The organism is Paenirhodobacter sp. (assembly GCF_041916475.1).
Taxonomy (GTDB): domain Bacteria; phylum Pseudomonadota; class Alphaproteobacteria; order Rhodobacterales; family Rhodobacteraceae; genus Rhodobacter.
Genome location: NZ_JAYRZN010000008.1, coordinates 1 through 48,743, shown reverse-complemented (window position 1 = coordinate 48,743; position 48,743 = coordinate 1). Strand labels below are relative to the sequence as shown.

Annotated in this window: 49 protein-coding genes, 1 tRNA gene and 1 pseudogene; 11 read left to right on the top strand and 40 right to left on the bottom strand. The window is 67.0% G+C overall.

Translation table 11 applies throughout. The annotated features are described in order from the left end of the window. The 7 genes from ACOMG5_RS05015 to ACOMG5_RS04985 all read right to left on the bottom strand — a co-directional run. Positions 1-533 (bottom strand): GNAT family N-acetyltransferase (locus tag ACOMG5_RS05015; protein WP_420342689.1); only part of this gene is annotated, 533 nt, incomplete at its 3' end. 210 nt (positions 534-743) lie between these two features. Then, the gene (gene rpmA / locus ACOMG5_RS05010) at positions 744-1,013 is read right to left on the bottom strand and encodes a 50S ribosomal protein L27 (protein ID WP_420342688.1); all 270 of its coding nucleotides are present in this window, start codon (positions 1,011-1,013) and stop codon (positions 744-746) included. Positions 1,014-1,028: 15 nt separating this feature from the next. After that, positions 1,029-1,415 (bottom strand): 50S ribosomal protein L21, encoded by a 387-nt coding sequence (gene rplU / locus ACOMG5_RS05005; RefSeq protein WP_420342687.1) that lies wholly within the window; start codon positions 1,413-1,415, stop codon positions 1,029-1,031. A 217-nt stretch (positions 1,416-1,632) separates the two neighbouring features. Beyond that, the gene (locus ACOMG5_RS05000; RefSeq protein WP_420342686.1) at positions 1,633-2,739 is read right to left on the bottom strand and encodes a CaiB/BaiF CoA transferase family protein; all 1,107 of its coding nucleotides are present in this window, start codon (positions 2,737-2,739) and stop codon (positions 1,633-1,635) included. 63 nt (positions 2,740-2,802) lie between these two features. After that, positions 2,803-4,620 (bottom strand): ABC-F family ATP-binding cassette domain-containing protein, encoded by a 1,818-nt coding sequence (locus tag ACOMG5_RS04995; protein WP_420342685.1) that lies wholly within the window; start codon positions 4,618-4,620, stop codon positions 2,803-2,805. A gap of 31 nt (positions 4,621-4,651) precedes the next feature. After that, the gene (locus ACOMG5_RS04990; protein ID WP_420342684.1) at positions 4,652-5,398 is read right to left on the bottom strand and encodes a GNAT family N-acetyltransferase; all 747 of its coding nucleotides are present in this window, start codon (positions 5,396-5,398) and stop codon (positions 4,652-4,654) included. 66 nt (positions 5,399-5,464) lie between these two features. Next, positions 5,465-5,938 (bottom strand): outer membrane protein assembly factor BamE, encoded by a 474-nt coding sequence (locus ACOMG5_RS04985; RefSeq protein ID WP_420342683.1) that lies wholly within the window; start codon positions 5,936-5,938, stop codon positions 5,465-5,467. 104 nt (positions 5,939-6,042) lie between these two features. Between ACOMG5_RS04985 and ACOMG5_RS04980 the strand changes: the two genes are divergently transcribed. The 8 genes from ACOMG5_RS04980 to ACOMG5_RS04945 all read left to right on the top strand — a co-directional run bounded on the left by ACOMG5_RS04980 (position 6,043) and on the right by ACOMG5_RS04945 (position 11,671). Next, the gene (locus tag ACOMG5_RS04980; protein ID WP_420342682.1) at positions 6,043-6,600 is read left to right on the top strand and encodes a YceD family protein; all 558 of its coding nucleotides are present in this window, start codon (positions 6,043-6,045) and stop codon (positions 6,598-6,600) included. 195 nt (positions 6,601-6,795) lie between these two features. Then, positions 6,796-7,002, top strand: coding sequence for a 50S ribosomal protein L32 (rpmF, locus tag ACOMG5_RS04975; protein ID WP_420342681.1), 207 nt, complete (start codon positions 6,796-6,798; stop codon positions 7,000-7,002). Between the two features lie 75 nt (positions 7,003-7,077). Next, the gene (gene plsX / locus ACOMG5_RS04970; protein ID WP_420342744.1) at positions 7,078-8,190 is read left to right on the top strand and encodes a phosphate acyltransferase PlsX; all 1,113 of its coding nucleotides are present in this window, start codon (positions 7,078-7,080) and stop codon (positions 8,188-8,190) included. Then, on the top strand, positions 8,187-9,161 hold the full coding sequence (locus ACOMG5_RS04965) for a beta-ketoacyl-ACP synthase III (protein ID WP_420342680.1): 975 nt from the start codon (positions 8,187-8,189) through the stop codon (positions 9,159-9,161). The genes plsX and ACOMG5_RS04965 overlap by 4 nt, the downstream gene beginning before the upstream one ends. 93 nt (positions 9,162-9,254) lie before the next feature. Further along, the gene (ihfA, locus tag ACOMG5_RS04960; RefSeq protein ID WP_420342679.1) at positions 9,255-9,557 is read left to right on the top strand and encodes an integration host factor subunit alpha; all 303 of its coding nucleotides are present in this window, start codon (positions 9,255-9,257) and stop codon (positions 9,555-9,557) included. Between the two features lie 35 nt (positions 9,558-9,592). Further along, complete coding sequence (locus tag ACOMG5_RS04955; protein ID WP_420342678.1) at positions 9,593-10,225, top strand: MerR family transcriptional regulator; 633 nt, start codon at positions 9,593-9,595, stop codon at positions 10,223-10,225. Between the two features lie 246 nt (positions 10,226-10,471). Next, positions 10,472-10,549, top strand: a tRNA-Pro gene (locus ACOMG5_RS04950). A 51-nt stretch (positions 10,550-10,600) separates the two neighbouring features. After that, positions 10,601-11,671, top strand: coding sequence for a 2'-deoxycytidine 5'-triphosphate deaminase (locus ACOMG5_RS04945; RefSeq protein WP_420342677.1), 1,071 nt, complete (start codon positions 10,601-10,603; stop codon positions 11,669-11,671). Positions 11,672-11,709: 38 nt separating this feature from the next. Here ACOMG5_RS04945 and scpB read toward each other — a convergent pair whose 3' ends face one another. From scpB to argS, 5 genes and pseudogenes are all read right to left on the bottom strand, one after another. Next, complete coding sequence (gene scpB / locus ACOMG5_RS04940; RefSeq protein WP_420342676.1) at positions 11,710-12,342, bottom strand: SMC-Scp complex subunit ScpB; 633 nt, start codon at positions 12,340-12,342, stop codon at positions 11,710-11,712. After that, positions 12,339-13,136, bottom strand: a complete 798-nt coding sequence (locus ACOMG5_RS04935; protein WP_420342675.1) for a segregation and condensation protein A — start codon at positions 13,134-13,136, stop codon at positions 12,339-12,341. Before ACOMG5_RS04935 ends, scpB begins: the two co-directional genes overlap by 4 nt. Positions 13,137-13,142: 6 nt before the next feature. Further along, positions 13,143-14,120 carry a glycoside hydrolase family 3 N-terminal domain-containing protein gene (locus ACOMG5_RS04930; protein ID WP_420342743.1) on the bottom strand — a complete coding sequence of 326 codons (978 nt, stop codon included), beginning with the start codon at positions 14,118-14,120 and terminating at the stop codon, positions 13,143-13,145. 53 nt (positions 14,121-14,173) lie between these two features. Further along, positions 14,174-14,452, bottom strand: a pseudogene (locus ACOMG5_RS04925) (SPOR domain-containing protein); the annotation flags it as partial. Between the two features lie 767 nt (positions 14,453-15,219). After that, positions 15,220-16,962: an arginine--tRNA ligase gene (gene argS, locus ACOMG5_RS04920; RefSeq protein WP_420342674.1), complete on the bottom strand. Its 1,743-nt coding sequence runs from the start codon at positions 16,960-16,962 to the stop codon at positions 15,220-15,222. A 216-nt stretch (positions 16,963-17,178) separates the two neighbouring features. On the opposite strand from argS, the gene ACOMG5_RS04915 reads away from it, so the two are divergent. Beyond that, entirely contained in the window at positions 17,179-18,693 is a 1,515-nt protein-coding gene (locus ACOMG5_RS04915) for a DEAD/DEAH box helicase (protein ID WP_420342673.1), read from the top strand. A 638-nt stretch (positions 18,694-19,331) separates the two neighbouring features. Here ACOMG5_RS04915 and ACOMG5_RS04910 read toward each other — a convergent pair. From ACOMG5_RS04910 to ACOMG5_RS04785, 26 genes are all read right to left on the bottom strand, one after another. Then, positions 19,332-20,957, bottom strand: a complete 1,626-nt coding sequence (locus ACOMG5_RS04910) for a ribonuclease J (RefSeq protein WP_420342742.1) — start codon at positions 20,955-20,957, stop codon at positions 19,332-19,334. A gap of 47 nt (positions 20,958-21,004) precedes the next feature. Beyond that, the gene (locus tag ACOMG5_RS04905; protein ID WP_420342672.1) at positions 21,005-21,781 is read right to left on the bottom strand and encodes a type III pantothenate kinase; all 777 of its coding nucleotides are present in this window, start codon (positions 21,779-21,781) and stop codon (positions 21,005-21,007) included. A 10-nt stretch (positions 21,782-21,791) separates the two neighbouring features. Next, positions 21,792-22,541 carry a biotin--[acetyl-CoA-carboxylase] ligase gene (locus tag ACOMG5_RS04900; RefSeq protein WP_420342741.1) on the bottom strand — a complete coding sequence of 250 codons (750 nt, stop codon included), beginning with the start codon at positions 22,539-22,541 and terminating at the stop codon, positions 21,792-21,794. 1 nt (position 22,542) lies between these two features. After that, on the bottom strand, positions 22,543-23,979 hold the full coding sequence (gene nuoN, locus ACOMG5_RS04895; protein WP_420342671.1) for an NADH-quinone oxidoreductase subunit NuoN: 1,437 nt from the start codon (positions 23,977-23,979) through the stop codon (positions 22,543-22,545). A gap of 13 nt (positions 23,980-23,992) precedes the next feature. Then, the gene (locus ACOMG5_RS04890) at positions 23,993-25,525 is read right to left on the bottom strand and encodes an NADH-quinone oxidoreductase subunit M (RefSeq protein ID WP_420342670.1); all 1,533 of its coding nucleotides are present in this window, start codon (positions 25,523-25,525) and stop codon (positions 23,993-23,995) included. After that, entirely contained in the window at positions 25,525-27,618 is a 2,094-nt protein-coding gene (gene nuoL / locus ACOMG5_RS04885) for an NADH-quinone oxidoreductase subunit L (RefSeq protein ID WP_420342669.1), read from the bottom strand. The genes ACOMG5_RS04890 and nuoL overlap by 1 nt, the downstream gene beginning before the upstream one ends. 6 nt (positions 27,619-27,624) lie before the next feature. Continuing rightward, positions 27,625-27,930, bottom strand: a complete 306-nt coding sequence (gene nuoK, locus ACOMG5_RS04880) for an NADH-quinone oxidoreductase subunit NuoK (RefSeq protein ID WP_420342668.1) — start codon at positions 27,928-27,930, stop codon at positions 27,625-27,627. A gap of 96 nt (positions 27,931-28,026) precedes the next feature. Next, positions 28,027-28,629, bottom strand: a complete 603-nt coding sequence (locus ACOMG5_RS04875) for an NADH-quinone oxidoreductase subunit J (RefSeq protein ID WP_420342667.1) — start codon at positions 28,627-28,629, stop codon at positions 28,027-28,029. Continuing rightward, on the bottom strand, positions 28,626-29,036 hold the full coding sequence (locus ACOMG5_RS04870; RefSeq protein WP_420342666.1) for a carboxymuconolactone decarboxylase family protein: 411 nt from the start codon (positions 29,034-29,036) through the stop codon (positions 28,626-28,628). Before ACOMG5_RS04870 ends, ACOMG5_RS04875 begins: the two co-directional genes overlap by 4 nt. Continuing rightward, on the bottom strand, positions 29,033-29,524 hold the full coding sequence (gene nuoI, locus ACOMG5_RS04865) for an NADH-quinone oxidoreductase subunit NuoI (protein WP_420342665.1): 492 nt from the start codon (positions 29,522-29,524) through the stop codon (positions 29,033-29,035). The genes ACOMG5_RS04870 and nuoI overlap by 4 nt, the downstream gene beginning before the upstream one ends. A 3-nt stretch (positions 29,525-29,527) precedes the next feature. Beyond that, the gene (gene nuoH, locus ACOMG5_RS04860; RefSeq protein WP_420342664.1) at positions 29,528-30,565 is read right to left on the bottom strand and encodes an NADH-quinone oxidoreductase subunit NuoH; all 1,038 of its coding nucleotides are present in this window, start codon (positions 30,563-30,565) and stop codon (positions 29,528-29,530) included. Between the two features lie 36 nt (positions 30,566-30,601). Beyond that, entirely contained in the window at positions 30,602-30,994 is a 393-nt protein-coding gene (locus ACOMG5_RS04855) for a hypothetical protein (protein WP_420342663.1), read from the bottom strand. 4 nt (positions 30,995-30,998) lie between these two features. After that, entirely contained in the window at positions 30,999-33,023 is a 2,025-nt protein-coding gene (gene nuoG, locus ACOMG5_RS04850) for an NADH-quinone oxidoreductase subunit NuoG (RefSeq protein ID WP_420342662.1), read from the bottom strand. Positions 33,024-33,109: 86 nt separating this feature from the next. Further along, a complete protein-coding gene (locus ACOMG5_RS04845; protein ID WP_420342661.1) occupies positions 33,110-33,382 on the bottom strand; it encodes a hypothetical protein in 273 nt (90 codons plus the stop codon). Continuing rightward, positions 33,379-34,677 carry an NADH-quinone oxidoreductase subunit NuoF gene (gene nuoF / locus ACOMG5_RS04840; RefSeq protein ID WP_420342660.1) on the bottom strand — a complete coding sequence of 433 codons (1,299 nt, stop codon included), beginning with the start codon at positions 34,675-34,677 and terminating at the stop codon, positions 33,379-33,381. Before nuoF ends, ACOMG5_RS04845 begins: the two co-directional genes overlap by 4 nt. Positions 34,678-34,700: 23 nt before the next feature. After that, entirely contained in the window at positions 34,701-35,933 is a 1,233-nt protein-coding gene (locus ACOMG5_RS04835; RefSeq protein ID WP_420342659.1) for an NADH-quinone oxidoreductase subunit E, read from the bottom strand. After that, entirely contained in the window at positions 35,933-37,171 is a 1,239-nt protein-coding gene (locus tag ACOMG5_RS04830) for an NADH-quinone oxidoreductase subunit D (protein WP_420342658.1), read from the bottom strand. The genes ACOMG5_RS04835 and ACOMG5_RS04830 overlap by 1 nt, the downstream gene beginning before the upstream one ends. Beyond that, complete coding sequence (locus tag ACOMG5_RS04825) at positions 37,168-37,599, bottom strand: GFA family protein (protein ID WP_420342657.1); 432 nt, start codon at positions 37,597-37,599, stop codon at positions 37,168-37,170. The genes ACOMG5_RS04830 and ACOMG5_RS04825 overlap by 4 nt, the downstream gene beginning before the upstream one ends. Beyond that, entirely contained in the window at positions 37,596-38,201 is a 606-nt protein-coding gene (locus ACOMG5_RS04820) for an NADH-quinone oxidoreductase subunit C (protein WP_420342656.1), read from the bottom strand. Before ACOMG5_RS04820 ends, ACOMG5_RS04825 begins: the two co-directional genes overlap by 4 nt. 10 nt (positions 38,202-38,211) lie before the next feature. Further along, positions 38,212-38,745, bottom strand: a complete 534-nt coding sequence (locus tag ACOMG5_RS04815) for a NuoB/complex I 20 kDa subunit family protein (protein WP_420342655.1) — start codon at positions 38,743-38,745, stop codon at positions 38,212-38,214. Next, the gene (locus ACOMG5_RS04810) at positions 38,736-39,101 is read right to left on the bottom strand and encodes an NADH-quinone oxidoreductase subunit A (RefSeq protein WP_420342654.1); all 366 of its coding nucleotides are present in this window, start codon (positions 39,099-39,101) and stop codon (positions 38,736-38,738) included. Before ACOMG5_RS04810 ends, ACOMG5_RS04815 begins: the two co-directional genes overlap by 10 nt. A gap of 320 nt (positions 39,102-39,421) precedes the next feature. After that, positions 39,422-40,204, bottom strand: a complete 783-nt coding sequence (locus ACOMG5_RS04805) for a crotonase/enoyl-CoA hydratase family protein (protein WP_420342653.1) — start codon at positions 40,202-40,204, stop codon at positions 39,422-39,424. Next, positions 40,197-41,051 (bottom strand): hydroxymethylglutaryl-CoA lyase, encoded by an 855-nt coding sequence (locus ACOMG5_RS04800; protein ID WP_420342652.1) that lies wholly within the window; start codon positions 41,049-41,051, stop codon positions 40,197-40,199. Before ACOMG5_RS04800 ends, ACOMG5_RS04805 begins: the two co-directional genes overlap by 8 nt. Continuing rightward, positions 41,044-41,688: a glutathione S-transferase family protein gene (locus ACOMG5_RS04795; RefSeq protein WP_420342651.1), complete on the bottom strand. Its 645-nt coding sequence runs from the start codon at positions 41,686-41,688 to the stop codon at positions 41,044-41,046. Before ACOMG5_RS04795 ends, ACOMG5_RS04800 begins: the two co-directional genes overlap by 8 nt. After that, entirely contained in the window at positions 41,685-43,601 is a 1,917-nt protein-coding gene (locus ACOMG5_RS04790; protein ID WP_420342650.1) for a biotin carboxylase N-terminal domain-containing protein, read from the bottom strand. The genes ACOMG5_RS04795 and ACOMG5_RS04790 overlap by 4 nt, the downstream gene beginning before the upstream one ends. Before the next feature lie 37 nt (positions 43,602-43,638). After that, positions 43,639-45,243 carry a carboxyl transferase domain-containing protein gene (locus ACOMG5_RS04785; RefSeq protein ID WP_420342649.1) on the bottom strand — a complete coding sequence of 535 codons (1,605 nt, stop codon included), beginning with the start codon at positions 45,241-45,243 and terminating at the stop codon, positions 43,639-43,641. Between the two features lie 134 nt (positions 45,244-45,377). Here ACOMG5_RS04785 and ACOMG5_RS04780 point away from each other — a divergent pair, with 134 nt between their 5' ends. Then, complete coding sequence (locus ACOMG5_RS04780; RefSeq protein WP_420342648.1) at positions 45,378-45,989, top strand: OmpW/AlkL family protein; 612 nt, start codon at positions 45,378-45,380, stop codon at positions 45,987-45,989. Positions 45,990-46,054: 65 nt separating this feature from the next. Here the strand turns inward: ACOMG5_RS04780 and ACOMG5_RS04775 are convergent, their stop codons facing one another. Beyond that, positions 46,055-47,215: an acyl-CoA dehydrogenase family protein gene (locus ACOMG5_RS04775; protein WP_420342647.1), complete on the bottom strand. Its 1,161-nt coding sequence runs from the start codon at positions 47,213-47,215 to the stop codon at positions 46,055-46,057. 126 nt (positions 47,216-47,341) lie between these two features. Between ACOMG5_RS04775 and ACOMG5_RS04770 the strand changes: the two genes are divergently transcribed. Continuing rightward, positions 47,342-47,809, top strand: coding sequence for a CreA family protein (locus ACOMG5_RS04770; protein WP_420342646.1), 468 nt, complete (start codon positions 47,342-47,344; stop codon positions 47,807-47,809). Here ACOMG5_RS04770 and ACOMG5_RS04765 read toward each other — a convergent pair. Then, positions 47,806-48,743 (bottom strand): MFS transporter (locus ACOMG5_RS04765; protein WP_420342645.1); only part of this gene is annotated, 938 nt, incomplete at its 5' end. The genes ACOMG5_RS04770 and ACOMG5_RS04765 overlap by 4 nt on opposite strands.

Genomic DNA, 48,743 nt, shown 5'->3' with positions numbered 1-48,743 from the left:
ATCTTGCGCAGATAGGTCCAGGTCGGCACCCGCGCATTGCGCGCCACCGACCAGCATTCGGCATCGCCCAGGTATTCGAACCCGGCGTTGCTCAGCACCCGCGCCGAGCCCGGATTGTCCTGGAACACCTCGGCAAACAGCGTCCGCGACTGATGCGGATTGGCCTCCACCAGCGCCTGCACTGCCTCCGAAGCAAAGCCCGTGTTCCAGAACCCCGGGCCGACCCAGAATCCCACTTCGGATTGATCCGGCTCGATCCGCGTCAGCGAGACGATGCCCAGCACTTCGGCCAGCCCGTTGGCCGAGCCATCCATCGCCCAGACATCCTCCGCGCGCTTTTCCGCCATGGCGCGGGTGATGAACGCCTCGGTCGCTCCGGGCGGCAGGGGGTGCGGGATGGCCCGCGTCCCTTCCGCCACGCGCCGGTCGGCGGTATACATGTTGATCAGCCCTGCGTCCGATTTACGCAGCGGGCGCAGGATGAACCGCCCCGCCTCGATCACCGGTTGCTGCATGATCGCTTCTTGATACATCTGGCGCTCCTCCTCGAACGCAGGCCCTCCCCCGGCCTAGTCGCAGTTTCGGTCAGCTTCATGACAATGTGAAGCACAATCGGATAAAAAATCCATTTACCATCAATTAGTTCCCCCCAATCCTGAAGAAACCGTCGCACCCGCGCAAATGTAAAGGGGGACCGGCCTCGCAGCCGATCCCCCAAATCTGTTTCCGGGTACCGGGCGGGCTTACTCGGCCGCCTCCGCAACCGGGAGGACCGAGATGAAGGTGCGGCCTTTGAGGCCCTTCTTGAAGGTGACCTTGCCCTCGGTGACGGCGAAGATGGTGTGGTCTTTGCCCATCATCACGCCCAGGCCCGGCCACCAAGTGGTGCCGCGCTGACGCACGATGATGTTGCCCGAGACCGCGTCCTGACCGCCGTAGAGCTTCACGCCCAGACGACGACCGGCCGAGTCGCGACCGTTACGGGACGAACCGCCTGCTTTCTTGTGAGCCATGGATTAGCCCTCCTCTTACTTCGCTTCGTGCGCGGCGACGCGCGCAGCAGCGGTGCCGACGGCTTCCTTCACGCCCGATTTCGCGGCGCCCGAGGCCAGAACCTCGGTCACGCGCACCAGCGTCAGCTTCTGACGGTGGCCACGGGTGCGCTGCGACGAATGCTTCCGGCGGCGCTTGTGATAGGTGATGACCTTGTCGGCCTTGATGGTGTCGATGACTTCGGCCACCACCGCAGCACCCTCGACCAGCGGGGCGCCGACGGTCAGGCTCTCGCCGCCAACCATCAGGATTTCGTTGAACTGGATTTTCTCACCGGCTTCGGCCGCAATCAGTTCGACGCGGAGCACATCGCCCGCGCGGACCGTATATTGCTTGCCGCCAGTCTTCAGGACCGCGAACATGGGTCTTTCCTTCGTATCAGCCGCGCCCTGTGGTCCCTTGCGGTGTTCAGGGGTTTCCCCCACCTCGGACAGCGCGCCCGCATCGGGGCGTTGTTTCAAACAGAATCCCCCGGGCCAGAGGCAGTCCTCCACCGGGTCACGGGCGTATGAGCGATGCCTGCCCGCCTGTCAAGCCCAATCGCACCCCCCGGCCCTTCGCATCCGCCGATGCCCTATGTCAGCCGCCCCAGCGGGCCAGCACCGCTTGCGCCGCGATCCGGTGCCGCGTCGATCCGGGCCCGATCCTGCCCGGCGTGGCCGAGAGCTTCGGCGCGGGCGCGGGCTGCATCATCCCCTCATGCAGCACATAGGCGTGGCGCGCCACGTTATGCGGATGCATCACCGCCTCCGCCAGCGACAGCACCGGCGTCGCACAGGCATCCGAGCCCTCGAACACCGCCTCCCAATAGCTCCGCCCCTGGCTCAGGAACCGCGCCCCGATCGCAGCGCGCAGCGCAGGCCAGGCCGCGTGGTCGGCGCGGTCCGGCAGCTCGCCGGGCGCAAACCCCATCTTCTGCTGGAATTCCTGCCAGAATTTCGGCTCCAGCGGCCCGATCGCCATATGCCGCCCATCGGCGCAGGGATAGACGCCATACCACGGCACACCGCCATCCAGCAGGTTACCGCCGCGGTGATCGGTCCAGACCCCGTTGGCCGCCATGCCATGGATCATCCCCAGAAGATGCCCGACCCCGTCGGTGATCGCCGCATCCACCACCTGGCCCTGCCCGGTCGCGCGCGCATGCCACAGCGCCGCCATCATGCCGAAGGCCAGATACATCGCCCCGCCGCCGAAATCCCCCACCAGATTGAGCGGTATGACCGGCGTCTCCGGCGTGCCGATCGCATGCAGCGCCCCGGAAAGCGCAACATAATTGATGTCGTGCCCGGCGCGCTCGGCCATCGGCCCGCTCTGCCCCCAGCCGGTCATCCGGCCGTAGACCAGCTTCGGGTTCTCGGGGAAATCCGCGGGGCCCAGGCCCAGCCGCTCCATCACCCCGGGCCGCATCCCCTCGATCAGCGCATCGGCCCGCGCGATCAGCCTGCGCGCGACCGCAAGCCCCTCCGCGCTTTTGAGATCCAGCTCCAGCACGTCGCGCCCACGGTCGAGCGGGTCGTTCTCCATCCCCAGCACATGGTTCGCGGCTCCTGCGGAATTCGGCCGCGCGATGCGGATCACATCGGCGCCCATATCGGCAAACAGCTGCGCGGTGAAGGGCGTGGGCCCGAGGCCCGATATCTCGACAAGGCGCAGACCCGCGAGCGGGCCGGTGGATCTGGTCATGCTCTCCTCCCAGTTTGGGCGCAGGCTAGCACCGCCGCGCGGAGGCGCGCAAATGACGCCACGTCAGGAGGAGGCCTTCTCCTCCAGGGCCAGCCATTCCTCCTCCGCCGCCGAAAGCGCCGCTTGGCGTTCGCCCAGCATTTCCGTGGCCTTGCGGAATTTCACCGGCTCGCGGCCGAACAGATCGGGATCGGAGAGCAGCTCGGAGAGCTTGCCAATCTCGAATTCCAGCTTCTCGATGATGCCGGGCAGCGCCTCCAGCCGGTGCTTCTCGGTGAAGCTGAGCCCGGCGGCCTTCTTCGGTGCGGGCGCAGGCTCGGCCTTCTTCGGCGCGGGCGCTGCGGCTGCGGCCTTCGGCGGGGGCGCCTCGGTCAGCGCGCGCTGCGCCTGATAATCGCTCCAGCCGCCGGCATAGACGGTCGCCCGGCCATTGCCCTCCATGGCGATGGTCGTGCTCGCCACCCGGTCGATGAAATCGCGGTCGTGGCTCACCAGCAGGACGGTGCCGTCATAATCGCCCAGAATATCCTGCAAAAGGTCCAGCGTTTCCACGTCGAGATCGTTGGTCGGCTCGTCCAGCACCAGAACGTTCGACGCCTTCGCCATGATCCGCGCCAGCAGCAGCCGCGCCCGCTCGCCGCCCGAAAGGGAGCCGATCGGCGCGCGCGCCTGCGCCTCGTCGAACAGAAACTCCTTCAGATAGCCGACCACATGCTTCGGCTGGCCGCGCACCATCACCTGGTCTGCGCGCCCCGAAACCCGCATGTCGGGATCGTTCACCAGCCCGTCCCACAGGCTCATGCTGAAATCGAGCGTCGCGCGGGCCTGATCGAAGACCGCGATCTCCAGATTGGTGCCGAGCGTCACCGTGCCCGCATCGGGCGCGATCTCGCCGGTCAGCATCTTCAGCAGTGTGGTCTTGCCGACGCCATTCGGCCCGACGAAGGCCACGCGGTCCCCGCGCATCACCCGCAGGTCGAAATCCTTCACGATGGTCTTGTCGCCGAAATGCTTGGTCAGGCCGCGCGCCTCGATCACCCGCTTGCCCGATTGCGGCGCGGAATCGAGCTCCATCGCCGCCACGCCCTGGCGGCGGATCTGCCCGGCGCGTTCGGCGCGCAGGTCCTGCAGCGCCCGCACCCGGCCCATGTTGCGCTTGCGCCGGGCGGAAATCCCCTCCACGGCCCATTTCGCCTCGGCCTTGATCTTGCGGTCGAGCTTGTGGCGGGCTTCGTCCTCCTCGGCCCAGACCTGCTCGCGCCAGTCCTCAAAGGCCTCGAAGCCGCGCTCCTGGCGCCGCACCTGGCCGCGGTCGATCCAGAGCGTGGCGCGGGTCAGGTTGCGCAGGAAGGCGCGGTCGTGCGAGATCAGCACATAGGCAGTGCGGGTCTCCGCCAGCTCGCGCTCCAGCCAGGCGATGGCCTCGATGTCGAGGTGGTTCGTCGGCTCGTCGAGCAGCATCAGGTCCGGCGCTTCGGCCAGAAGCTTCGCCAGCGCCGCGCGCCGCCGCTCCCCGCCCGACGCCGTGCCCACCGGCGCATCGGGGCGGAACTTCAGCCCCTCCGCCACCACATCCACCCGGTAGCGCTCCGCCTCGGGCAGGCCTGAGGCCGCGAAATCGCCCAGAGTGGCAAAGGCCGAGAGATCCGGCTCCTGCTCCATATAGCCCACCTGCGTGCCCGCAGGCACCACGCGGGCGCCGCGGTCGGGCTCGATCAGCCCGGCCATCACCTTCATCAGTGTGGATTTGCCCGAGCCGTTGCGGCCCACCAGGGCCACACGGTCGCCGCCCTGGACGACCAGATCGAGATCGTCGAAGACGGGATTGCCCCCGAAGGTGAGCGAGATGCCGGAAAGCTGGAGAATGGGTGCGCGTGCCATGGCCCTGCGCTACAAGCGCCGCGCCGAAACGTCAACCGGCCGCAAGACGCAGCGCCCGCACCCGCGCCTCCGGGATCGCGCGGACCTCGAGCCCGGTGAACACATGCAGCGTGTCGAGATCGCGGTCCACCACCGCATGATCGCTGACCCAGCCCCCCATCGCGAGATAGCTGCGCAGCAAGGGCGGCATCCGCTGCATCGCGAGGCGCGGATCGCCCGTGCGCCCGATCAGCGCGCGGGCATAACGCACCACCTGCGGCGCCTTGATCCGCGGATACCAGCGCCGCGGCGCCAGATGGTTCTGCGCCAGCAGCACGAAGGCATCGGTGTACTGCTCCCAGTCGGTGCCGACGAAGGAGGAGCAGCCGAACAGCATCTCGATGCCCTCCGCCTCCACATAGCGCGCAAGCGCGCCCCAGGCCGTGCGCAGGATCTCCGGATCGCGGCACTCGGCGGCAATGCAGAACCGCCCCATTTCGGCCATCCGCCCGGGGTAGCCCTGCAGCGCAGAGAGGTCATAGAACTGCGCCGAATAGGTCTCGCCGATGGCCGATCCGTCCGCCAGCGGCAGGATCCTGAGGCAGCACACCAGCCGCCCCGTGGCCCGCTCCTCCACCAGAAGGTGGCGGCAGCGGGTGTCGAACGGGTCGGAATCGCTGCCGCTGCCCGCGCCCTGCCGGGCCAGGAAGGCCTGCCAGCGCAGCGCCTGCGCCGCCTGCAGATCCTCGGCGCTCTCGGCGAAACGGGCGCCATAGCGCCCACGGGACAAGGCAAGCATCGACACCTCCGGCACGGCTTCCCACCCGATATTATGCCGCACGAACATGTCGCGAAAGCGAAAGCCTCAGCGGTTGTCGAGCAGCTCGCCCGCATTCACGCGGCCCACGCTGCCCATCAACTGGCGCACGATGCCGATGCCCTTGATATTCGTCTCGGTCACGCGCCGCGACACCACCACGACCTCGCCCCGTTCGAGCCCGAAGCGCTCCACGTTCTCGACGATGCCGCGCGGATCGAAAGTGATGGCGACGACCTGACGGACGATCTCTTCGGGGCGGAACGGGCCGTAATATTTCCAGCGCGAGCCGACGTAATACCAGTTGCCGCCCTCAAGGACGCCGGTGGAGCTCGGCTTGCCCACCGCCTCCGCCACCTGGTCGCGGGTGCTCTTGCCGACGACGATCTTCGCCAGGTCTTCCTCGATCGGGACATAGCCGTGGTTGCGATACATCGTCGTACAACCGGCCGCCGCCAGGGCCGCGCCAAACGCCAGCGCCAGTGCAGCGCGCCGCCCCAGCGTCACGGTAAAGCTGCTCACCTGCATACCCCTCTTGCCTCGTGGCCTGCGGCCTTTTATCCCGATTACAACAACCCGGCCCGACCCTCAAGCACCCTTGGGGCGGCCCCAGACAAGGACAAGCGATGACCGATTCCGACGCCCCCATGCCCTGGAGCCACCCGGTCCGCATCGCGGATCTGGCCGCGCGCAAGCCCACGCGCTTCGACCTGAAACCAGACCCGAAGACCCGCGCCGCCATTGCCGAATGGGCCGGGATCACGGCGCTGAACGCGCTGCGCCTGAAGGGCGAGCTGACGCCGAAGGGGCGCAGCGACTGGGCGCTCACGGCCGTGTTCACCGCCGAGGTGGAGCAGCCCTGCGTGGTGACGCTGGCGCCGGTGGTGAGCGGCCTCGCCGAGAACGTGGAGCGGCGGTATCTTGCCGATATGCCCGAGCCCGAGGGCGACGAGATGGAGATGCCCGAAGACGACAGCGCCGAGCCGCTGCCGGCGGTCGTCGATCTGGCCACGGTGGCGCTGGAGGCGCTGGAGCTCGCGCTGCCGCTGTACCCGCGCGCCACCGGCGCCGAATTCGGCGAAACCCAGGCCACGGAGCCGGGCGTGGCCCCGCTGAAAGACGAGGACACCCGCCCCTTCGCCAATCTGCGCAGCCTGCTCGATGGCAAGAAAAGCGGCGAATGACCTGTTTTGCGGCGCGCCAGGCGCCGCAGGGCGGCCCTGCACGAAGGGTGCAAGAAAGGGCTTGCAACCGAAAGAAATCGCAGTATGTTCCCGGCCTCATTCGAGTTAGGGTTCGCACCCGGCAAATCACTTGGCGCCGGTGACGTTACTCCAGGATAATCAGGGCCTTGGCCCGCATAGCACCGAGGTTGAGACATGGCTGTCCCGCAGAACCGAGTCACGCGCTCCCGCCGCAACATGCGCCGCGCGCATGATGCTCTTGTCGCCGGCAATCCGGCGGAATGCCCGAACTGTGGCGAACTGAAGCGCCCGCACCACGTTTGTGGCGCTTGCGGTCACTACGATGACCGCGAAGTGGTGGCGAAAGCTGCCGAGGTCGATCTGGACGACGACGCGGCGTAAGCCCGTCGCCCGTGTACCGCCGAGATGCTGCCTGAACAGGAGCAGAAGCCGGTCCAGGGCCAGCTCGACAAAGCGATGACGCAAGGCCGCGATACCGCGGCCGGGGCGCCGGAGCATTCCGGCGCCGTTGTCATCTCTGTCGATGCGATGGGTGGTGATCTGGGCCCCTCCGCCGTCGTTGACGGCATCGCACGCGCTTGGCGCGCGGACCCTGCCCTGCGCTTCGTCGTGCATGGCCGCGAAAGCGAGCTCACCCCGCTGATCGCGCAGCACGGGCTGGCGGGCATCTGCACGCTGCGCCATGCCGAGGGCGTGGTGACGATGCATGACAAGCCCGCGCAGGTGATGCGGCGCGGCTCCGATACATCGATGTGGTCGACCGTGGAATCGGTGCGCACGCATGAGGCCGCGGTGGCGGTCTCCTGCGGCAATACCGGGGCGCTGATGGCGGTGTCCATGCTGCGGCTGCGCAAGCTGCCCGGCGTGAACCGCCCTGCGATCGCCTCGTTCTGGCCCTCTTTCAACGCGAGCGGCTGGAACGTCATGCTCGACATGGGCGCCGATGTGAAGGCGGATGCGCCGGACCTGCTCACCTATGGCCTGATGGGCGCCTCCTATGCGCGCAACGCGCTCGGGCTGGAGCGGCCGCGGGTCGGGCTGATGAACGTGGGCACCGAGGAGCACAAGGGCAATGCGGAGCTGCGCGCGGCTCATGAGCTGCTGAGCGCAGCGCAGGAGCGCGGCGGCTATGAATTCATCGGCTTCGTCGAGGGCAACGATCTGCCCTCCGAACGGGTCGATGTGATCGTCACCGACGGGTTCACCGGCAATGTCGCGCTGAAGACCGGCGAGGGCACCGCCAAGATGGCCTCGCGGCTGCTGAAGGAGGCGCTGACCTCCTCCTGGCTCGCGAAGCTCGGCGCGCTCCTGGCCATGGCGGCACTGAAACGGCTGAGCGCGCGGATTGATCCGCGCCGGGCCAATGGCGGGGTGTTCCTCGGGCTGAATGGCACGGTGGTGAAGTCGCATGGCTCCGCCGATGCGACGGGGGTGGCTGCCGCGCTGAACCTCGCCGCGCGCCTCGCCCGCTCGGGCTTTGCCGAAAGGCTGGCGGCGCGGGTTGCCTCTGCCGTGCCGGCAGGGCAGGATGCCCCCTCGGGAGAGGCCAGCAACGAGTCCGCCAAATGATAAAACGAGCCGTGGTCCGGGGTGTCGGCCACTACCTTCCGGAGCGTGTCGTCGAGAACGCCGAATTCGAGGCGTCCCTCGACACGACCGATGAATGGATCCGCACCCGCACCGGAATCGAGCGGCGGCATTTCGCGGCCGAGGGCGAGACCACCTCGCAGCTGGCGGTGAAGGCGGCCCAAGCCGCGCTCGCCGATGCGGGCCTCGCGGCCACCGATATCGACGCGATTGTCGTCGCGACCTCGACGCCAGATTTCACCTTCCCCTCCGTCGCGACCATGGTCCAGGCCGGGCTCGGCAGCACCACGGGCTTTGCCTATGACGTACAGGCCGTCTGCGCGGGCTTCGTCTTCGCGCTCGCCAATGCCAACGGGCTGATCCTCTCGGGCCAGGCGACCCGGGTCCTCGTGATCGGCGCCGAGACCTTCTCGCGGATCATGGACTGGACCGACCGCGGCACCTGCGTGCTGTTCGGCGATGGCGCGGGCGCGCTGGTGCTGGAGGCCGCCGAAGGCAGCGGCACCGCCGGGGACCGCGGCATCCTCTCGGTGGATCTGCATTCCGACGGGCGCTACCGCGAGATCCTCTATGTCGATGGCGGCGTGTCCAGCAACGGCCAGGCGGGCCATCTGCGGATGCAGGGCAATGCCGTGTTTAAGCATGCGGTGCAGAAGCTTGCCGAGACCGCCCATACCGCGCTCGACAAGGCCGGGCTGGATGGCGGCGCGGTGGACTGGATCGTACCGCATCAGGCGAATCTGCGCATCATCACCGCCACGGCGGAGCGGATGAACGTGCCGATGGAGCGGGTCGTCGTCACCGTGCAGGATCATGGCAATACCTCCGCGGCCTCGATCCCGCTGGCGCTTTCCGTCGGCACGGCGCGTGGCCAGATCAAGCAGGGCGATGTGGTGGTGACCGAAGCCATCGGCGGCGGCCTCGCCTGGGGCTCCGTGGTGCTGCGCTGGTAGGCGAATCGGCTCTGCGGCCCCGGCGCGCAAGCCATTGATATTGACTCGGGAATTCATTGCCCCCATCGTGCGGGGAAAGTTCCGGAGGAAATGATGTCCGAGAAGACGCTGACGCGTATGGACCTGAGCGAAGCCGTGTTCCGGGAGGTCGGGCTCTCGCGCAACGAATCCGCACAGCTGGTGGAGAGCGTCCTGCAACATATGTCGGACGCGCTGGTCCGGGGCGAGACGGTGAAGATCTCGTCCTTCGGCACCTTTTCGGTGCGGGCCAAGTCCTCGCGCATGGGGCGCAACCCGAAAACCGGCGAGGAAGTGCCGATCAGCCCGCGCCGCGTGCTGTCGTTCCGGCCCTCGCATCTGATGAAGGACCGCGTCGCCGCAGGCAACGCAGGCTGAGCGGCCCCGGCCGCAGCGACGACAGGACCGCCGCGATGACCAAATCGGCCGAGGCCTTCCGCACCATCTCCGAAGTCTCCGACCTGCTCGGAACGCCCACGCATGTGCTGCGCTTCTGGGAGGGCAAATTCCCGCAGGTGAAGCCGGTGAAGCGCGCGGGCGGGCGGCGCTATTACCGCCCCGCCGATGTGGTGCTGCTGGGCGGGATCAAGCGCCTGCTGCATGAGGACGGCCTCACCATCCGCGGCGTGCAGAAGCTCCTGAAGGAGCGCGGCACCGAGCATGTGATGGCTCTGGCGACGATCCAAATCCAGCCCGTGCCTGAGCCCGCAGCCCCCGCGCCCCCGCCGCCCTGGCGGCAAGGCTCGCTGTTCGAAACGCCCGACGAGACGCTGATCGAGGACGAGGCGCCGATGGCGCTCGATGTGCCCGAGGCGGAGCCGCTGCAGCGTGTCGTGCATCTGCTCTATGATGGCCGCACGCCTGTTGCGCCGCCTCCCGCGCGCGCGCCGGAGCCCGCGGCCGCCCCGCGCGACATTCGCATGCTGCTGAGCCGTCTGCGCAGCATTCCCCCGGGGCGCCTCGATCCGCTGGAGCGGCTGCGGCTGCTCTCGCTTCAGGACCGCTTGCGTAATTTACGCGACCGCATGGCGGCCCCGCGGGGCTGATCTGAAAGGCCGCGGCACGCCCTGCAGTGGCTGCGTTGCGGGCGTGGCCCCGCGGCGGCGTGCCGGCGCCAATCTGAAAGGGCCCCGTCACGCCCCACAGCAACGGGCGGTGCTAAGCGGCTGCGTTGCGGGCGTGGCCCCATGGCAGCGCCCCGGGGCCGATCCGCGCCCCCACCGAAGCTCCGTGCGAAAAGATGCGTTTTGCCGCTTGCGCCCGCAGCCCGGATGCCTCTATATGCCCCTCGTCGGGCCGTGGCGCAGCCTGGTTAGCGCGTCCGTCTGGGGGGCGGAAGGTCGAGAGTTCGAATCTCTCCGGCCCGACCAAAACCGAAACGCCCACCCTCCGGGGTGGGCGTTCGCATAGGAGGAGGTCAGATGCCCGGTGTCCTGCCCGACAGCGCGATCCGCGCGATGATCTCCCGCGGCGGCATCACCGCCGCCCTTCCCGTCACCGAAGCACAGATCCAGCCCGCGAGCCTCGATCTCCGGCTCGGGCAGACGGCCTACCGGATCCGGGCCTCGTTCCTCGCCGGCCGCGGCACCCGCGTCGATGCGCGCATCGCCGAATTCGAAATGCACCGCATGGATCTCGGCAATGGTGCGGTGCTGGAGAAGGGCTGCGTCTATATCGTGCCGCTGGTCGAGGGGCTGGCGCTGCCCGCGGGCGTCACCGCCGTCGCCAATGCCAAAAGCTCCACCGGCCGGCTCGATCTGCTGACCCGGGTGATCACCGATGGCGGCACCGAATTCGACCGGATCCCCGAGGGCTACACCGGCCCGCTCTACGCGGAGATCTGCCCGCGCAGCTTTTCGGTGCTGGTGCGCCCCGGCATGCGGCTGAACCAGATCCGCTTCCGCCATGGCCCCGCCGCGCTCACCGACCCGGAGCTGAAGGCGCTGCACAGCGCCGAGCCGCTGGTCTCGGGCGAAGCGGTGATCGACGGTGGCCTCGGCTTCTCCGTGGATCTGCGCCCGGAGGCGGGCGCGCTGGTAGGCTACCGCGCAAAGCCCCATACCGGGGTCATCGATCTCGAGCGCATCGCGCATTATCCGGCCTCCGATTTCTGGGAGGAGCTGCACAGCCGCGATGGCCGCCTGATCCTGGACCCGGGCGCCTTCTACATCCTCGTCAGCCGCGAGGCGGTGACGATTCCGCCCGATTTCGCCGCCGAAATGGCGCCCTACCTTGCCATGGTCGGCGAATTCCGCGTCCATTACGCAGGGTTCTTCGATCCGGGCTTCGGCCATGGCCAGGGGCAGGGCTCACGCGGCGTGCTGGAGGTGCGCTGCCACGAGGCGCCCTTCGTGCTGGAGCATGGGCAGGTCGTCGGCCGTCTGGTCTATGAGCGGATGCAGGCGCGCCCGGAGCGGCTCTATGGCGCCGGAATTGCCTCGAACTATCAGGGCCAGGGCCTGAAGCTCGCGAAGAACTTCCGCGCGGGCTGAGGCACTCTCCCTGCTCCCAAGGCCGCGTGAAAGCGGCCCTATTCCTCGAACATCTCGGTCTGTCCGGTCTCGTCGCCGTCATCGTCGTCTTCGGCGTCCATGCCGGGCATCGGGCGGTTATCGAGCAGCCCTGCCTGCCTTAGCTCCTTCAGTCCCGGCAGGTCGCGCGCGGTTTCCAGCCCGAAGTGATCGAGGAAGGTCTCTGTCACCACGAAGGTCACCGGGCGCCCGGGCGTCATGCGCCGCCGCCCGAAGCGGATCCAGCCAAGCTCCAGGAGCTGGTCCACCGTCCCGCGCGACACCGCCACGCCGCGGATCTCCTCGATCTCGGCCCGCGTCACCGGCTGGTGATAGGCCACGATTGCCAGCGTCTCGATGGCGGCCCGGCTGAGCTTCTTCTGCTCCACCGTCTCGTGGCTCATCAGGAAGCCGAGGTCCGGCGCGGTGCGGAATGCCCAGGCGTCCCCCACGCGCACCACATTCACCCCGCGCCCCTCGTAGCGGCGGCGCAGATAGGCCAGCGCCTCGGCCGCGTCGCAGCCATGCGGCATCCGCGCTTCCATGTCGCGCAGGCTCAGCGGCGCGGCGGAGGCAAACAGCATGGCCTCCACCATCCGCTCCTGCTCTGCCATCGGCGGGGCCGCGAACAGCGATGTTTCGGTCTTGGTCATTCTCCCCTCGGGGTCTTGCGGGCGCGGATCGTGATCGGCGCGAAGGTCTCGCGCTGGCGGATCTCGATCTGGCCCTGCTTGGCGAGTTCGAGCGAAGCCGCGAAGGTGGCGGCGGTCGCGGTGCGGCGCCGCTTCGGATCGTCGGTCCAGTCCGCGGGGAGGTACTGGATCAGGTCGGTCCAGTCCCCCGCGAAGCCCACGATGCCGCGCATCCGCTCCAGCGCCTGCTCCATGGTGAACAGGTCCTTGCGGTCGAAGGCATAGGGGCGGAATTCGTCGCGGGTGCGGATGCGGGCATAGGCCTGCATCAGGTCCAGCAGGCTCGCGGTGAAGCTTACGCGGCGCAGGCGGGCAATGCCCTGCTCCTCGCCGCGGGCGAAAAAATCGCGCCCGAGCTGGTCGCGCGCCATCAGCTGCGCCGCCGCCTCGCGCATCGCCTGCAGCCGCTCCAGCTGGAACGCCAGATGCGCGGCGAGGTCCTCGGCGCTCGGGCCTTCGGCGGTGGGATCGGGGGGCAGCAGCAGGCGCGATTTCAGGAAGGCGAGCCAGGCCGCCATCACCAGATAATCCGCCGCGAGCTCGATGCGCAGCGCCTTCGCCTGCTCCACGAAGATCAGATATTGCTCGGCCAGCTGCAGCACCGAGATCCGCCGCAGATCGACCTTCTGCGTCCGCGACAGCGTGAGCAGCAGGTCGAGCGGGCCCTCATAGCCATCGACATCGACGATCAGCGCCTCGGCGGCGAGGCGCTCGCTGACGCTCGTCGCCTCGAACAGATGGGGTTCCTCAGCCATGGTGCCTCAGCCCAGCAAAGCCCCAAGTTCGGCATCCAGCGCCGCGATGTCAACCGGCTCCGAGGCCTGCCGCCGCGCAAGCGCCGCCGCCGCGCGCCGGGCAGCCTCCGGCCCGAGCGCGCCCGCCCCGGCCACGACCTGCGCCATCTCTGCAGGGTCGCCATTGCAATGCAGCACCAGATCGCAGCCCGCCGCGATGGAGGCCTCCGCGCGCGCGCCCATCCCGCCCGAGAGGGCCTGCATGGCGATATCATCCGTCATCAACAGCCCGTCGAAGCCGATATGCTGGCGGATCAGCCCGATCATCCGCGCGGATTGCGTCGCGGGGGCATCGTTCAGCGCGGTGAAGCGGATATGGGCGGTCATCCCCATCGGCAGGTCGTTGAGCGCGCGGAAGGGCGCGAAATCCGCCTCCAGCTCCGCGGCAGAGGCGGTGACCACCGGCAGGTGCAGATGGCTGTCCGCGGTGGAGCGGCCATGGCCCGGCATATGCTTCATCACCGGCAGGACGCCGCCCGCCAGCAGCCCCTCCGCCAGTGCGCGCGCCAGCACGGCGACGGTCTGCGGATCGGTGCCGAGGCAGCGGTTGCGCAGGAACGGATGGGTCTGTGGCCCGGCCACATCGCAGGTCGGCGCGCAATTGCCGTCGATGCCCACGGCACGCAGCTCCTCCGCCATCAGCCGCGCGCGCAGCCAGTGCCCGCGCGCCCCGCCCGGCTGCTCCAGCGGCGGCAGCCATTCGCGCCAATAGGGCGCGCGCAGGCGCTGCACCCGGCCGCCCTCCTGGTCGATCAGGATCACACAGTCGCGCCCCACCGCCGCGCGCAGCTCCGCGGTGAGCCGGCGGAGCTGGTCCGGCGTCTCGACATTGCGGCCGAACAGGATGAAGCCCCACGGGGCGGCCTCGCGGAAGAAGGCGCGCTCATCGGCGCCAAGCTGCGCCCCCGCGCAGCCCAGGATCGGCGCGCGACCGTCGGAATGCAGTTGATGCCACCCTCGACCAGCGCCGCGCAGAAGCGGCGGGAATCGTCCACGGTGGGGAAGCCTTCGGCACGCAGGCGATAGAAGGTGCGCCCGCCAGAGACGGCCTCCTGCACGATGCGGCGCTTGCTGGCAAGCTCGGTGCCGAATTTCGCGGCGACCCGCTCCCATTCGGCGCGGGCGAGCTCCGGCGTCTCGAAGGCGCCGATCTGCACGACGCGGGTGCCCTCGGGCAGCGTCGCGGGATCGACCTCGATCACCGCCGCGGCCTTGCTGGCGGGCGCAGGCGTTTCCGCTGGCTTCACCTTGGCAATCGGCGCGCGCGCCGGGCGCATCACCGGGCGCGGCGAGGTTTTCAGCCCCGGCTCGCTCGCGGGCACGGCCTCGGGCGAGGACGCAGTCTCTGTGGTGATCTTGGCCACCGCATCCTTGCGCAGCTCGGGCACCACGCGCGGCATCGGGCGCACCTTCGCGGCTTCGGCCGCGGCCGCGCGGATTTGCGCCGCTGCGGCGCCTTCCATGGCTTCGGGGCTGTCGATCGGCAGGGCCTCGCTATCTACGGCCAGCGCGGTCCCCTGCTCCACGACCGGCACCGGCGCCGTGGCGGGCTCGGCCTCGGTCAGCGCCTCGGGCTCGTTGCGGTTCACCCGCACCAGCGCCTTCACCCCCGACATCGGCATATCTTCCTGCGCGAGGCCCTCGGGCGCAGGCGCAAGCACCACGCGCTCCGGCCCAGGCGCCGCCAGCCCCTTGCCCGCAACCTCGTTCACCGAAAGCCCGACATGCCGCGCCAGATCGCCGCCCGGGTCCTCGGGCGCGATGCGCGCCGCCCCCTCGATCGCGCGGATCACCGGAACCCCAGCCACATCGCGCACCGCAAGCTTGTAGCCCCAGACCACGACCCCGAGGATCAGCGCGACGGATGTGGCCGCGCCGGCCATATTGACCCAGCGGGACACGGGCTCCGCAAAGCTGCGCCCCTCCGGATCCCGCCCGGAGCCATAGCCACCCGGACCATAGCCGTCATCGCGGCCTTGTGTGCTGACCATGCTCGCCTCGCCGCCGTTTACCGGTCTCTGCCTCGATCCCGGGGCGGCGCGCTTCAGCGCATCTCTTCCGCCGGGGTCACGCCAAGAATACCAAGGCCCGCCGAAATGACAACCGCGCAGGCCGAAGCCAAGGCGATTTTCGCCGCCGTGATGTCGGAATTTTCCTGCACGAAGCGCAGCTGCGCCTCGTCATTGCCGCGATTCCACAGCGCATGCAGATCGGAGGCGATTTCATAGAGGAAGAAGGCCACCCGGTGCGGCTCGTTCGCGCGGGCGGCAATTTCCACCTGCCGCGGCCATTCCGCGATCTTCTTCGCGAGCGCGAGCTCCGCCTCATGGGTATTGCCGGAGAGATCCGCACGCGCGAGGGCAGCGGGCGTCACGTCCACGCCCTGCTCCGCCGCCTTGCGCAGCACCGAGCGCACCCGCGCATGGGCATATTGCACATAGAACACCGGATTGTCCTTGGATTGCTCCAGAACCTTGTCGAAGTCGAAATCCAGCGGCGCGTCGTTCTTGCGGGTCAGCATGTGGAAGCGCGTCACATCGGCGCCCGCCTGCTCCACCACGTCGCGCAGGGTCACGAAGGTGCCCGCGCGTTTGCTCATCTTGAAGGGCTCGCCGTTCTTGAACAGCTTCACCAGCTGGATCAGCTTGATATCGAGCGGCACCCGGTTGTTCGACAAAGCGGCCACCGCCGCCTTCATCCGCTTCACATAGCCGCCATGATCGGCGCCGAACACATCGATCAGCATATCGAAGCCGCGCTCGACCTTGTCGAAGTGATAGGCGATGTCGGGGGCGAAATAGGTCCAGCTACCGTCCGATTTCTGCACCGGGCGGTCAACGTCATCGCCAAACGCCGTGGAGCGGAACAGGGTCTGCTCGCGCTCTTCCCAATCCTCGGGCAGCTTGCCCTTCGGCGGCTCCAGAACGCCCTCGTAGATCAGACCCTGCGCCTTCAGCTGCGCCAGCGCCGCCTCGATCTTGCCGGTACCATAGAGCGCCTTTTCCGAGGAATAGACGTCCATCTTCACATTGAGGAGCGCCAGATCGCCGCGGATCATCTCCATCATCGCGGCGGTGGCGAATTCGCGCACCTCCGCCAGCCATTCGGCTTCGGGCCGCTCCAGCAGGCTCGCGCCATATTTCGCCTTCAGCGCCTCGCCGACGGGGATCAGGTAATCGCCCGGATAGAGCCCCTCGCGGATCTCGGGCTCGAGCCCGTTCGCCTCGCGGTAGCGCTCATAGGCCGAGCGCGCGAGCACGTTCACCTGCGCGCCGCCATCGTTGATGTAGTATTCGCGCGTCACCTCATAGCCCGCGAAGGCCAGGAGCGAGGCCAGCGCATCGCCGAAGACCGCGCCGCGGGTATGGCCCACATGCATCGGCCCGGTCGGGTTCGCCGACACATATTCCACATTGACCTTCACGCCCCGGCCGAGGCCCGAGCGGCCATATTCCACCCCTTCCGCCAGCGCAGCCCGGGTCACATCCGCCCAGACCGAAGGCGCGAGGCGCAGGTTCAGGAAGCCCGGGCCGGCCACTTCGGCCGCCACGATCCGCCCATCGGCCGCCAGCTTCGCGGCCAGCGCATCGGCAATATCGCGCGGCTTCACGCCGGCGGGCTTTGCCAGCACCATAGCGGCATTGGTGGCCATATCGCCATGCAGCGCGTCGCGCGGAGGCTCCACCGCGACGTTGGACATATCGAGCCCGGCGGGCAGCGCACCCTCGGCCACCATCTGATCCAGCGCGGCAATCACCGCCACGCGCATATCGGCAAACAGGTTCATTTTCGGCTTCCTCTGTTGCCTCTCCCCTGCCAGAGGGCGGGCGCGGCGTCAACCATCGCACCCCCCCGCCCGAAGAAACGGGCCAGTTTGTTGACGCGGCAAGGGTTTTGCAGTAGGGAACGCTGTGCCGCACCCCGGCGGCACTTCGCCCGGGACGCCCGGAGATTTGCGTCCCCCCACCTGCATGGAACCGATCCGTGCCGTATCAGGACGCAAATGACGAAATTTTCCGAGCTGAATCTTGACCCCGATGTGCTGAAGGCCGTGGCCGAAGCGGGATATGAGCAGCCCACGCCGATTCAGGAAGGGGCGATCCCCCCTGCCCTTGAAGGCCGCGATGTGCTGGGTATCGCCCAGACCGGCACCGGCAAGACCGCCTCCTTCACCCTGCCGATGATCACCCGGCTCGCAACCGGGCGCGCCCGCGCGCGGATGCCGCGCTCGCTGGTGCTCGCGCCCACGCGCGAACTGGCAGCCCAGGTCGCCGAGAACTTCGACGTCTATGCCAAATACACGAAGCTGACCAAGGCGCTCCTGATCGGGGGCGTGAGCTTTGGCGAGCAGGACAAGCTGATCGACCGCGGCGTCGATGTGCTGATCGCGACCCCGGGCCGGCTGCTCGACCATTTCGAGCGCGGCAAGCTGCTGCTCACCGGCGTGCAGATCATGGTGGTGGACGAAGCCGACCGCATGCTCGACATGGGCTTCATCCCGGATATCGAGCGGATCTTCCAGCTGACGCCCTTCACCCGGCAGACGCTGTTCTTCTCGGCCACGATGGCGCCCGAAATCGAGCGCATCACCAACACCTTCCTGCATGCGCCCGCACGGGTCGAGGTGGCCCGTCAGGCCACCACCTCCGACACGATCACGCAAAAGCTCGTGCAGATCACGCCGCCGCGCAAGGACCAGGCCGCCAAGGCGAAGCGCGAGCTGCTGCGCGCGCTGATCCAGGCCGAGGGCGAAGCCTGCACCAACGCGATCATCTTCTGCAACCGCAAGGTCGATGTGGATATCGTCGCGAAGTCGCTCAAGACGCACGGGTTCGATGCGGCGCCGATCCATGGCGATCTGGAGCAATCGCAGCGGATGCGCACGCTCGACGATTTCCGCGAGGGCAAACTGCAGCTGCTGGTGGCCTCCGACGTGGCCGCGCGCGGGCTGGACATTCCAGCGGTGAGCCATGTGTTCAACTACGACCTGCCCAGCCATGCGGAGGATTACGTCCACCGCATCGGCCGGACCGGGCGCGCCGGGCGCAAGGGCACGGCCTATTCGATCGCGACTCCCGCGGACGACAAGTATCTGAGCCAGATCGAGCATCTGGTGAAGATCGAGATCCCGCGCACCGAGACGCCGGAGGGCTTCACCCTCTCCGAGGCCGCGCATCGCGAGCCGAAGCAGTATGAAGACAAGGAGCGCCGCGGCGGTGGCCGGGGCCGCGGACGCGAGCGCGACAAGGATCGTGATCGCGACCGGGATCGGGATCGGGAGCGCCGCCGCCCGGAGCCCGCAGCCGCAGCCGTGGTCGAGGCCGAAGCGCCGATCCCGCTGCCCGAAGCGCCCCGCCGCGAGGAGCGCCGCGAGCGTCATCGCGGCCGCGACCGTGACGATGGCCCGGTGGTCGTCGGCATGGGCGACCATGTGCCCGATTTCCTGCTGCGCTCGTTCCGCCCGTCGAAGCCGGTGGAAGAGGTCGCCGAGGATGTGAGCGAGCCCTCCGAAGCCTGATCCGGCTTCGGACGCTCCCCCGCAGATGGAAAGGCCCCGCTCGCGCGACCGGGGCCTTTGCTATTAAGCTGCGCCAGTTCCCGGACAATCCTTGGGGAAATTTGGGTTACTGCCTGCGCCTGCTGCGCGGTTTCGATGGTGCTGAAGTGGACGACCGCGCGCGGCTGTCCGTCTCGGGCGGTGTGGGTAGGGGCGATAGATCGTTGGAAGGCGATCGGGCGGCCGACTCAAATCTTGGCCTGCGAGCCAGCGTCCGAGGCTTGCAAGTCGACGCGCCCCTACCTCAGAGACCCACAGAACCGCCCGATGAAAATCTTGGCTCGCAGCGACGGCACTGACGCCTCGTCGACCTCACCCGCCTCTTCCCGCCGCGATCGAAGATATCCGATGCGCCCTCGAGCAAGGCTTTCTTTCGGTGAAGTATCATCCCGGACGCACACCGCAGTCCGTTACCAGTTCCGACGCGGTGCGCGCCCGTCACGGCTTTCGGCGCCATGCGGGCTTTGACGCCCGCGTCGTGGTTTCAGCGCATCGACATTATCTGAAGTCTCCTCGTACCTAGAGACAAGGAGACTTCAGATCATCACTGCTTCACGGTCCGAATTTCAGGAACATGCTCCCCATTCGGATATTTGGTCCTATTCTGCCATCAGCCTCGACACGACGACGACGACCTCCGGCTTCTTGCCGATCTCCTCCATCGTCACCTGACGCGAAATCCGCCGCATCGCCTCATCGAGCTTCTCATCGGAGGCGATGATCTTCTCCGAAGCACGCTCCAGGAAATCGGCGAGCTCTTCTTCGATCTGCTTGGTCAGATCCATGCCGGTGCGGCCGCGGGTTGGGAGGCCGACCATCTCCACCCAGGGTTCACCAAGCGGCTGGTCGTCCTCGTCGATGATGACCGTGATCAGCACCTGCCCGTTCAGCGCCATCCGGATCCGGTCGCGCACGACACCATCCATCGAGCCGATCAGGACGGATCCATCGAGATAGGTCCGCCCGGCCTCGATATATTCCACGACGCGCGGCGCCTCGCCCGAGAGATCGAGCATGGTGCCGTTCGTCGCGACCTCGGCCGCGATCCCCTTCGCCCGCGCGATTTTTGCATGCTTGCGCAGGTGGCGGTGCTCGCCATGCATCGGGATCAGGATCTTCGGGCGCAGCAGGTCGTGCACCGCCTCCAGATCCGGCCGGTTGGCATGGCCCGAAACGTGGTAGAGGCCGCTGGTGTCGTCGAAGACATCGACGCCCATCTCCGAGAAATTGTTGATGATGCGGATCACCGGGCGCTCGTTGCCCGGAATCACCCGCGAGGAGAACAGGAAACTGTCGCCCGATTTCAGCTCCAGCCCGAGATATTTACCGCGGCTGAGCTGAGCGGTCGCGGCGCGGCGCTCGCCCTGCGATCCGGTCACCAGGAGCAGCAGGTTCTCGCGCGGGATTTCCAGCGCCTCTTCCGGGCTGACGGTGCCCGGCATCCCGGTGAGCACGCCGGTTTCCTCGGCTGCGGCGACCATCTTCTTCATCGCCCGGCCCAGCAGGCACACCGAACGGCCCGCCGCACGCCCGGCCTCGGCCAGCGTCTTCAGCCGCGCGATATTGGAGGCGAAGGTGGTCGCGACCACCATCCCCTTCTGCGCCGCGATGAAATCGCGCAGCGGCTCGGCCAGCGTCGCCTCCGACCGCCCCGGATTGGGCGAGAACACGTTGGTGGAATCGCACACCAGCACCTTCACCCCGCCCGCCTCATGCGCGATCTCGTGCCAGAGCAGCGGATCGAAGGGCTCGCCCACGATCGGATTGCCGTCGAGCTTGAAATCCCCCGTATGCACCACGCGCCCGGCCGGGCTGTCGATCAGCAGCGCGGAGCTTTCCGGGATCGAATGGCTCAGCGGCACGAACTGGACCTTGAACGGGCCGGCCTCGATCACCTGCGGGCGCGGCTCCACCACGGTGACGGTATCCGACGGATGGCCCGCCTCCTCGAGCTTCATCGTGCCGATCCGGGCGGTGAACTTGCGCGCATAGACCGGCTTGCGCAGCCGCGGCCACCAATGCGGCAGCGCGCCGATATGGTCCTCATGCGCATGGGTGATGAAGATCGCGTCGATCCGGTCGACGTTCTCCTCCAGCCAGGCGAGATCGGCCATGATCAGATCGACGCCCGGGGTCGTGTCCATGTCTGGGAAGGTCACGCCCAGATCGACCACGATCAGCCGCTCCTTACCCTCCGGCCCGTAGCCATAGACATAGGCGTTCATGCCGATTTCACCGGCGCCCCCGAGAGGAAGATAGATCAGACGGTCGCTCACGCACCCAGCCCCTTGTTATAATCGTGGATGAGCCGCAGCCCATGAATCGTCAGGTCGTCCTCCACCCGGTCGAACAGGTCGAAGCCCTGGTCGAACAGTGGTGCGAGCCCGCCCGTCGCGATAACCCGCATCGGCCGGTCCCGTTCCAGGCGGATCTGGCGCACGATACCTTCGACAAGCCCGATATAGCCCCAATAAACGCCTGCTTGAATACATGCCACGGTATTCGTTCCAATAACCTTATCAGGAAGCGTAATGTCCACATGTGGCAGGGCTGCCGCCGCCATGTGCAGCGCTTCGAGGCTCAGGTTCACGCCGGGCGCGATGACGCCGCCGATATAGGCGCCATCGTCATCGACCACATCGAAGGTCGTGGCGGTGCCGAAATCCACTACGATCAGATTGCCTCCATGGCGGGCGAAGCCTGCGACGGTATTCACCAGACGGTCGGGCCCGACCGTGGTGCCCGCATCCACACGCGGCGCCACCGGCAATTCGCAGCCGGGCTTGCCCACCACCAGCGGGCGGCAATCGTAATAGCGGTTGCACAGCACGCGCAGGTTGAACACCACGCGCGGCACGGTCGAGGAAATGATCGCCTCGTTGATCTTAGCGGTCAGCCCCTCCAGCCGCATCAGCCCGGTCAGCCAGACGAAATACTCATCCGCCGTGCGGCGGTGATCGGTGGCGATGCGCCAGGTGGCGGTGAAATCCGTCCCGTCCCAGATCGAGAACACGGTATTGGTATTGCCGCAGTCGATGCACAGAAGCATGGCGCCCCCCTCAGAAGAACACATCCGCCGCAGCGATGGCGCGCGGCCCGGCAGCGGTGCGCAGGATCATCGCGCCGGTATCGTCGATGGTCTCGAAAATGCCCTCGGTGACTTCCTGCCCGGTTCGCGCGGTGAGCGGCTGGCCGAGGCGCGCGGCGCGCGCGAGCCAGGCCTCGCGGATCGGGCCGAAGCCATAGGTTTCGTACTGGCGGGACCAGCGATCGAAGGCCATCGCCAGCGGCGACAGGAAATCCTCGGGTGCGATTCTTATCCCGGTCTCGCCAAGGAGGCTCACCGGATGGACGGCGCCCGGCTCGACCCGGGCCGCGGGCGGCGCGGCGGCGAGGTTCACCCCGATCCCGATCGCGAGGCTCGCCGTCTGGCGGCCCTGCCCCACGCTTTCGAGGAGGATCCCGGCGATCTTGCCGCCATTGAGCAGAACGTCGTTCGGCCATTTGATCGAGAGCCGCGCATGCGGGCCCCCGACCAGCGCCAGCGCCTCCTCCAGCGCGAGCGAGGAGACGAAGGTATAGAGCGCCGCTTCCGGCAGCGTCACCTTCGGGCGGAACAGCAGCGTGGCCGAGAAATTGCCCGGCGGCATCTGCCAGGCCCGGCCGCGGCGGCCGCGGGCGGCCGTCTGTTCGCGCGCCAGAATCCAAGCAGGCCCCGCGAGATGCGGGGCCAGACGGGCCGCTTCGGACATGGTGCTGTCTACCGACCCGAGGACGTGGCGTGCCACCCCCTCGGGCCAGGCGGTCAGGTCAATGGACAAGGGCCGCAGCCGCCGCCTGCGCGGCGCCCTCGATGCCGAACAGGTTCACCGCGCCCGCCACCATCACGATCGCCGAGGCGACGAGCAGCACCCATTGCACCACCGGCATCCGGGTTTCGAGCGGCTCGCTCTCGGCGCCAAAGTACATGTAGAACACGATGCGCAGGTAGTAGAACGCCGCGATCACCGACGCGATCACGCCCAGCACCGCGACCCAGCTGTAGCCCGCGACCAGCGCCGAGCGGATCACCGCGAATTTCGCGAAGAAGCCCAGCATCGGCGGCACGCCCGCCAGCGAGAAGAAGATGACGAGCAGCGCCAGCGCCTTCACCGGCTCGGCCTTGGAGAGCATGTTCAGCGCGGAAATGTCGGTCACCGGCTGCCCATCACGCTCCATCGCCAGGATGAAGGAGAACACGCCGACGTTCATCACCACATAGATGGTCATGTACACGAGCATCGCCTCGACGCCCTGCGCATTGCCCGCGAGCAGGCCGAGGAGCGCGAAGCCCATGTGCGAGATCGACGAATAGGCCATCAGCCGCTTGATGTTGCGCTGGCCGATCCCGGCGACGGCGCCGACGAACATCGACAGCACCGCGACGAGGGCGATCACCTGGGTCCAGTCGCCCGGCACATTGCCGAAAGCATCGAACATCAGCCGTGCGATCAGCGCCATCGCGGCCATTTTCGGCGCGGTGGCGAAGAAGGCGGTGATCGGCGTGGGCGAGCCTTCATACACATCGGGCGTCCACATGTGGAACGGCACGGCGGAGACCTTGAACGCGAGGCCTGCGATCATGAAGACAAGGCCGAACAGCACGCCGACCGGCAGATGCCCGTCCTGCACCACGGTGATGATACCGGCGAAATCGGTGGTGCCGGCGAAGCCATAGGTGAGCGAGGCGCCGTAGAGCAGCAGGCCCGAGCTGAGCGAGCCCAGCACGAAGTATTTGAGGCCCGCCTCCGAGGAGCGCTCGGAATCGCGGCGCAGCGCCGCCACGACATAGAGCGCGAGCGACATCAGCTCGAGGCCCAGATAGAGCGACATCAGATCGCCCGCCGAGACCATCATCATCATCCCGATCACCGCCAGCACGACGAGGATCGGGAATTCGAAGCGCAGCAGGCCGCGGCGGTTCATGTAATCCGCGCTGGTCGCCATCACGGCGGCGGCCGAGATCAGCGTCACCACCTTGGCGAAGCGGGCGAAGGCGTCATCGATGAAAAGGCCGCCGAAGGCCGTGCGCGTGGCGCCGCCCGCCCCGACCCAGAGCCCCACCAGCAGCAGCACCGCCACCGTCACCCAGAGCACCGGAACGGCCACCTTGTCCTTGCCGGTCCAGACGCCGAAGAGCAGTGCTGCCATCGCATAGATGGCCAGCACGAACTCCGGCAGGACCGTGGAGAAATCCGCAGAGGTCATGGTCGTTTCTCCCTCAGTGACCGGCCACGGCGGCAACCGCCGGCAGGCTGGCATTGTAGTTCTCGATCAGATGGGCGACCGAAGGCCCGATCAGGTCGGTGACGATCCAGGGGCAGATGCCGAGGACCAGCGTGGCGGCCACGAGCGGGGCGAAGATCGCCTTTTCGCGCGCGGTCATGTCGTTGATGGTCTTCAGGCTTTCCTTCAGCAGCTCGCCGAAGACCACCCGGCGGTAGAGCCAGAGCGCATAGGCGGCCGAGAAGATGACCCCCGAAGTGGCGACCAGCGCGACCCAGGTGTTCTTCTGGAAGGTGCCCATCAGCGTCAGGAATTCGCCGACGAAACCGGAGGTGCCCGGCAGGCCCACGTTCGCCATGGTGAAGAACAGGAACACCATCGCATAGCGCGGCATCCGGTTCACCAGGCCACCATAGGCCGCGATTTCGCGGGTGTGCATCCGATCGTAGATCACGCCGACGCAGAGGAACAGCGCGCCAGAGACGAAGCCGTGGCTCAGCATCTGGAAGATCGCGCCGTCGATGCCCTGCTGGTTCGCGGCGAAGATCCCCATCGTCACATAGCCCATGTGGGCGACAGACGAATAGGCGATCAGCTTCTTCATGTCTTCCTGCACCAGCGCCACGAGCGAGGTGTAGACGATCGCGATCGCAGACATCCAGAACACCAGCCCCGACATCACCTCCGAGCCCACCGGGAACATCGGCAGCGAGAAGCGCAGGAAGCCATAGCCGCCCATCTTCAGCATCACCGCCGCCAGCAGCACCGAGGCCGCCGTGGGCGCCTGAACGTGCGCATCGGGGAGCCAGGTATGCACCGGCCACATCGGCATCTTCACCGCGAAGGAGGCGAAGAAGGCGAGGAACAGCAGCGTCTGCATCCCGCCCAGGATGTGGATGCCGAGGAGCGAGAAGCTCTCCGTCGGGAATTTGGTGACCATCAGCGTCGGAATGTCGGTCGTGCCGGCGTGCAGGTACATCCAGATCATCGCCACCAGCATCAGCACCGAGCCGAGGAAGGTGTAGAGGAAGAACTTGAACGAGGCGTAGATCCGGTCCTTGCCGCCCCAGATCCCGATGATCAGGAACATCGGGATCAGCCCGGCTTCGAAGAACAGGTAGAACAGCACCAGATCGAGCGCGGTGAACACCCCGATCATTAGCCCTTCGAGCACCAGGAAGGCGATCATGTATTCCTTGACGCGCTTGTCCACGTCCCAGGCCGAGGCGATCGTCAGCGGCATCAGGAAGGTGGTCAGAAGCACGAACAGGATCGAGATCCCGTCCACGCCCATCTTGTAGCGCAGGCCCATGATCCAGGCGTGATCTTCGACGAACTGGAACCCGGGGTTCGCGGGATCGAAGCCCGCGAGCAGGAACAGCGAGATCAGGAAGGTGACCGTGGTGGCCGTCAGGGCGAACCATTTCGCCCCGCGATCCGCAGCGGGCGAGCCGCCGCGCTGCACGAGCGCGAGGATTGCGGCCGCAACCAGGGGGACGAAAGTGATGATGGAAAGAAGGTTTTCCATTAGTGCGTACCCCCGGCCAGGACGACCCAGAACATCAGGACGACGATGCCGATGACCATGGCGAAAGCGTAGTGGAACAGATAGCCGGACTGCATCCGGCCCGCGAGCCGGGTCAGGCTCGGGACGATCCCGAGCGCGACCCCGTTGATGGCGCCGTCGATGGTATTGCCATCACCCTTCTTCCACAGCAGCCGGCCGAGACATTGGGCGGGCTTCACGAAGATAACGTTGTAGATCTCGTCGAAGTACCACTTGTTCAGCAGGAACTGGTAAAGAGCGGGTTGGGCGCGCGCCAGACGCACCGGCAGCGAGGTGTCCTTGATGTAGAACAGCCAGGACACGATGAAGCCGAGCAGCATCGCGACGAAGGGCGAGACCTTGACCCAGGCCGGGGCATGGTGCGCCTCTTCCATCACATGATTGTCGGCGCCCATGTAGATCGCCCCCTGCGGCGCGTCGCCCACGGCGTGGGTCTCGGCAGCGGCATGGGTTTCGGCGGGCGCTTCGGTGGTGGCATGCGCGGTCGTCTCGGCCGCGGGAGCGGCTTCGGAGGATTCCGCGTGATGCTCCGGCATGCCGAAGAAGCTCAGCACCTTGGCATGGTCGCCGAAGAAGCTGTTGTACCACAGCATCCCCGAGAACACCGCGCCGAGCGCCAGCGCGCCGAGCGGGATCAGCATGACCATCGGGCTCTCATGCGCATGCTCATGCGTGTGATGATCGCCGCGCTCCTTGCCGTAGAAGGTCATGAACATCAGCCGCCAGGAGTAGAAGGAGGTGAAGCCCGCGGCGATCACCAGCATCCAGAAGGCATAGGGCACACCCGAGGCATAGGCGCTCTCGATCACCGCATCCTTCGACAGGAAGCCCGCGAAGCCGATATGGGTGAGCGGGATGCCGACACCGGTGATGGCCAGCGTGCCCAGCATCATCGCCCAGAAGGTCAGCGGGATCTTCTTGCGCAGGGCGCCGTAGTTGCGCATGTCCTGCTCGTGGTGCATCGCATGGATCACCGAGCCCGCGCCGAGGAACAGCATCGCCTTGAAGAAGGCGTGGGTCAGCAGGTGGAACATCGCGACCGAATAGACGCCCGCGCCCGCGGCCACGAACATGTAGCCCAGCTGCGAACAGGTCGAATAGGCGATCACGCGCTTGATGTCGTTCTGCACGAGGCCGACCGTCGCCGCGAAGAAGGCGGTGGTGGCACCGATGTAGATGATGATCAGCTTCGCTTCCGTCGCATATTCATAGAGCGGCGACATCCGGCTCACCAGCACGACCCCGGCGGTGACCATGGTCGCGGCGTGGATCAGCGCCGACACCGGGGTCGGGCCTTCCATCGCGTCCGGCAGCCAGGTGTGCAGCAGGAGCTGCGCCGATTTGCCCATCGCGCCCACGAACAGCAGGAAGCCGATCAGGTTCACCGCGTTCCAGTCGCGCCACAGGAAATGCAGCGAGGTTTCGGTATTGGCCGGCACCCAGGCGAAGATCGCGTCGAACTCGAGCGAGCCCACCAGATAGTAGAGCGCGAACATGCCGAGCAGGAAGCCGAAGTCCCCAACACGGTTCACCACGAAGGCCTTGATCGCCGCCGCGCCCGCCGACTGCTTCTTGTAGTAGAAGCCGATCAGCAGATAGGACGCGAGGCCCACGCCTTCCCAGCCGAAGAACATCTGGAACAGGTTGTCCGCAGTGACCAGCGACAGCATCATGAAGGTGAAGAGCGACAGATAGGCGAAGAAGCGCGCCTTGTAATGCTCGTGATGGTCCCAGGCCGAGTCATGCGCCATGTAGCCGAAGCTGTAGAGATGCACGAGCGCCGAGACCGTGGTGACCACGATCAGCATGATCGCGGTGAGCCGGTCGATGCGGATGCCCCAGCTCAGATCCAGCGTGCCGGACTGGATGAAGTCCAGCAGGTGGATGTGGCGGGTGACGCCGTCGAAGCCGAGGAAGGTGATCCAGCTGAGCGCGCAGGCGAGGAACAGCAGCGCCGTGCACAGCACCTGGGCGCCCTTCTCGCCGATCACGCGCCAGCCGAAGCCGCCGACGATCGCCCCCAGAAGAGGGGCCAGAAGAATGATCGTTTCCATGCGCCCTTATCCCTTCATCACGTTGACGTCTTCCACCGCGATCGAGCCGCGGTTGCGGAAGAAGACCACGAGGATCGCGAGGCCGATCGCCGCCTCGGCTGCCGCCACGGTGAGCACGAACATGGTGAAGATCTGCCCCACGAGATCGCCCGCGAAGCTCGAGAAGGCCACCAGGTTGATATTCACCGCCAGCAGGATCAGCTCGATCGACATCAGGATGACGATCACGTTCTTCCGGTTGACGAAGATCCCGAAAATGCCGGTGACGAACAGAACCGCCGCCACGCCCAGATAATGTTCAAGTCCGATCATTGCCGGCCCCTCGCGTTTTCATCGCCTTGTTCTTTCTTGTCGTCCCGATCACGGTGCTGCACGCCGCGATCGCTGTAGCCGAGCTTGCGAAAACCATCACAGCCCCTGCCCCGGTTTGACATCGACCAGCTCCAGCGCCTTTTTGGGGTCGCGGTGCATCTGCGCGATGACGTTCTGGCGGCGCACATCGGTACGGTGGCGCAGGGTCAGCAGGATCGCGCCGATCATGGCCACGAGCAGGATCAGGCCCGCCGCCTCGAACAGGTAGAGGTACTGGTCATAGATCACGAGGCCGAGCGCCTTGGTGTTGTGGATCCCTTCGGGCACCGGCGCCTTGTGCAGCGCGGCCGAGCCTTCGGCCGCATGCCAGCCGCCGAAGCCGATCCCGAGCTGCAGCAGCAGCACCACCGCCATCAGCAGGCCGAGCGGCATGTAGCGCACCAGTTCCCCCTTCAGCGCGGCGAAATCGACGTCGAGCATCATCACCACGAAAAGGAACAGAACCGCGACAGCGCCGACATAAACGATGATCAGCAGCATCGCGACGAATTCGGCACCCAGCAGAACGAATAGCCCAGAAGCCGACAGGAAGGTCAGGATCAGCCACAACACCGAATGCACGGGGTTCTTCGACATCACCACCATGAACCCCGCGACCGCCGCGATCACGGCAAACAGGTAGAATGCAAACACCATCATGTGTTTTCCCCCGATTTCTCGTCAAAGACCGACTGCGCGATTTCCAGCGCGCGGGTCATGGCGGGAACCCCGCCGAACATGCTCATCTGAAAGATCACCTCGGCGATCTCGCGCTGCGTGGCGCCGGCCTCGAGCGCATGGCGGATGGTGAGCCGCAGCTGCGCATCCGCCTGCGCGCCCAGCACGGTGAGCGCCGCGATGGTGATCAGAAGCCGCGTGCGGGCATCGAGCCCCTCGCGGTTGAAAGTCTTGCCGAACCACATCTCCATCATGTCCTTGGACATGGTGGGGATGAATTTCTCGAAGCTGACGGGGCTGAACCGTTCCAAAGCCGGGTTGAACAGGCGGGCCATCTCGGCCCCCTGCTCCATCATCGCGCTGAACAGTTTCGAGAAATCCTCACTCATCTGTAGGGCGCATCCAGCTCGAGGTTGCGGGCAATTTCGGATTCCCAGCGGGCGCCGTTATCGAGCAGCTTTTCCTTGTCGTAGAACAGCTCTTCGCGGGTCTCGGTGGCGAATTCGAAGTTCGGGCCTTCGACGATCGCATCCACCGGGCAGGCTTCCTGGCAGAAGCCGCAATAGATGCATTTCGTCATGTCGATGTCGTAGCGCGTGGTGCGGCGCGAGCCGTCCTCGCGCGGTTCGGCATCAATGGTGATCGCCTGGGCCGGGCAGATCGCTTCGCACAGCTTGCACGCGATGCAGCGCTCTTCGCCGTTCGGATAGCGGCGCAGCGCATGCTCGCCGCGGAAGCGCGGGCTGAGCGGCCCCTTTTCATGCGGATAGTTCAGCGTGGGCTTCGGCTTGAAGAAATACTTCATGCCGACGCCGAAGCCCTTCATGAAGTCCCACAGGACGAAGTATTTCGCGGCGCGGCCGTAATCGAACGCCATGGATCAGCCCCCCATCGTGAAGCGGGCCCAGAAGGCGCCGAACACTTCGAATTTTGCAAGGAACGCCACCAGCACCACCCAGGCCAGCGACAGCGGCAGGAACACCTTCCAGCCGATCCGCATCAGCTGGTCGTAGCGGTAGCGCGGCACGATCGCCTTGACCATCGCGAAGACGAAGAAGCACAGCACCATCTTCACGAAGAACCACAGCACGCCATCCGGGATGCCCGGGATCGGGCTCAGCCAGCCGCCGAGGAACAGCAGCGAGATCAGCGCGCACATTAGCCACACGGCCATGAGTTCGCCGATCATGAACAGCAGGAAGGGCGTCGAGGAATATTCGACCTGATAGCCCGCGACGAGCTCGGATTCCGCTTCCGGAAGGTCGAACGGCGGGCGGTTGGTTTCGGCCAGCGCCGAGACGAAGAACAGCACCACCATCGGCAGGTGCGGCAGCCAGTACCAGCCGAAGATGCCATAGGGCGTCTTCTGCGCCTCGACGATGGCGCCGAAGTTCATCGAGCCGGTGGAGATGATCACCCCGATGATGATCAGGCCGATCGAGACTTCATAGGAGATCATCTGCGCGGCGGAGCGCAGCGAGCCGAGGAACGGGTATTTCGAGTTCGACGCCCAGCCCCCCATGATGATCCCGTAGACCTCCAGCGAGGAGACCGCGAAGATATAGAGGATCGCTATATTGAGATCCGACACCACCCAGCCCGGGTTGAACGGGATCACCGCCCAGGCGATCACCGGCAGGATGAAGCTGAGCATCGGCGCCAGGAAATACACCGGCTTGTCGGCGCCCGCGGGGACGACGATTTCCTTGACGATATATTTCAGGAAGTCCGCGAAGCTTTGCAGCAGGCCGAAGGGGCCGACCACGTTCGGGCCGCGGCGGATCTGGACCGCAGCCCAGATCTTGCGGTCAGCATACATGAGGAAGGCCAGGCAGACCAACATGCAAACCGTGACCAGAAGGCACTGGCCCAGGATCAGCAGGAATGTGCCCAGGGGTGTCGCCAGAAACTCAGCCATTTTGTCCCTCTGACCGCTTTGTCTTCAACCGCATCTTCATACCGTCGGTATTCCCTTGGCCGCGCAGGCGCGGGCCGTGGCGCTGGCCGGAACGGGATTGCCCGCCACCGGCCGCTCGCGCGAGATCAAATAAACCGCATCGGCCCGCCAGGTGCCGAAGCTTTTCTGTGTCGTCATCCGGATCGGCCGGGCATAGGCCGCCCCCCGCGCAAGCGCAAGGCGCGCTGCGGCGCATCCTGCATAGGCCGTAACCGCCGATCCCTCCGCCGCGCCCGACAGCGCCACGCGGATTTCGGCGAGGCCATCGTCCAGCATCCGGGTCTCGATCCCCTCATAGCGGATCCCCGCGCCTTCGGCCGGCGCACAGGCCGCCAGCCCGGCCAGAAGGCCGGGGACGATCCGTTGCGCCTGGGCGAGGGTGCGGGTCATGCGCTCACTCCGCCGCCAGAGCCGTGCCATCGGCGCGCGCTTTCGCCAGCGCCGAGCATTCCGCCATCACCACCGAGGCGCGCGCGATCGGGTTGGTGAAGTAGAAATCCGACACGGCATGGCGGAAGCTGGCCTGGCCCATGTCGCGCGGGGCGACCGGGGTCCAGCCATTGTCGATGACGTGATCGACTTCGGCCAGATGCGGCACCGCCGCCACCAGCGCGCGGCGCAGGCCCGCCAGCGTATCCCAGGGCTGCACCGCGCCGAGCTCGGCCGACAGCGCCCGCAGGATCGCCCAGTTTTCCTTGGCCTCGCCCGGCGCGAAACCGGCGCGGAACGCGAGCTGCGGCCGGCCCTCGGTGTTCACGAAGAGGCCGTTTTCCTCGGTATAGGCGGCGCCCGGCAGGATGATGTCGGCGCGGTTGGCGCCGCGGTCGCCATGGCTGCCCTGATAGATCACGAACGGCCCGCCCTCGGAGCGCGGGGCAATCTCCACCTCGTCGGCGCCGAGGTTGTAGATCACCTCCACGCCCTCGACCGCCGCCAGTAGACCGCCTTCGGTCACCGCGCCCACATCGAGCGCCCCGACCCGGCCCGCCGCCGTATGCAGCACGAGATATTTGCCGCCGAGCTTGCCCGCGAGCGCCATCGCATGCGCGATCACCGCCTCGCCATCGGCCTCCGAAACAGCGCCCTGCCCGAGGATGACCAGCGCGCCCTCGGTGACCTCGGCCTCCGCCACGGCCTTCACGAGCGCCGCGCGGTCGTTGCCGAGCGAGACATAATCATAGGTCAGATCCGCATCCGGCCCGATCACGGTGACCTTGGCGCCATTCGCCCAAGCCTTGCGGATCCGCGCATTCAGCACCGGCGCCTCGTTGCGCGGGTTGGTACCGATCAGGATGATCTGCTTCGCATTGTCCACATCGGCAATCGCCGCATTGCCCACATAGGCCGAACGGTTGCCCGCTGGCAGCCGCGCGCCATCGGTGCGGCATTCGACCGAACCGCCAAGCCCCTCGACCAGCTGCTTCAGGCTGAACGCGGCCTCGGCCGGAGCCAGATCGCCCACCAGCCCGAGCACCTTCTTCCCCTTCAGCGCGGCGGCCGCGGCGGCCAGCGCCTCGCCCCAGCCCGCCTTCCGCAGGCGGCCATTCTCGCGGATATAGGGGCTGTCGAGCCGCTGACGGCGCAGGCCGTCCCAGATGAACCGGGTCTTGTCGGAAATCCATTCTTCGTTCACCGCGTCGTTGTTGCGCGGCAGGATCCGCATCACTTCGCGGCCCTTGGTGTCGATCCGGATGTTGCTGCCGAGCGCATCCATCACGTCGATGCTCTCGGTCTTGGTCAGCTCCCACGGACGCGCGGTGAAGGCATAGGGTTTTGACGTCAGCGCGCCCACCGGGCACAGATCGATGATGTTGCCCTGCATGTTGCTGTCGAGCGTCATGTTCAGATACGAGGTGATTTCCGCATCCTCGCCGCGCCCGGTCTGGCCCATCTGGGTGATGCCCGCGACTTCGGTGGTGAAGCGCACGCAGCGGGTGCAGGAGATGCAGCGCGTCATGCAGGTGGAAACGAGCGGCCCGAGGTTCAGGTTGTCCGACGCGCGCTTCACTTCGCGGTAGCGGCTGAAATCCACGCCATAGGCCATCGCCTGGTCCTGCAGGTCGCATTCGCCGCCCTGGTCGCAGATCGGGCAATCGAGCGGGTGGTTGATGAGCAGGAACTCCATCACCCCCTCGCGGGCCTTCTTCACCATCGGCGAATTGGTCTTGATCACCGAAGGCTCGCCGTTCGGGCCCGGGCGCAGGTCCTTGATCTGCATCGCGCAGGAGGCGGTGGGCTTCGGCGGCCCGCCGACGACCTCGACCAGACACATCCGGCAGTTGCCCGCGATGGAGAGCCGCTCGTGGTAGCAGAAGCGCGGCACTTCGATGCCCGCCTGCTCACAGGCCTGGATGAGGGTCAGGTTCGGATCAACCTCGACCTCGTGGCCGTCGATGATGATTTTGCGAAGGTTCGACATGATCTGACCTGCTCAGTTGCCAAGACGGGACGAACCCGCCGGGTGTTCACCACGGGCGGCGCCCGCACGGAAGTTCGGTTGCGGGGTCATGCACAACCCCGCGGATAGATCCAGGCACCGTCCTGGTAATTGTCTGCGGGCGAGGAATTCACCTTGCCCCCGCAGTAGCGGTCCGCGGCCCGGCGCGCCTCGGCCCCGTCGGAATAGGTGAAGGCGGCCGCTGTGCGGCGCACCGACAGCGCAGTCCCCTCGCGCGTGATCACATAGGCCGCATCGCCCGGCGCCGGCACGACGACCGGAACCACCGCGACACAGCCCGTGAGCGCCAGCGTGCCAATGAGGGGAAGCGCGTTCGTCATTCCGCCGCCATCGCCCCCATGCGGCCGGTCTTGCGGGCCTTGATGCGGTCCTCGATCTCTTCGCGGTAATGCCGGATCAGGCCCTGGATCGGCCAGGCGGCGGCATCGCCGAGCGCACAGATCGTGTGCCCCTCGACCTGCTTCGTCACGTTGAACAGCATGTCGATTTCCTCGGGCTCGGCCTCGCCCGTCACCAGCCGGTCCATCACCCGCATCATCCAGCCGGTGCCTTCGCGGCAGGGCGTGCACTGGCCGCAGCTCTCGTGCTTGAAGAACTTGCTCAGCCGCCAGATCGCTTTGATCACATCGGTGGACTGATCCATCACGATCATGCAGGCGGTGCCGAAGCTGGATTTCAGCTCGCGCATGCCGTCATAATCCATGATCGCATCTTCGCACAGCGCCGCCGGCAGTACCGGGCAGGAGGCGCCGCCCGGGATCACCGCCTTCAGGTTCTTCCAGCCGCCGCGCACGCCGCCGCCGTATTTCTCGATGAGTTCCTTCATCGAGATCGACATCGATTCCTCGATGACGCAGGGCGTGTTGATATGGCCCGACATCGCGAAGAGCTTCACGCCGGTGTTGTTCGGGCGCCCGAAGGAGGCATACCAGGCCGCGCCGCGGCGCAGGATGGTGGGAACCACCGCGATGGATTCCACGTTGTTCACCGTGGTCGGGCAGCCATAGAGCCCCGAACCGGCCGGGAACGGCGGCTTCATCCGCGGCATCCCCTTCTTGCCTTCCAGGCTCTCGATCAGCGCGGTTTCCTCGCCGCAGATATAGGCGCCCGCCCCGTGATGCAGATAGACATCGTAATCGAAGCCCGACTTGCAGGCATTCTTGCCGATCAGCCCGGCCTCGTAGCATTCGTCGATCGCGGCCTGCAGCGCTTCCTTCTCGCGGATGTATTCACCGCGGATGTAGATATAGGCGGCCGCAGCGCCCATCGCGAAACCGGCGATCAGCGCGCCCTCGATCAGCGTATGCGGATCGTGGCGCATGATCTCGCGGTCCTTGCAGGTCGCGGGCTCGGATTCGTCGGCGTTGATCACCAGATAGGCCGGGCGGCCATCCGGGATCGACTTCGGCATGAAGGACCATTTCAGCCCGGTCGGGAAGCCCGCGCCGCCGCGCCCGCGCAGCCCGGAGGCCTTCACCTGTTCGATGATCCAGTCCCGGCCATTGGCCAGGATGCCCGCGGTGCCGTCCCAATGCCCGCGCAGCATCGCGCCCTTGAGCGAGCGGTCGTGCATCCCGTAGAGGTTGGTAAAGATCCGGTCCTGATCCTTCAGCATCTTCTGTCCCTCACTCACCGCGCTCAATAATCATTGGTCTTGGCACGTTCGAGAAAGCGCGCCATGCCCTCCTCGACGATGATCTTCGCCTGCGCGACCCATTTGTCGCGCGAGCAGCGGCCCTTGAACCGCGGCACGTTCTCGTCTGCGAACAGCACTTCCGCAGGGCCCCAGGCGGCGATCTGGTCATAATGGAAGATGCCCCATTCGTTGAGGCGTTCCTCCAGCACCGGGCCCACGCCCTCGATCACCTTGAGGTCGTCCTTCGTGCCGTTGCGCGGCGCGGCCAGCCCCTCGGGCTTGCGCCCCTCGCCCGCCGGCACTTCAGCCAGCTTCTGGCCGGGCGCGGCGGTTGCGGTGCCGCCCGGCGCGGTGCCGGTGGCCTCAGGCTTTCCCTTGTCGGCGACCACAGCCTCCTGCACGGCCACGCCCGTCGCATCGACCGGCTTGCCCGCGGCGGGTTTCGGCTCGGCCCTGGCGGCGGCTGCCTGCTGCACGGCGGATTGCGGGCGCTCGGTGCCCATGATCCCGATCGGTGCGCGCTGCCCCGACATCTGCCACGGTGCCCGCAGCGGCACTTCCTGGCCGTCGATGCGCTTGATCGTGTCGCCGATGGCGACCGCGAGGCCGACGGTGCCGTTATAGGCCTCCTTGTCGCCCTTGCTCTCCAGCAGCGCGACCTGCGTGCCCGCACCCTCGGAGGAGAACCGCCCCGTTTGCGAGCCCGGACGCGGGGTCTTGCCCGCGGCCATCTCGTCGATCAGCTTCGCGAGGCTCGCCTCGCTCAGGTCCTCATAGTAGTCCTTGCCGATCGCCGCCATCGGCGCATTGGCGCAGGCGCCAAGGCACTCGACCTCTTCCCAGGAGAACTTGCCGTCCTTCGACAGCTCATGCGCATGCGGCGCGATCTTGTCCTTGCAGACCTGGATCAGATCCTCGGCGCCGCAGATCATGCACGAGGTCGTCCCGCAGATCTGGATATGCGCGACCGAGCCCACCGGAGCCAGCTGGAACATGAAATAGAAGGTCGCGACTTCGAGCGCCCGGATATAGGGCATGTCCAGCATGTCGGCGACATATTCGATCGCGGGCTTCGAGAGCCAGCCCTCCTGCTCCTGCGCGCGGAACAGCAGCGGGATGATCGCCGAAGCCTGACGGCCGACGGGGTATTTCGTGATCTGCGCCTGCGCCCAGTCCATGTTCGCGGGCGTGAAGGCGAAGGATGCCGGTTGTTCGTGATACAGACGGCGCAGCATTAGCGGTCAACCTCCCCGAACACGATGTCGAGCGTGCCGATGATGGCCGAGACATCGGCGAGCAGATAGCCCTTCGCGACCTCGTCCATGGATTGCAGATGCGGGAACCCCGGCGCGCGGATCTTGGCGCGGTAGGGCTTGTTGGTGCCATCGGCGACGAGGAACACGCCGAATTCGCCCTTGGGCGCCTCGACAGCGGCATAGACCTCGCCCGCGGGCACGTGGAAGCCCTCGGTATAGAGCTTGAAGTGGTGGATCAGGCTTTCCATGTCGCGCTTCATCTCGCCGCGCTTCGGCGGGGTCATCTTGCCGCGCGCGAGCACGTCGCCCTTCACCCGGCCAAGCATCTCGCAGGCCTGCAGGATGATCCGGGTCGACTCGCGCATTTCGGCCACGCGCACCAGATAGCGGTCGTAGCAGTCGCCGTTCTTGCCGACGCAGACCTTGAAATCGAACTCGTCGTAGTTCTCGTAGGGCTGCGAGCGGCGCAGGTCCCAGGCCAGGCCCGAACCGCGCACCATCACGCCGGAATAGCCCCAGCGGGTGATCTCGCCCTCACCGATGATGCAGATATCGGCGTTGCGCTGCTTGAAGATCCGGTTCTCGGTCAGCAGGGTCTCGATATCGTCGAGGATCTGCGGGAAGGCCTTCGCCCATTCCTCGATGTCGTCGATGAGCGCCTGCGGCAGATCCTGGTGCACCCCGCCCGGGCGGAAGTAGTTCGCGTGCAACCGCGCCCCACAGGCCCGCTCGTAGAAGATCATCAGCTTCTCGCGTTCCTCGAAGCCCCAGAGCGGCGGCGTCAGCGCGCCGACGTCCATCGCCTGCGTGGTCACGTTCAGCAGGTGGTTCAGGATCCGGCCGATTTCCGAGAACAGGACGCGGATCGTCTGCGCCCGTTTCGGCACCACCGTGCCGGTCAGCCGTTCGATCGCCAGGCACCAGGCATGCTCCTGGTTCATCGGCGCCACATAGTCCAGCCGGTCGAAATACGGCAGGTTCTGCAGATAGGTGCGGCTTTCCATCAGCTTCTCGGTGCCGCGGTGCAGCAGCCCGATATGCGGATCGACCCGCTCGACGATCTCACCGTCGAGCTCCAGCACCAGCCGCAGCACCCCGTGCGCCGCAGGGTGCTGCGGGCCGAAGTTGATGTTGAAATTGCGGATCTGCTGCTCGCCCGTCAGGATGTCCTGCGAGCCGTCGTCATAGTGGTTCTGCCGGATGTCGCCGTCCATCATGCGTTACCTTCCGTGCTGGGCGCGACCATGGCCATGAATTCGGCCTCGGTCATCGTCTGCGTCTTGTTCGCGATCGCGTAGTTGCCGGGTTTGCAGTCGATGAAGATCTGCTGGGTCAGTTCGAATTGCGCCGGGTCGGCGAAGCACTGGATCGACACATAGGTCGCGTGCCCGTCCTTCGCGCGCCAGGCCAGATGCCCGCCGCAGCGGCCGCAGAACAGCCGCTCGCCCCAGGCGCTGGAGGGATAGACGCTCACCGGAGCGCCGGTCACGAACTCCAACGGAGTTTCGCTCTCGACGCTGATGAACATGCCGCCCGACCATTTCCGGCACATCGCGCAATGGCAGACGCCGGCGTCATGCTTCGGACGCGCGGTGAAGCTGCAATCGCCGCAAAGGCAGGATACGGCCTGGACGGCGGCCATCATTTCGCCTCCGCCTTCTCGTCGCCGGGCAGCGCATAATGCGCGCCTTCCCAGGGCGAGAGGAAGTCGAACTGGCGGTATTCCTGCACGAGCTTCACCGGCTCGTAGACGACGCGCTTGAGCACTTCGTCGTAGCGCACTTCGGTATAGCCCGTGGTCGGGAAGTCCTTGCGCAGCGGATAGCCGCGGAAGCCGTAATCGGTCAGGATCCGGCGCAGGTCCGGGTGGCCGGAGAAGATGATCCCGAACATGTCGAAGATCTCGCGCTCGTACCAGTTCGCCACCGGGAAGACCGAGACGATCGAGGGGACCATCTCCTCCTCGCGCACGGCGGCCTTGATGCGGATGCGCTGGTTGCGCCACATCGACAGGTAGAGCCAGACGATGTCGAAGCGCTGTGCGCGCTCGGGCCAGTCCACCGCGGTCATGTCGATCAGGGTCGAGAACTTGCAGCTCGCGTCGTCGCGCAGCCATTCGGTGAAATCCACCACCGAGGAGGGCGTGATCGTGACGCAGAGCTCGCCGAAGGCGACTTCGGTCGAGATCACGTCGTTCGGGCGCTTGCCGGCGATATGGGCGGCGAGTTCGTGCAGGGCTTCGGTCATGGGTCCCTCCTCAGCGCACCAGCGTGCCGGTGCGGCGGATCTTGCGCTGCAGCTGCAAGATACCATAGAGCAGCGCTTCCGCCGAGGGCGGACAGCCGGGCACATAGATATCCACCGGCACCACGCGGTCACAGCCGCGCACCACCGAATAGCTGTAGTGATAATAGCCGCCGCCATTGGCGCAGGAGCCCATGGAGATGACATAGCGCGGCTCGGGCATCTGGTCGTAGACCTTGCGCAGCGCCGGCGCCATCTTGTTCGTGAGCGTGCCAGCGACGATCATCACGTCGGACTGGCGCGGCGAAGCGCGCGGCGCGGTGCCGAAGCGCTCGAGGTCGTAGCGCGGCATCGACAGCTGCATCATTTCCACGGCGCAGCAGGCCAGACCGAAGGTCATCCAGTGCAGCGAGCCATTGCGCGCCCAGTTGATGAGGTCCTCGGTCGAGGTCAGCAGGAAGCCCTTGTCCTGCAGTTCCTTGTTCAGCGCCTGGGTCGCGAATTCGCGGTCCGCCCCGGCGGTATTGGCAGAGGTCATCACGCCCATTCCAGCGCCCCCTTCTTCCATTCATAGGCAAAGCCGACGGTCAGCACGCCCAGGAACACCATCATCGACCAGAAGCCCACCATGCTGATGTCGCCGAAGGCAACCGCCCAGGGGAACAGGAAGGCCACTTCGAGATCGAAGATGATGAACAGGATCGAGACGAGGTAGAAACGCACGTCGAACTTCATCCGCGCATCGTCGAAAGCGTTGAAACCGCATTCGTAGGCCGACACCTTTTCCGGGTCGGGGTTGCGCACCGCAAGCACCGCCGCCGCAAGCACCAGGACGAGCCCGAGAACGATGGCAAGTGCAATGAAGATGAGGATGGGAAGATATTCACGCAAAAGGTCGTGCATCGATGGCTCCCTCAGGTCGCGACGCCCGTCGCGCAGGTTCCGGCTGAGGTGAGCATTAGCCTTGGCCTTGGGCGCGGTCAACCGAGTGGCGATGATCTGGCTTGGGAAAAGTGCAGAAAGTATACCGCGGGGTACAGAAACAGCTGCTTCTGCGCGCAGCGTGGCCCAGAGATCAAAACCCAATGAAACAAGGCCGTGGCAGAATTTTCCTGCCGCGGCGATTGTTCACAAACCCGAGAAATTCCCTCAGGGAACGGCTTGCACGGCGCTGCCCGGAGGCGGATCCGCGGCGTGGGCTGATTCCTCTCTGCCCACGCGGATCAGCGCTGCCAGGATGGCTTGCGCTTGTCGAAGAAGGCAGCGATGCCCTCGGCGGCCTCAGGGCTTTCCCAGCGGGCCACGAGGGCGCGGATCGTCGCCTCCTGGACCTCGGTGTCGATGCGCGGCCCGAGCATGCGCACCAGCGCCTTGGCATCGGCCACCGCGCCCGGCGCACAGCTGAGATACGGGAGCACTTCGGCCTCCACCGCGGCGTCGAGCTCATCGGGCGCCACCACCCGCGCGAGCAGGTTGAGCTCGCGCGCCTCCTCCGCGCCGAACAGCCGCGCCGACATGAACACCCGCCGCGCCCGGTCCGCGCCCATCCGCGCCACCACATAGGGCGAGATCGTCGCGGGCGTGAGCCCGAGCCGGGTCTCCGTCAGGCCGAAGCGGGCGCCCGCCGCGCCCACCGCCACATCGCAGACCGACATCATGCCGATCCCGCCGCCGAAGGCATTGCCCTGCACCCGGCCGATCACCGGCTTCGGGCAGCTGTCCAGCGCCTGCAGCATCCCCGCGAGCTGGCGCGCGCCCTCGGCGCGTTCAGCCGGCGTGGCGGCGATCTGCGCCTGCATCCAGCGCAGATCGCCGCCCGCGCAGAAGCTCGCCCCTTCGGCGGCCAGAACCACCACCCGCACCGCCCGGTCCGCCCCGAGTGCGCCGATCTCTGCGGTGATCTCGGCGATCATCTGCGCGCTCAGCGCATTGTGCTTCTCCGCGCGCGCGAGCCACAGATGCGCCACGCCGCGCGCATCCACCTCGGTCCGGATCGTCTCAGCCATGCTTCATCTCCCGTGCCAGCGCCGCGGCCTCGGCCAGGACGGCCGCATCGAGCCCCGTCTCGAAGCCGAGATCCGCCAGCCGCGCGGCCACCTGTTCCGTTGCCACATTGCCCTTCGCACCGGGCGCGTAGGGGCAGCCGCCAAGCCCGCCCACCGCCGCATCGAATACCCGCAGCCCGCGCGCGAGGCTCGCCTCGATGTTCTGCAGCGCCCGCCCGGCGGTATCGTGATAATGCCCTGCCAGCCGCGCGGCGGGCAGCTCCTCCAGCACCGCGGCGAGCATCGCATCCACCGTCTCCGGCCGGCCCTGCCCGATCGTATCGCCGAGCGAAACCTCATAGCAGCCCAGATCGCGCAGCGCCGCCGCCACCCGCGCCACCTGGCCGGGCGGCGTCGGCCCGTCATAGGGGCAATCCGTCACCACGGAGACATAGCCGCGCACCGGAATGCCATCGGCCCGCGCCGCCGCCGCAACCGGGGCGAAGCGCTCCAGGCTCTCGGCGATGGTGCAGTTCAGGTTCGCGCGGCTGAAGCCCTCGGAGGCGGAGGCGAAAATCGCCACCTCATCGGCCCGTGCCGCGCGCGCGCCCTCATAGCCCTTCAGGTTCGGCGTCAGCGCCGCATAGCGCACGCCGGGCGCCCGCACGATGCCCGCCAGCACCGCGGCCCCATCGGCCATCTGCGGCACCCATTTCGGGCTGACGAAGGAGGCCACCTCGATCCGCCGGAACCCCGCGCGCGACAGCAGATCGACCAGAGCGATCTTTTCCGCCGTCGGGATCATGCGCTTTTCATTCTGGAGCCCGTCGCGGGGCGCCATCTCGAAAATCTCCACGCGCTCAGGCATCGGGCACCTCGTAGAAATCCTGCGCATAGAGCGAGCCGCCGCCCTTCTGCACCGCGCGACGGTAGGCCGGGCGCGCCGCACAGCGCGCGGCCCAGGCCGCGAGTGCCGGAAAGCCCTCCCGCCGCACGAAGCGGAACGCCGCCTCCATATTGAAGCCAAACATGCACTCGGCCGCCGAGAAGCTGCCCAGCAGCCAGTCGCGCCCGGTCAGATGCGCCTCCATCGCGCGCATGGTCAGCTCCAGCCGCCGGGTATCGAGCCGCATCATCGCCACCGAGCGCGCGGTTTCGGGGCGCAGGAAGATGTGATGGATGTTCAGGTTCTGCAATTGCGCGGCCTGGGTTTCGGCGAAGCTGATCCATTCCAGGAAATCGGCCCGCTCCACAGCGCCCGGGGGCGGCGCCAGACGGCCGCGGGTCTCGGTCAGATATTGCACGATGGCGCCGGATTCGAAGATGGCCCGGCCATCGACCTCCAGCGCCGGGATCCGCCCCGCAGGCGACAGCGCCCGGAACTCCGCGCTGCGCAGCCCGCCATCGGTCAGCGACCAGAGCCGCAGCTCGGCCTCCTCGCCCAGTTCCTCCAGCAGCCACAGCACCCGGAACGAGCGCGAGCCGGGGATATGGTGCAGCCTCATGCCGCCTCCTCCTCCGCCAGGCGGATCAGCGCGGCCCCGGCCTCCACCTGCGCGCCTTCGGCGACCAGTACCTCGGCCACCCGCCCGGCCCGCGCCGCCAGCATCGTGTGCTCCATCTTCATCGCCTCCAGAATCGCCAGCCGGTCGCCTTCGGCCACCTCCTGCCCGGGCGCCACGAAAACAGCCTTCACCAGCCCCGGCATCGGCGCAAGCGTGAGCCCGGAGGCGGGCCCGGTGGCGGCCCGCGCCAGGGGATCGGGCAGCGCAAAGCGCCAGGCGCCGCGCAGGAATACGGTCACATCGCCCGCCCCGATATGAAAGGCCGCGCCGGTCTTGGCGCCGTCCACCCACCAGCCATCGGGGTGCAGAACGCAATCGAAGCTGCGCTCCGCGACCTCCACCGCCACATGCCCCGGCCCCAGCACCCGGATCCGCGCCGGATCGGGGAAGGCCACCGGGCGCGAGAGCGGCGCCCAGAGGGTGAATCCCGAGCCGGTGCCCTCCTGCAGCCCCGCCGCCGCAATCACCGCGAGCGGCAGCGCCGCCGCTGGCGCCTGCACATGGGTGAGCGCATCGAGATCGCGCGCGATCAGGCCGGTATCCACATCGCCCCGCCGGAAGCCCGAATGCCGGGCGAGCGCGCCGAGAAAGCCCAGGTTCGTGACCGTCCCGGCAACCTGCGTCTCCTCCAGCGCGCGGCTGAGCGCATTGAGCGCGATGGCGCGGGTCGGGCCATGGGTGATCACCTTGGCGATCATCGGGTCGTACCAGGGCGAGATCGTGTCGCCCGCCCGCACCCCGGTCTCGATCCGCGCCGCGCCAAAGCGCAGATGATCGAGCGTGCCGGTCGCGGGCAGGAAGCCAGCGGGCACGTCCTCGGCATAAAGCCGCGCCTCGAAGGCATGGCCGGTGATCCGCAGATCCTCCTGCCGCGCGGGCAGCGCTTCGCCCGCCGCCACGCGCAGCTGCCATTCCACCAGATCGACGCCGGTGATCGCCTCGGTCACCGGATGCTCCACCTGCAGGCGGGTGTTCATCTCCATGAACCAGAACCGGTCCGCGCGCAGCCCCTCGGAGGCATCGACGATGAACTCCACCGTGCCCGCGCCGCTGTAGCCGATGGCCTCGGCCGCGCGTACGGCGGCGGCGCCCATCGCGGCGCGCATCTCCTCAGTCATGCCCGGCGCGGGGGCCTCCTCGATCACCTTCTGGTGGCGGCGCTGCAGCGAGCAATCGCGCTCGAAGAGATGCACCGCGCGGGTGCCGTCGCCGAAAACCTGCACCTCGATGTGGCGCGGCTTCTCCACATATTTCTCGATCAGCACCGCCGCATTGCCGAAGGCGGTGCGCGCCTCGCCCTGCGCCGAAGCCAGCGCATCGGCGAAATCCGCCGCGCGGTCCACCCGCCGCATGCCCTTGCCGCCGCCGCCCGCGACGGCCTTGATCAGGACCGGATAGCCCACCTGCCCGGCCTGCGCCGCGAGATGCGCGGGCTCCTGGTTCGCGCCCTGATAGCCCGGCACCACCGGCACGCCCGCCTGCGCCATCAGCGCCTTGGCCGCATCCTTCAGCCCCATCGCACGGATCGCATCGCCCGAAGGCCCGATGAACACCAGCCCCGCCGCCGCGACCGCATCGACGAACTCCGGGTTCTCGGAGAGGAACCCATAGCCCGGATGGATCGCCTGGGCGCCGGCGGCCTGCGCGGCGGCGATGATGGCCGCACCGCGCAGGTAGCTGTCGCGCGGGGCCGGCCCGCCGATCGGCACCGCCTCATCCGCCATCGCCACATGGCGCGCGCCCGCATCCGCCTCCGAATAGACGGCGACCGTGGCCACGCCCAGCCGGCGGCAGGTATCGATGACGCGGCAGGCGATTTCGCCGCGGTTCGCAATCAGGATCTTGTCGAACATGGCAACCTCTTTCTGGGGGACGCGGGCCATGGCCGCCTCACATCCGGAACACGCCGAAGCGCGTGGGCTCGATCGGCGCGCACAGGCTGGCCGAGAGGCTCAGCGCCAGCACGTCGCGGGTGCGGCGCGGGTCGATGATGCCATCGTCCCAGAGCCGCGCGGAGGCATAGAGCGGGTGGCTTTGGCGGTCGAACATCTCGATCGTGGGGCGCTTGAAGGCGGCCTCCTCCTCCGCAGTCCAGCTGCCGCCCTTGCGCTCGATCCCCTCGCGCCGCACGGTGGCCAGAACGCCCGCCGCCTGCTCCCCGCCCATCACCGAGATCCGGCTGTTGGGCCAGGTCCAGAGGAACCGCGGCCCATAGGCGCGCCCGGCCATGCCATAATTGCCCGCACCGAAGGAGCCCCCGACCAGCATGGTGATTTTGGGCACATTGGTGGTGGCCACGGCCGTGACCATCTTCGCCCCGTGCCGGGCGATGCCCTCGTTCTCGTATTTGCGCCCGACCATGAAGCCGGTGATGTTCTGCAGGAACACCAGCGGGATCGCGCGCTGCGAGCACAGCTCGATGAAATGCGCGGCCTTTTGCGCGGCCTCCGAGAACAGCACGCCATTATTGGCGATGATCCCCACCGGGCAGCCCTTCACATGGGCAAATCCGGTGACGATGGTCTCGCCATAGCGCGCCTTGAATTCATCGAAGCGCGAGCCATCCACCACCCGGGCGATGACCTCGCGGATGTCGTAGGGCGTGCGCAGATCGGCGGGCACGACGCCCAGGATCTCGTCCGGGTCGAGCGCGGGCTCCTCGGCGGCCTGCCATTGCACCGTGGCGGGCTTCGCCCGGTTCAGCCCCGCCACCGCGCGCCGCGCCAGCGCGAGCGCATGGGCATCGTCCTCTGCCAGGTAATCGGCCACGCCCGAAAGCCGGGTATGCACATCGCCCCCGCCCAGATCCTCGGCCGAGACCACCTCGCCCGTGGCCGCGCGCACCAGCGGCGGGCCGGCGAGGAAAATCGTGCCCTGCTCCTTCACGATGATCGTCACATCCGACATCGCCGGCACATAGGCCCCGCCCGCCGTACACGAGCCCATCACCACCGCGATCTGCGCGATCCCCTTCGCGCTCATCCGCGCCTGATTGTAGAAAATCCGGCCGAAATGGTCGCGGTCGGGGAAGACCTCGTCCTGGTTGGGCAGGTTCGCGCCGCCGCTGTCCACCAGATAGACGCAGGGCAGCGCGCATTCCTCGGCGATCTCCTGCGCGCGCAGGTGCTTCTTCACCGTCATCGGATAATAGGTGCCGCCCTTCACGGTGGCATCATTGGCCACCACCATCACCTCCTGGCCCTGCACCCGGCCGATGCCTGCGATCACGCCTGCGCCGGGGGCCGCGCCGTCATACATGCCATGCGCCGCCGTTGCGCCGATTTCGAGGAAGGCCGAGCCCGGATCGAGCAGCCCCGCCACCCGCTCGCGCGGCGCCATCTTGCCGCGGCCGGTATGGCGCGCCACGGCCTCGGGGCCGCCGCCCGCAGCCGCGGCTTCGGCGGCGGTGCGCACGGTCTCCAGCATCGCCAGATGCGCGGCGCGATTGGTGCGGAAGGTTTCCGAATTCGGAAGGCAGGTGGATGTCAGGCGCATGTGGCCTCCATGGCGGTCTCGCCGGCCCCTGCGGCGGAATGCCTCGGGGGGGCAGAGACTTGATCTGCATCAAGGTTTTCCGCGCGGCGCGGCAGGAGACCGGACCCCGGAACGACACCTTGAGGGATGATAAGATGATGAAGCTCCTGGCCGCCGCCAGTATCGGGCTGGCCCTTGCCGCCAGCGCCGCCGCCGCCCAGGAAGCCGGTCAGTTCACGATCGGCGTCGGGATCGGCAGTGTCGCCCCGAAGAACAACAACGGCACGCTCGCCGGGGCCTTCCGCAGCTCGGTCGGCTCCAATGTGCAGCCCACCGTCACCTTCGAATATTTCGTCGCGCGCAACATCGGCATCGAGGTGCTGGCGGCAACGCCGTTCAAGCACAACCTGCGCCTGAACGGGGCGAAGGCGGGCGAGGTGACGCAGCTGCCGCCGACGGTCTCGGTGCAGTACCACTTCGACAATGGCGGCGCGCTGGTGCCCTTCGTCGGCGTGGGCGTGAACTACACCGCGGTGCTGAAGGTGAAGGAAAGCGGTCCGCTCGCCGGCACCAACCTCGATCTCGACAACAGCTGGGGCCTGGCCGCGCATGTGGGCGTGGACTACAAGCTCAACGAGACCGACGCGATCCGGGTGGATGCGCGCTACATCGACATCGACCTCGACGCGAAGCTGAACGGCGCCTCCATCGGCACCGCCAAGATCGACCCCTGGGTCTATGGCGTGTCCTGGGTCCACCGCTTCTGAGCGGACAGACCGCTGCTGCAGGGCGCCCCGGCCGGGCGCCCTTTTGCGTTGCGCGCGCCCCATGATCATGCCCTTTCCATGATCTCGCGGCCGATCAGCATGCGCCGGATCTCGGAGGTGCCGGCGCCGATCTCCATCAGCTTCGCATCGCGGAACAGCCGACTCACCACGCTGTCGTTGAGGAAGCCCGCGCCGCCAAGCGCCTGCACCGCCTGATGCGCCTGCACCATCGCCTGCTCGGAGGCATAAAGCACCGTAGCGGCGGCGTCCTGGCGGGTCACCTGCCCGCGGTCACAGGCGCGCGCGACCTCGTAGACATAGGCCCGCGCGGTGTTCATCGCCACATACATGTCGGCGATCTTGCCCTGCATGAGCTGGAAATTCCCGATGGGCTGGCCGAACTGCTGGCGCTCCTTCGCATAGGGCACCACCTCGTCGAGGCAGGCCGCCATGATCCCGGTCCCAATCCCCGAAAGCACCACGCGCTCGTAATCCAGCCCCGACATCAGCACCCGCACGCCGCGCCCCTCGGTACCGAGCACATTCTCGAACGGCACCTCGCAATCCTCGAAGAACAGCTGCGCCGTGTTGGAGCCGCGCATGCCAAGCTTGTCGAAATGGTTCGAGGTGGAGAAGCCCTTGAAGCCGCGCTCGACGATGAAGGCGGTGATGCCCTTCGACCCGGCTTCCGGATCGGTCTTGGCATAGACCACGAGCGTATCGGCATCGGGGCCGTTGGTGATCCAGTACTTGTGGCCATTGAGCACATAATAGCCGTTGCGCTTCTCCGCGCGCAGCTTCATGCCGACCACATCGGAGCCCGCGCCGCTCTCGCTCATCGCCAGTGCGCCGACCTTCGCCCCCGAGACCAGATCCGGCAGGTATTTGCGCTTCTGCTCCTCCGAGCCGTTCAGCTTCAGCTGGTTCACGCAGAGGTTCGAATGCGCCCCATAGGAGAGCGACACGCTGGCCGAGGCCCGCGCAATCTCCTCGGTGGCGATCACATGCGCGAGGTAGCCCATGCCCGCCCCGCCGTATTCTTCCGCTACGGTGATGCCCAGAAGCCCGAGCGCGCCCATCTCGGCCCAGAGCTCGTTCGGGAAGACATTGCTGCGGTCCACCTCTGCGGCGATGGGCTTCACCCGCTCCTGCGCCCAGGCATGCGCCATGTCGCGCAGCGCATTCACATCTTCGCCGAGATCAAAGGTCATGGAACCCGCGAACATATCTCTCCTCCTCCAGGATTATTGAACGCTTGTTCATTTAATGGAGGTTGCTCCGATTCGCGTCAAGGCCCTTGTACGGAACGCCACGTCACCCCACTCTCAGGGCGAAAAAAGAAGGAGATCCACATGCGCATACCCCTGTTCGCCCTGGCGCTGGCCGCCCCGGTGCTGGCCACCCTCATCCATCCCGCCGCCGCGCAGGAGGTCGGGCGCGTGGGCGTGGACTGGACCGGCAACGATATCGTGGTGGAGGCCTTCCAGGACCCGAAGGTGCAGGGCGTGACCTGCCATGTCTCCTATTTCGACCGCTCGGTGATCGACCGGCTGAAGCAGGGCAACTGGTTCGAGGACCCCTCGAACGGCGCCATCGCCTGCCGCCAGACCGGGCCGATCACGCTGGACGATGTGGCGAAGGGGCCGAAGGGCGAGAACGTGTTTTCGCAAAGCCGCTCGCTGATCTTCAAGAGCCTGCGCGTCACCCGGATCTACGATGAGAAGAACCAGGTGCTGATCTATCTGACCCATGCCAACCAGGTGGTGGAGGGCTCGGCCAAGATGTCGATCTCGACCGTGCCGCTGTTCCGGGCGAACTAGGCGCGCCGGGCGCTGGCGCGGGTGTTGGTGAAGAACAGCGCGAGCGCCACCGCCAGCACCCCAGAGGCGATGAAGAAGGCCATATCCGTGCTGCGGAAGGGCGCGGCCTCCGACAGGAACCAGCCGAAGACCTGCGCGAAGAACAGCGTACCCGCCAGCATCGCGAGGTTCATCAGCGCGGAAATCCCGCCCTGCAGCGCGCCCTGCGCATCCTCGGGCACCGCCTTCGACATCAGCGCGCTGAGCATCGGATGCACGAAGCCCTCGGGCGCATGCAGCAAAAGCAGCAGCGCCACCATCACGAGGCCATTCGCGAAGCCATAGCCCGCGCAGACCACGACCGCGAACACCAGCCCGATCAGCGCCACCCGCCATTCGCCCCAGCGTTCGACCGCGGGGCCGGTGAGAAAGCCCTGCGCCGCCGCCATCACCAGCCCGAAGGCCGCGAGGCTCACCCCCACCAGCGTTTCCGACCAGCCGAATTTGGCAATGCCCCAGAACGCCCAGATCGCCGGATAGACGGCCGAGCCGAAGAAGAACACGAAGACCACCGCGGCAAGGCCCAGCACCCCGGGATAGCGGCGGAACACCGCCAGCGCGCCGAGGGGGTTCGCCTCGATCAGGCGGAAGCGGCGGCGCTTTTCGGGCGGCAGGGTCTCGGGCAGGACGACGAGGCCGAAGACGAAATTCGCCCCCGCCAGCGCCGCCGCCACCCAGAACGGTACCCGCGGCCCGAACATGCCAAGCAGCCCGCCGATGGCCGGGCCCAGCACGAAGCCCAGCCCGAAGGCCGCCCCCATCCAGCCGAAGGCGCGGGCGCGCTGCTCGGGCGCGGTCACATCGGCGATGCAGGCATTGGCGATGACATAGGAGGAGCCGCAGACGCCGGCGATGATCCGGCCCACGAACAGCCAGGCGAGCGTGGGCGCCAGCG

What these genes read in the sequence shown, in the direction of transcription:
- ACOMG5_RS04945 (WP_420342677.1), top strand. Translation starts at nt 10,601, where the DNA reads ATGCCCGGTGTCCTGCCCGACAGCGCGATCCGCGCGATGATCTCCCGC.
- ACOMG5_RS04955 (WP_420342678.1), top strand. Translation starts at nt 9,593, where the DNA reads ATGACCAAATCGGCCGAGGCCTTCCGCACCATCTCCGAAGTCTCCGAC.
- ACOMG5_RS04820 (WP_420342656.1), bottom strand. Translation starts at nt 38,201, where the DNA reads ATGACCGAAGCCCTGCACGAACTCGCCGCCCATATCGCCGGCAAGCGC.
- plsX (WP_420342744.1), top strand. Translation starts at nt 7,078, where the DNA reads ATGACGCAAGGCCGCGATACCGCGGCCGGGGCGCCGGAGCATTCCGGC.
- ACOMG5_RS04775 (WP_420342647.1), bottom strand. Translation starts at nt 47,215, where the DNA reads ATGTTCGCGGGTTCCATGACCTTTGATCTCGGCGAAGATGTGAATGCG.
- ACOMG5_RS04830 (WP_420342658.1), bottom strand. Translation starts at nt 37,171, where the DNA reads ATGATGGACGGCGACATCCGGCAGAACCACTATGACGACGGCTCGCAG.
- ACOMG5_RS04785 (WP_420342649.1), bottom strand. Translation starts at nt 45,243, where the DNA reads ATGCGCCTGACATCCACCTGCCTTCCGAATTCGGAAACCTTCCGCACC.
- rpmF (WP_420342681.1), top strand. Translation starts at nt 6,796, where the DNA reads ATGGCTGTCCCGCAGAACCGAGTCACGCGCTCCCGCCGCAACATGCGC.
- ACOMG5_RS04795 (WP_420342651.1), bottom strand. Translation starts at nt 41,688, where the DNA reads ATGAGGCTGCACCATATCCCCGGCTCGCGCTCGTTCCGGGTGCTGTGG.
- argS (WP_420342674.1), bottom strand. Translation starts at nt 16,962, where the DNA reads ATGAACCTGTTTGCCGATATGCGCGTGGCGGTGATTGCCGCGCTGGAT.
- ACOMG5_RS04965 (WP_420342680.1), top strand. Translation starts at nt 8,187, where the DNA reads ATGATAAAACGAGCCGTGGTCCGGGGTGTCGGCCACTACCTTCCGGAG.
- ACOMG5_RS04815 (WP_420342655.1), bottom strand. Translation starts at nt 38,745, where the DNA reads ATGGGCGTGATGACCTCTGCCAATACCGCCGGGGCGGACCGCGAATTC.
- ACOMG5_RS04935 (WP_420342675.1), bottom strand. Translation starts at nt 13,136, where the DNA reads ATGGCTGAGGAACCCCATCTGTTCGAGGCGACGAGCGTCAGCGAGCGC.
- nuoK (WP_420342668.1), bottom strand. Translation starts at nt 27,930, where the DNA reads ATGATCGGACTTGAACATTATCTGGGCGTGGCGGCGGTTCTGTTCGTC.
- ACOMG5_RS04995 (WP_420342685.1), bottom strand. Translation starts at nt 4,620, where the DNA reads ATGGCACGCGCACCCATTCTCCAGCTTTCCGGCATCTCGCTCACCTTC.
- ACOMG5_RS04800 (WP_420342652.1), bottom strand. Translation starts at nt 41,051, where the DNA reads ATGCCTGAGCGCGTGGAGATTTTCGAGATGGCGCCCCGCGACGGGCTC.
- ACOMG5_RS04855 (WP_420342663.1), bottom strand. Translation starts at nt 30,994, where the DNA reads ATGACCCGCACCCTCGCCCAGGCGCAACGGATCGTCCCCGGCCTTCTG.
- ACOMG5_RS04875 (WP_420342667.1), bottom strand. Translation starts at nt 28,629, where the DNA reads ATGATGGTGTTTGCATTCTACCTGTTTGCCGTGATCGCGGCGGTCGCG.
- ACOMG5_RS04845 (WP_420342661.1), bottom strand. Translation starts at nt 33,382, where the DNA reads ATGACGAACGCGCTTCCCCTCATTGGCACGCTGGCGCTCACGGGCTGT.
- ACOMG5_RS04990 (WP_420342684.1), bottom strand. Translation starts at nt 5,398, where the DNA reads ATGCTTGCCTTGTCCCGTGGGCGCTATGGCGCCCGTTTCGCCGAGAGC.
- ACOMG5_RS05000 (WP_420342686.1), bottom strand. Translation starts at nt 2,739, where the DNA reads ATGACCAGATCCACCGGCCCGCTCGCGGGTCTGCGCCTTGTCGAGATA.
- rplU (WP_420342687.1), bottom strand. Translation starts at nt 1,415, where the DNA reads ATGTTCGCGGTCCTGAAGACTGGCGGCAAGCAATATACGGTCCGCGCG.
- nuoI (WP_420342665.1), bottom strand. Translation starts at nt 29,524, where the DNA reads ATGGCGTTCGATTACGGCCGCGCCGCGAAATACTTCGTCCTGTGGGAC.
- rpmA (WP_420342688.1), bottom strand. Translation starts at nt 1,013, where the DNA reads ATGGCTCACAAGAAAGCAGGCGGTTCGTCCCGTAACGGTCGCGACTCG.
- scpB (WP_420342676.1), bottom strand. Translation starts at nt 12,342, where the DNA reads ATGACCAAGACCGAAACATCGCTGTTCGCGGCCCCGCCGATGGCAGAG.
- ACOMG5_RS04810 (WP_420342654.1), bottom strand. Translation starts at nt 39,101, where the DNA reads ATGCACGACCTTTTGCGTGAATATCTTCCCATCCTCATCTTCATTGCA.
- ACOMG5_RS04980 (WP_420342682.1), top strand. Translation starts at nt 6,043, where the DNA reads ATGACCGATTCCGACGCCCCCATGCCCTGGAGCCACCCGGTCCGCATC.
- ACOMG5_RS04905 (WP_420342672.1), bottom strand. Translation starts at nt 21,781, where the DNA reads ATGCTTCTGTGCATCGACTGCGGCAATACCAATACCGTGTTCTCGATC.
- nuoF (WP_420342660.1), bottom strand. Translation starts at nt 34,677, where the DNA reads ATGCTGAAGGATCAGGACCGGATCTTTACCAACCTCTACGGGATGCAC.
- nuoN (WP_420342671.1), bottom strand. Translation starts at nt 23,979, where the DNA reads ATGACCTCTGCGGATTTCTCCACGGTCCTGCCGGAGTTCGTGCTGGCC.
- ACOMG5_RS04835 (WP_420342659.1), bottom strand. Translation starts at nt 35,933, where the DNA reads ATGCTGCGCCGTCTGTATCACGAACAACCGGCATCCTTCGCCTTCACG.
- ACOMG5_RS04870 (WP_420342666.1), bottom strand. Translation starts at nt 29,036, where the DNA reads ATGAGTGAGGATTTCTCGAAACTGTTCAGCGCGATGATGGAGCAGGGG.
- ACOMG5_RS04790 (WP_420342650.1), bottom strand. Translation starts at nt 43,601, where the DNA reads ATGTTCGACAAGATCCTGATTGCGAACCGCGGCGAAATCGCCTGCCGC.
- nuoG (WP_420342662.1), bottom strand. Translation starts at nt 33,023, where the DNA reads ATGTCGAACCTTCGCAAAATCATCATCGACGGCCACGAGGTCGAGGTT.
- ACOMG5_RS04915 (WP_420342673.1), top strand. Translation starts at nt 17,179, where the DNA reads ATGACGAAATTTTCCGAGCTGAATCTTGACCCCGATGTGCTGAAGGCC.
- ACOMG5_RS04805 (WP_420342653.1), bottom strand. Translation starts at nt 40,204, where the DNA reads ATGGCTGAGACGATCCGGACCGAGGTGGATGCGCGCGGCGTGGCGCAT.
- ACOMG5_RS04780 (WP_420342648.1), top strand. Translation starts at nt 45,378, where the DNA reads ATGATGAAGCTCCTGGCCGCCGCCAGTATCGGGCTGGCCCTTGCCGCC.
- ihfA (WP_420342679.1), top strand. Translation starts at nt 9,255, where the DNA reads ATGTCCGAGAAGACGCTGACGCGTATGGACCTGAGCGAAGCCGTGTTC.
- nuoL (WP_420342669.1), bottom strand. Translation starts at nt 27,618, where the DNA reads ATGGAAACGATCATTCTTCTGGCCCCTCTTCTGGGGGCGATCGTCGGC.
- nuoH (WP_420342664.1), bottom strand. Translation starts at nt 30,565, where the DNA reads ATGGCTGAGTTTCTGGCGACACCCCTGGGCACATTCCTGCTGATCCTG.
- ACOMG5_RS04910 (WP_420342742.1), bottom strand. Translation starts at nt 20,957, where the DNA reads ATGAACGCCTATGTCTATGGCTACGGGCCGGAGGGTAAGGAGCGGCTG.
- ACOMG5_RS04825 (WP_420342657.1), bottom strand. Translation starts at nt 37,599, where the DNA reads ATGATGGCCGCCGTCCAGGCCGTATCCTGCCTTTGCGGCGATTGCAGC.
- ACOMG5_RS04890 (WP_420342670.1), bottom strand. Translation starts at nt 25,525, where the DNA reads ATGGAAAACCTTCTTTCCATCATCACTTTCGTCCCCCTGGTTGCGGCC.
- ACOMG5_RS04770 (WP_420342646.1), top strand. Translation starts at nt 47,342, where the DNA reads ATGCGCATACCCCTGTTCGCCCTGGCGCTGGCCGCCCCGGTGCTGGCC.